Annotated in this window: 51 protein-coding genes (1 of these 51 running past the window's edge); 22 read left to right on the plus strand and 29 right to left on the minus strand. The window is 73.0% G+C overall.

The annotated features are described in order from the left end of the window. Both AB0K37_RS04240 and AB0K37_RS04245 read right to left on the minus strand, forming a co-directional pair. The coding region (locus AB0K37_RS04240) for a BTAD domain-containing putative transcriptional regulator (protein WP_363974549.1) at positions 1 to 2,087 on the minus strand (2,087 nt) is incomplete at its 3' end. A 51-nt stretch (positions 2,088 to 2,138) separates the two neighbouring features. Continuing rightward, on the minus strand, positions 2,139 to 4,271 hold the full coding sequence (locus AB0K37_RS04245; RefSeq protein WP_363974552.1) for an MMPL family transporter: 2,133 nt from the start codon (positions 4,269 to 4,271) through the stop codon (positions 2,139 to 2,141). Between the two features lie 154 nt (positions 4,272 to 4,425). Between AB0K37_RS04245 and AB0K37_RS04250 the strand changes: the two genes are divergently transcribed. Continuing rightward, positions 4,426 to 4,764: a cytidine deaminase gene (locus tag AB0K37_RS04250; RefSeq protein WP_345174421.1), complete on the plus strand. Its 339-nt coding sequence runs from the start codon at positions 4,426 to 4,428 to the stop codon at positions 4,762 to 4,764. Positions 4,765 to 4,785: 21 nt separating this feature from the next. Here AB0K37_RS04250 and AB0K37_RS04255 read toward each other — a convergent pair whose 3' ends face one another. From AB0K37_RS04255 to AB0K37_RS04270, 4 genes are all read right to left on the minus strand, one after another. Then, positions 4,786 to 6,132, minus strand: a complete 1,347-nt coding sequence (locus tag AB0K37_RS04255; RefSeq protein WP_363974555.1) for a hemolysin family protein — start codon at positions 6,130 to 6,132, stop codon at positions 4,786 to 4,788. Further along, positions 6,132 to 6,608 (minus strand): rRNA maturation RNase YbeY, encoded by a 477-nt coding sequence (gene ybeY, locus AB0K37_RS04260; protein WP_363974558.1) that lies wholly within the window; start codon positions 6,606 to 6,608, stop codon positions 6,132 to 6,134. The genes AB0K37_RS04255 and ybeY overlap by 1 nt, the downstream gene beginning before the upstream one ends. After that, entirely contained in the window at positions 6,605 to 7,582 is a 978-nt protein-coding gene (locus AB0K37_RS04265) for a PhoH family protein (protein ID WP_363974715.1), read from the minus strand. The genes ybeY and AB0K37_RS04265 overlap by 4 nt, the downstream gene beginning before the upstream one ends. 223 nt (positions 7,583 to 7,805) lie before the next feature. After that, positions 7,806 to 8,150, minus strand: coding sequence for a histidine triad nucleotide-binding protein (locus AB0K37_RS04270; protein WP_363974560.1), 345 nt, complete (start codon positions 8,148 to 8,150; stop codon positions 7,806 to 7,808). Positions 8,151 to 8,496: 346 nt separating this feature from the next. Between AB0K37_RS04270 and AB0K37_RS04275 the strand changes: the two genes are divergently transcribed. Both AB0K37_RS04275 and AB0K37_RS04280 read left to right on the plus strand, forming a co-directional pair. Beyond that, complete coding sequence (locus tag AB0K37_RS04275) at positions 8,497 to 9,039, plus strand: SigE family RNA polymerase sigma factor (RefSeq protein ID WP_021597207.1); 543 nt, start codon at positions 8,497 to 8,499, stop codon at positions 9,037 to 9,039. Continuing rightward, positions 9,036 to 9,716 carry a hypothetical protein gene (locus tag AB0K37_RS04280; protein ID WP_363974563.1) on the plus strand — a complete coding sequence of 227 codons (681 nt, stop codon included), beginning with the start codon at positions 9,036 to 9,038 and terminating at the stop codon, positions 9,714 to 9,716. The genes AB0K37_RS04275 and AB0K37_RS04280 overlap by 4 nt, the downstream gene beginning before the upstream one ends. 15 nt (positions 9,717 to 9,731) lie before the next feature. Here the strand turns inward: AB0K37_RS04280 and AB0K37_RS04285 are convergent, their stop codons facing one another. The 3 genes from AB0K37_RS04285 to hrcA all read right to left on the minus strand — a co-directional run bounded on the left by AB0K37_RS04285 (position 9,732) and on the right by hrcA (position 12,714). Then, positions 9,732 to 10,463, minus strand: a complete 732-nt coding sequence (locus AB0K37_RS04285) for a 16S rRNA (uracil(1498)-N(3))-methyltransferase (protein WP_363974566.1) — start codon at positions 10,461 to 10,463, stop codon at positions 9,732 to 9,734. A gap of 106 nt (positions 10,464 to 10,569) precedes the next feature. Beyond that, positions 10,570 to 11,703: a molecular chaperone DnaJ gene (gene dnaJ / locus AB0K37_RS04290; RefSeq protein WP_363974569.1), complete on the minus strand. Its 1,134-nt coding sequence runs from the start codon at positions 11,701 to 11,703 to the stop codon at positions 10,570 to 10,572. Further along, complete coding sequence (gene hrcA, locus AB0K37_RS04295) at positions 11,704 to 12,714, minus strand: heat-inducible transcriptional repressor HrcA (protein ID WP_363974572.1); 1,011 nt, start codon at positions 12,712 to 12,714, stop codon at positions 11,704 to 11,706. Between the two features lie 204 nt (positions 12,715 to 12,918). Between hrcA and AB0K37_RS04300 the strand changes: the two genes are divergently transcribed. Beyond that, entirely contained in the window at positions 12,919 to 13,731 is an 813-nt protein-coding gene (locus AB0K37_RS04300; protein WP_363974575.1) for a DUF3097 domain-containing protein, read from the plus strand. Positions 13,732 to 13,951: 220 nt separating this feature from the next. On the opposite strand, the gene hemW is transcribed toward AB0K37_RS04300, so the two are convergent. Together hemW and AB0K37_RS04310 are read right to left on the minus strand one after the other, a co-directional pair. Further along, positions 13,952 to 15,160, minus strand: a complete 1,209-nt coding sequence (gene hemW / locus AB0K37_RS04305) for a radical SAM family heme chaperone HemW (protein WP_363974578.1) — start codon at positions 15,158 to 15,160, stop codon at positions 13,952 to 13,954. Between the two features lie 43 nt (positions 15,161 to 15,203). Continuing rightward, positions 15,204 to 15,644, minus strand: a complete 441-nt coding sequence (locus AB0K37_RS04310; protein ID WP_360350038.1) for a hypothetical protein — start codon at positions 15,642 to 15,644, stop codon at positions 15,204 to 15,206. A 170-nt stretch (positions 15,645 to 15,814) separates the two neighbouring features. On the opposite strand from AB0K37_RS04310, the gene AB0K37_RS04315 reads away from it, so the two are divergent. The 3 genes from AB0K37_RS04315 (at position 15,815) to AB0K37_RS04325 (ending at position 18,888) form a co-directional block, all read left to right on the plus strand. Then, the gene (locus AB0K37_RS04315) at positions 15,815 to 16,699 is read left to right on the plus strand and encodes a hypothetical protein (protein WP_363974581.1); all 885 of its coding nucleotides are present in this window, start codon (positions 15,815 to 15,817) and stop codon (positions 16,697 to 16,699) included. Between the two features lie 125 nt (positions 16,700 to 16,824). Then, positions 16,825 to 18,198 (plus strand): hypothetical protein, encoded by a 1,374-nt coding sequence (locus AB0K37_RS04320; RefSeq protein ID WP_363974584.1) that lies wholly within the window; start codon positions 16,825 to 16,827, stop codon positions 18,196 to 18,198. A 156-nt stretch (positions 18,199 to 18,354) separates the two neighbouring features. After that, complete coding sequence (locus tag AB0K37_RS04325) at positions 18,355 to 18,888, plus strand: DUF4870 domain-containing protein (RefSeq protein WP_363974586.1); 534 nt, start codon at positions 18,355 to 18,357, stop codon at positions 18,886 to 18,888. Between the two features lie 3 nt (positions 18,889 to 18,891). Here AB0K37_RS04325 and lepA read toward each other — a convergent pair whose 3' ends face one another. Further along, positions 18,892 to 20,733, minus strand: a complete 1,842-nt coding sequence (lepA, locus tag AB0K37_RS04330) for a translation elongation factor 4 (protein ID WP_363974589.1) — start codon at positions 20,731 to 20,733, stop codon at positions 18,892 to 18,894. A gap of 241 nt (positions 20,734 to 20,974) precedes the next feature. Between lepA and rpsT the strand changes: the two genes are divergently transcribed. Both rpsT and AB0K37_RS04340 read left to right on the plus strand, forming a co-directional pair. Further along, positions 20,975 to 21,244: a 30S ribosomal protein S20 gene (gene rpsT, locus AB0K37_RS04335; RefSeq protein ID WP_141577350.1), complete on the plus strand. Its 270-nt coding sequence runs from the start codon at positions 20,975 to 20,977 to the stop codon at positions 21,242 to 21,244. A gap of 47 nt (positions 21,245 to 21,291) precedes the next feature. Then, on the plus strand, positions 21,292 to 21,828 hold the full coding sequence (locus tag AB0K37_RS04340; protein WP_363974718.1) for an RNA 2'-phosphotransferase: 537 nt from the start codon (positions 21,292 to 21,294) through the stop codon (positions 21,826 to 21,828). Here AB0K37_RS04340 and AB0K37_RS04345 read toward each other — a convergent pair. Continuing rightward, positions 21,770 to 22,297: a hypothetical protein gene (locus tag AB0K37_RS04345; RefSeq protein WP_363974593.1), complete on the minus strand. Its 528-nt coding sequence runs from the start codon at positions 22,295 to 22,297 to the stop codon at positions 21,770 to 21,772. The two genes, AB0K37_RS04340 and AB0K37_RS04345, sit on opposite strands and share 59 nt — an antisense overlap. Before the next feature lie 69 nt (positions 22,298 to 22,366). Here AB0K37_RS04345 and AB0K37_RS04350 point away from each other — a divergent pair, with 69 nt between their 5' ends. Together AB0K37_RS04350 and AB0K37_RS04355 are read left to right on the plus strand one after the other, a co-directional pair. Next, positions 22,367 to 23,287 (plus strand): LysR family transcriptional regulator, encoded by a 921-nt coding sequence (locus AB0K37_RS04350; protein WP_363974596.1) that lies wholly within the window; start codon positions 22,367 to 22,369, stop codon positions 23,285 to 23,287. After that, complete coding sequence (locus AB0K37_RS04355; RefSeq protein WP_363974599.1) at positions 23,227 to 23,655, plus strand: SRPBCC family protein; 429 nt, start codon at positions 23,227 to 23,229, stop codon at positions 23,653 to 23,655. Before AB0K37_RS04350 ends, AB0K37_RS04355 begins: the two co-directional genes overlap by 61 nt. A gap of 396 nt (positions 23,656 to 24,051) precedes the next feature. On the opposite strand, the gene AB0K37_RS04360 is transcribed toward AB0K37_RS04355, so the two are convergent. Further along, a complete protein-coding gene (locus AB0K37_RS04360; protein WP_363974602.1) occupies positions 24,052 to 24,597 on the minus strand; it encodes a TetR/AcrR family transcriptional regulator in 546 nt (181 codons plus the stop codon). Positions 24,598 to 24,676: 79 nt separating this feature from the next. Between AB0K37_RS04360 and AB0K37_RS04365 the strand changes: the two genes are divergently transcribed. Next, positions 24,677 to 25,081, plus strand: coding sequence for a nuclear transport factor 2 family protein (locus tag AB0K37_RS04365; RefSeq protein ID WP_363974605.1), 405 nt, complete (start codon positions 24,677 to 24,679; stop codon positions 25,079 to 25,081). Positions 25,082 to 25,539: 458 nt separating this feature from the next. Here AB0K37_RS04365 and holA read toward each other — a convergent pair whose 3' ends face one another. From holA to AB0K37_RS04385, 4 genes are all read right to left on the minus strand, one after another. Then, the gene (gene holA, locus AB0K37_RS04370) at positions 25,540 to 26,493 is read right to left on the minus strand and encodes a DNA polymerase III subunit delta (protein ID WP_363974608.1); all 954 of its coding nucleotides are present in this window, start codon (positions 26,491 to 26,493) and stop codon (positions 25,540 to 25,542) included. A gap of 76 nt (positions 26,494 to 26,569) precedes the next feature. After that, on the minus strand, positions 26,570 to 28,627 hold the full coding sequence (locus AB0K37_RS04375; RefSeq protein WP_363974611.1) for a ComEC/Rec2 family competence protein: 2,058 nt from the start codon (positions 28,625 to 28,627) through the stop codon (positions 26,570 to 26,572). A 536-nt stretch (positions 28,628 to 29,163) separates the two neighbouring features. Further along, positions 29,164 to 29,886 (minus strand): ComEA family DNA-binding protein, encoded by a 723-nt coding sequence (locus tag AB0K37_RS04380; RefSeq protein WP_363974614.1) that lies wholly within the window; start codon positions 29,884 to 29,886, stop codon positions 29,164 to 29,166. 67 nt (positions 29,887 to 29,953) lie between these two features. Continuing rightward, entirely contained in the window at positions 29,954 to 31,264 is a 1,311-nt protein-coding gene (locus AB0K37_RS04385; protein WP_363974617.1) for an MFS transporter, read from the minus strand. Between the two features lie 68 nt (positions 31,265 to 31,332). Between AB0K37_RS04385 and AB0K37_RS04390 the strand changes: the two genes are divergently transcribed. Beyond that, a complete protein-coding gene (locus AB0K37_RS04390; RefSeq protein WP_363974620.1) occupies positions 31,333 to 32,082 on the plus strand; it encodes an AraC family transcriptional regulator in 750 nt (249 codons plus the stop codon). 18 nt (positions 32,083 to 32,100) lie between these two features. Here the strand turns inward: AB0K37_RS04390 and AB0K37_RS04395 are convergent, their stop codons facing one another. From AB0K37_RS04395 to hflX, 3 genes are all read right to left on the minus strand, one after another. Further along, positions 32,101 to 32,946, minus strand: a complete 846-nt coding sequence (locus tag AB0K37_RS04395; protein ID WP_363974623.1) for a DegV family protein — start codon at positions 32,944 to 32,946, stop codon at positions 32,101 to 32,103. Between the two features lie 35 nt (positions 32,947 to 32,981). Beyond that, entirely contained in the window at positions 32,982 to 34,196 is a 1,215-nt protein-coding gene (gene hutI / locus AB0K37_RS04400) for an imidazolonepropionase (RefSeq protein ID WP_067631854.1), read from the minus strand. 456 nt (positions 34,197 to 34,652) lie between these two features. Continuing rightward, on the minus strand, positions 34,653 to 36,089 hold the full coding sequence (gene hflX, locus AB0K37_RS04405; RefSeq protein ID WP_363974627.1) for a GTPase HflX: 1,437 nt from the start codon (positions 36,087 to 36,089) through the stop codon (positions 34,653 to 34,655). Between the two features lie 219 nt (positions 36,090 to 36,308). On the opposite strand from hflX, the gene aceB reads away from it, so the two are divergent. The 5 genes from aceB to AB0K37_RS04430 all read left to right on the plus strand — a co-directional run bounded on the left by aceB (position 36,309) and on the right by AB0K37_RS04430 (position 42,773). Continuing rightward, positions 36,309 to 37,916 carry a malate synthase A gene (gene aceB, locus AB0K37_RS04410; RefSeq protein ID WP_363974630.1) on the plus strand — a complete coding sequence of 536 codons (1,608 nt, stop codon included), beginning with the start codon at positions 36,309 to 36,311 and terminating at the stop codon, positions 37,914 to 37,916. Between the two features lie 109 nt (positions 37,917 to 38,025). Then, positions 38,026 to 39,465 (plus strand): FAD-linked oxidase C-terminal domain-containing protein, encoded by a 1,440-nt coding sequence (locus AB0K37_RS04415; protein ID WP_363974721.1) that lies wholly within the window; start codon positions 38,026 to 38,028, stop codon positions 39,463 to 39,465. Further along, positions 39,465 to 40,661, plus strand: a complete 1,197-nt coding sequence (locus AB0K37_RS04420) for an FAD-binding oxidoreductase (RefSeq protein WP_363974632.1) — start codon at positions 39,465 to 39,467, stop codon at positions 40,659 to 40,661. The genes AB0K37_RS04415 and AB0K37_RS04420 overlap by 1 nt, the downstream gene beginning before the upstream one ends. Continuing rightward, positions 40,661 to 41,947, plus strand: a complete 1,287-nt coding sequence (locus AB0K37_RS04425) for a heterodisulfide reductase-related iron-sulfur binding cluster (RefSeq protein ID WP_363974635.1) — start codon at positions 40,661 to 40,663, stop codon at positions 41,945 to 41,947. The genes AB0K37_RS04420 and AB0K37_RS04425 overlap by 1 nt, the downstream gene beginning before the upstream one ends. A gap of 109 nt (positions 41,948 to 42,056) precedes the next feature. Continuing rightward, positions 42,057 to 42,773, plus strand: coding sequence for a hypothetical protein (locus AB0K37_RS04430; protein WP_363974638.1), 717 nt, complete (start codon positions 42,057 to 42,059; stop codon positions 42,771 to 42,773). 3 nt (positions 42,774 to 42,776) lie between these two features. Here the strand turns inward: AB0K37_RS04430 and AB0K37_RS04435 are convergent, their stop codons facing one another. The 5 genes from AB0K37_RS04435 to AB0K37_RS04455 all read right to left on the minus strand — a co-directional run bounded on the left by AB0K37_RS04435 (position 42,777) and on the right by AB0K37_RS04455 (position 49,122). Beyond that, a complete protein-coding gene (locus tag AB0K37_RS04435) occupies positions 42,777 to 44,450 on the minus strand; it encodes an ABC transporter family substrate-binding protein (protein ID WP_363974641.1) in 1,674 nt (557 codons plus the stop codon). Next, positions 44,447 to 46,249, minus strand: coding sequence for an ABC transporter ATP-binding protein (locus AB0K37_RS04440; protein WP_363974644.1), 1,803 nt, complete (start codon positions 46,247 to 46,249; stop codon positions 44,447 to 44,449). Before AB0K37_RS04440 ends, AB0K37_RS04435 begins: the two co-directional genes overlap by 4 nt. Next, entirely contained in the window at positions 46,246 to 47,055 is an 810-nt protein-coding gene (locus AB0K37_RS04445) for an ABC transporter permease (RefSeq protein WP_363974647.1), read from the minus strand. Before AB0K37_RS04445 ends, AB0K37_RS04440 begins: the two co-directional genes overlap by 4 nt. Then, entirely contained in the window at positions 47,052 to 48,044 is a 993-nt protein-coding gene (locus AB0K37_RS04450) for an ABC transporter permease (protein ID WP_363974650.1), read from the minus strand. The genes AB0K37_RS04445 and AB0K37_RS04450 overlap by 4 nt, the downstream gene beginning before the upstream one ends. A 94-nt stretch (positions 48,045 to 48,138) precedes the next feature. After that, positions 48,139 to 49,122, minus strand: a complete 984-nt coding sequence (locus AB0K37_RS04455; protein ID WP_363974653.1) for a hypothetical protein — start codon at positions 49,120 to 49,122, stop codon at positions 48,139 to 48,141. Between the two features lie 98 nt (positions 49,123 to 49,220). Here AB0K37_RS04455 and AB0K37_RS04460 point away from each other — a divergent pair, with 98 nt between their 5' ends. After that, positions 49,221 to 49,832, plus strand: coding sequence for a TetR/AcrR family transcriptional regulator (locus AB0K37_RS04460; protein WP_363974656.1), 612 nt, complete (start codon positions 49,221 to 49,223; stop codon positions 49,830 to 49,832). Positions 49,833 to 50,100: 268 nt separating this feature from the next. After that, complete coding sequence (locus AB0K37_RS04465) at positions 50,101 to 52,062, plus strand: histidine kinase (protein WP_363974659.1); 1,962 nt, start codon at positions 50,101 to 50,103, stop codon at positions 52,060 to 52,062. A 233-nt stretch (positions 52,063 to 52,295) separates the two neighbouring features. On the opposite strand, the gene dapF is transcribed toward AB0K37_RS04465, so the two are convergent. Together dapF and miaA are read right to left on the minus strand one after the other, a co-directional pair. Beyond that, entirely contained in the window at positions 52,296 to 53,108 is an 813-nt protein-coding gene (dapF, locus tag AB0K37_RS04470; RefSeq protein ID WP_363974662.1) for a diaminopimelate epimerase, read from the minus strand. An 8-nt stretch (positions 53,109 to 53,116) separates the two neighbouring features. Next, positions 53,117 to 54,028 (minus strand): tRNA (adenosine(37)-N6)-dimethylallyltransferase MiaA, encoded by a 912-nt coding sequence (miaA, locus tag AB0K37_RS04475; protein ID WP_363974724.1) that lies wholly within the window; start codon positions 54,026 to 54,028, stop codon positions 53,117 to 53,119. Between the two features lie 121 nt (positions 54,029 to 54,149). On the opposite strand from miaA, the gene AB0K37_RS04480 reads away from it, so the two are divergent. Further along, the gene (locus AB0K37_RS04480) at positions 54,150 to 54,479 is read left to right on the plus strand and encodes an antitoxin (protein ID WP_363974664.1); all 330 of its coding nucleotides are present in this window, start codon (positions 54,150 to 54,152) and stop codon (positions 54,477 to 54,479) included. 22 nt (positions 54,480 to 54,501) lie between these two features. On the opposite strand, the gene miaB is transcribed toward AB0K37_RS04480, so the two are convergent. Continuing rightward, on the minus strand, positions 54,502 to 56,043 hold the full coding sequence (gene miaB, locus AB0K37_RS04485; RefSeq protein WP_363974667.1) for a tRNA (N6-isopentenyl adenosine(37)-C2)-methylthiotransferase MiaB: 1,542 nt from the start codon (positions 56,041 to 56,043) through the stop codon (positions 54,502 to 54,504). A gap of 271 nt (positions 56,044 to 56,314) precedes the next feature. Between miaB and AB0K37_RS04490 the strand changes: the two genes are divergently transcribed. Next, a protein-coding gene (locus AB0K37_RS04490; RefSeq protein WP_363974727.1) for an amino acid ABC transporter ATP-binding protein crosses the window boundary here: on the plus strand, positions 56,315 to 56,465 show its beginning. 572 nt of this gene lie beyond the right edge of the window; the window shows 151 of its 723 coding nt (coding positions 1-151); its start codon is at positions 56,315 to 56,317; the stop codon falls past the right edge of the window.

Genomic DNA, 56,465 nt, shown 5'->3' on the forward strand with positions numbered 1-56,465 from the left:
GTCGCCTCCGGGCCCCGCGCGCGGAGCGTCTCGACGGCGCGCCCCCACAGGTCGGCCGCGGCGCCGTGCGCGAACCGCGCCTCGGCGGCCTCGGCGGCGCGCCGCGCGTACCGGACGGCCTTGTCCGGGTCGGTGCCGGATTCGAGGTAATGGTGCGCGAGCGCGGCGGCCTCGCCCGGGAGGTGGCGTTCCAGCGCGGCGGCGACGCGGCCGTGCACGCGGGTGAGGCGGGCCCTGGACACGCCGGCGTAGAGAGTGTCGCGGACGAGGGCGTGCGCGAACCGGATCCGGCCGGGCGCGGGCTCGGTGACGAGACCCGCGGCCAGGCCGGCCTCCACGGCCTCGATCACCGTCTCCTCGTCCCCCGCCAGGTCGGTCAGGACGCGCAGGTCGGCGTCCCGGCCGATGACGGCGGCGTCGCGCAGCACCGTCTGGACCGGTCCCGGCAGCCGCGCGACACGGCGGCGCAGCACGTCGCCGACGCCGGCGGGGACCCGGCGGGTGGCGGCGGGCAGCCCCTCGGCGTCCAGGAGCCGGGCCGTCTCCCGGGTGAAGAACGGGTTGCCGCCCGTGCGCTCGGCGATCGCGGACAGCTCCGCGTCGTCCAGGCCGGTGGCGCAGGTGTCGCGGACGAGGGCCGCGACCTCCGCCGGCGACAGCCCGGCCAGCTCGATCCGCGCGGGCTCGTGCCGGGCGAGCGCGGCCAGCGCGGCGGCGAGGCCGTCCGGCACCTCAGTCTGGCGGAACGTGGCCAGCAGCAGGACGCGGCGGTCCCGCAGCCGCCCGGCGAGCCGGATCAGCAGGGCGAGGGTCTCCTCGTCGGCCCAGTGCAGGTCGTCCAGGACGAGCAGGAGCGGCGCCGTGTCCGCGAGCTCGGCGAGGTAGTCGCCGACGGCCAGGTGGAGCCGGAACCGCCCCGTGACGACGTCGGCGTCGCCGCGCCCGATGGCGGAGTCGTCCAGGAGGGCCCCGAGCCGTCCGGCGAGGCCCTCGGCGGGCGGGGCGGCGGCCGACAGGTCGCGCAGCAGTTCGGCCCAGGGCCAGGCGGCGGGCGCTCCGGCGGTCTCCGGCGCCGTCCCCCACGCGCACGTCCAGCCCCGGCCGGCCAGGTCGCGCGCGAGCCTCTCGGCGAGCGCTGTCTTGCCCATCCCGGCGTCCCCGCAGACGATGACGACGCCGCCGCGGCCCGCCGCGGCGTTCCCGGCGGCCTCCTCCAGCCGCGCCAGTTCCTGGACGCGGCCGACGAAGGCCGGGCCCTCGCCGGGACGGGGCGCGGACGCGAGCCGCAGGGCGGGACGCGGCGGCGCCGGCCGTTCCGGCTCCCCCAGCGCGGGCTCCTGCGCCAGGATGTCGCTCTCCAGGCGGCGCAGCGCCGGACCGGGATCGACGCCGAGCTGCTCGGTCAGGGCCGCGCGGGCGCGCCGCAGCGCGGCGAGGGCGTCGCCCTGGCGCCCGGCGCGGTAGAGGGCGAGGGACAGCAGCCGCCACGCCTCCTCGCGCAGCGGGTTGGCGGCGGCGTGGGTCTCCAGGTCGGGGACGGCCTCGGCGGCCGATCCGAGCCTCAGCATGGCCCCCGCGCGGTGCTCGACCGCCAGCCGGCGCCGCTCGTCCAGGCGGGCGGCCTCGGCCGCGGCCCACGGCAGGTCGCCGAACTCGGCGTAGGCGGGCCCGCGCCACTCGGCGAGCGCCGCCTCCGCGCGGCGGCGCGCCTCCCGCGGGTCGGCCGCGGCCAGCTCGGCGGCCTCGTCGATCAGCGCGTCGAACCGCCACGCGTCGACGGAGCCGTCCGGCAGCCGGAGCGCGTACCCCGGCGGCTCGGTGACCAGGATCCGCGCGGGCGTGCGGGGCGGGCGGTCCGGTTCGAGCGCGCGGCGCAGGTGGGACACGAAGGACTGGAGGCCGGCGGCGGCGCGCGGTGGGGGCGTGCCCGCCCACAGCTCGTCGACGAGCCTGTCGGCGGGCACCATGCGGCCCCGCGCGGCGACGAGGCGGGCGAGCACGGAGCGCTGCCGGTGACCGCCGAGGTCGGCGGCGGTTCCGGCCACCTCGGCCCCGAAGGCCCCGAGAACGCGTACGACTGGCGACATGTCCCGATCAGCCTAACCGGGACATGCCGCCCTTCTTGGATCGCTCCCCGGCTACGCGCGGCTGGGCTCGGGGCGCCGCTCGGTCGGCCGCGCGGGCGCCGCGCCGCCGTGCAGGTCGATCGCCGGCAGCACCCGGGCGAGCGGCCCCGGCAGCCACCAGTTCGCCCGTCCGAGCAGCGACATCGTGGCCGGCACCAGCACCAGGCGCACGACCGTCGCGTCCAGCGCCACCGCGACCGCCAGCCCGACCCCCATCTGCTTGATCACCAGGCCGGGGTCGGCGGCGAAACCGAGGAACACCGCCACCATGATCAGTGCCGCGCTGCTGATGACCCGGCCGGTCGCGGCGAGCCCGGTGGACACCGAGCCGCGCGCGTCGCCGTGCAGCAGCCATTCCTCCCGGACCCGCGAGAGCAGGAAGACCTCGTAGTCCATGGAGACGCCGAACAGGACGGCGAACATCAGCAGCAGGATGAACGACGACACCGGGACGCTGTGCGGGAGCCCGAGGAGTTCCGCGCCCCATCCCCACTGGAACACGGCCGTGAGCACCCCGTACGCGGCGCCGATCGACAGCAGGTTCATCACCGCGGCCTTCAGCGGCGCCAGCAGCGACCGGAACACGATCATCAGCATGACGAACGACGTCGCCACCACCACGCCGATCACCGGCCACAACCGGTCCGACAGCACCCGGGACAGGTCCACGTAGATGGCGGTCAGCCCGGTGACCTCGGTGTCCGGCGGCAGCACGTCGGCCCGGATCCGGTCGACGAGGCCGGTCACCCGCGCGTCCTGCGGCCCGTAGTCCGGCGTCACCATGATCACCGCGGCGTCGCCGCGCGGGGAGGTCTGCGGCGGCGCCACGGACGCGACGCCCTCGGTGGCCTCCAGCCGGTCCCGCAGCCCCGGCAGGGACGCCTCGTCGGTCCGGGTGAGGTCGACGGCGACGACGAGCGGCCCGTTCGCGCCCGCGCCGAAGCCCTCGGCGACCAGGTCGTAGGCCTGGCGGACGGTGTTGGACGTGGGCTCGCTGCTGGCGTCGCTCGGCCACGTCCGCATGCCGAGCGCGGGGGCGGCGAGGGTGAGCATCAGCACCCCGGCGGCGAGCAGCCACGGCCAGGGGTGCCGCCCGACGTGCACGGCCCAACGCCGCACCCGCGGCGACTGCACGGCGATCGCCGCGCCGGCCGCGCGGTCGCGGCGGCGCAGCACCCTGCGGCCGGCGAGGCCCAGCACGGCCGGCAGCAGCGTGACCGCGCTCAGCACGGTCGCCGCGACGACGATCCCGGTGGTGAACCCCATCGTCATGAACACCGGGATCCGCGACAGCACCAGCCCGCACAGCGCCAGCAGCACCGTGAACCCCGCGAAGATCACCGACAGGCCCGCGGTCGCGATGGCGCGTCCCACCGCCTCCGGGACGTCGAGGCCCTCCGCGAGCCCCTCCCGGTGGCGGGTCAGGACGAACAGCGCGTAGTCGATGCCGACCCCGAGCCCGACCATGGTGGCGAGCGTGGGAGCGGTGGTCGCGACGTCGGTGAACGCGGCGACCAGCGTGATCCCGGACACGCCGACGCCGAGCCCGGCCAGCGCGACGGCGAGCGGCAGCCCGGCCGCCACCACGGACCCGAACGCCAGCAGCAGGATGACCAGGGCCGCCACGATCCCGATCGCCTCGGCGACGCCGCCGGGCGCGGTCACGTTCTCGGGGACCTGGCCGCCGAACTCCACCTGGTAGCCGGCGGCGTCGAGGTTCCGCGTCGCCGACCGCAGCAGGTCGAGGGTCTCCTTGGGCCCGAGGTCGGTGACCGGCACCGAGTACCGGACGGTCACCATCGCGGTCGCGCCGCCCTTGCCGAGCTGCGCCGGGTCGACGCCGCTGACGTGCGGCAGCCTCCGCAGCTCTGCCGCCGCCGCTGCCAGCTCCGCCTGGTCGACCCTGCCCGACTCCGCGTGCACCACGACCCGCGCGTCGGCCCCCGCCAGCGCGGGGAGCCGCTCCTTCAGCAGGTCGGTGGCCTGCTGCGAGCCCGTCCCGGCGAGCGTGTAGTTGTCGTGCAGGGCGCCCCCGGCGACGCCGGACAGTCCGGCCATCGCGGCGACGAGCACCAGCCAGACGACGATGAACCGCCAGGGCCGCAGAGCGGCGGCCCTTCCCAGGCGGTAGAGCAGACGGGACATCACTTCTCCCCCAGAACGGCGCTGTTCGACGCTCCACAGGTTCGCGCGCCGCCCTTGCCGTCCACTTGGCGCCGACTTGCGGACCGCCGACCCGGCCCGGCGGACCGCCGAGCCGCCCGCCCCGCCCGCCCGCGATGCCCGTACGCTGGGGGGCGTGAGCGAGCTGAACGCCGAGGACGCGAAGATCATCACCCTGGCCAGGTCGGCGCGGGCCCGCACGGGCGCCGCCGAGGGCGCCGCCGTGCGCGACGAGACGGGCCGCACCTACTCCGCCACGAGCGTGGACCTGCCGTCCCTGAAGCTCTCGGCGCTCAAGGTCGCCGTCGCGATGGCCGTCTCCAGCGGTGCCGAGGACCTGGAGGCCGCCGCCGTCGTCACCGCCGCCGAGGCCGCCGACCCCGCCGACGTCGCCGCCGTCAGGGACCTCGGCCCCAAGGCCCCGGTCCTGCTCGCCGCCCCCGACGGCAGCGTCCGCGACATCGTCCGCGGCTAGGCCGGCCGGCGGCCGGGGCCGTCAGCGGGAGTGGTCCGAGGCCGCGCGGCTCCCGGCGTCAGCCGGCGGGGCGCCGAGCCTCCGCACCAGGACGGTCCCGACCCGGTTGCGGCGCCCGGCGATCGTCTCGGCCTTGAGGGACAGCACGGGGCCGGTCTCGCCGGTGGAGGCCTCGTTCGTGGCGACCTCGGCGGTGGACCCCTCGATCGGGACGCGGCCGAGCGCGTGCGCGAGCAGGCCGCCGACCGTCTCGACCTCCTCGGCGTCGATCTCCACGTCGAACAGCTCGGCGAGGTCCTCCACGGGCAGGCGGGCCGTGACGCGGGCCGCGTCGCCGGAGAGCCAGGTCACCGGCGGGTTCTCCACGTCGTACTCGTCGGTGATCTCACCGACGATCTCCTCCAGGATGTCCTCGATGGTGACCAGGCCCGCGGTGCCGCCGTACTCGTCGATGACGATCGCCACGTGGATCTGCCGGGCCTGCATCTCGCGCAGCAGCTCGTCGATCGGCTTGCTGTCGGGGACGTAGGTGGCGGGCCGCATGACCGAGTCGACCGTCTCGACCGACTCGCCCTCGCGGTGCTCCTGGCTGCGCCGGACGACGTCCTTGAGGTAGGCGATGCCGACGACGTCGTCCTCGTTCTCGCCGACGACGGGGATGCGGGAGAAGCCGCTCCGCAGCGCCAGCGACATCGCCTGCCGCAGGGTCTTCGTGCGCTCCACGAACACGATGTCGGTGCGCGGCACCATCACCTCGCGGACGAGGGTGTCGCCCAGCTCGAACACCGAGTGGATCATCTCCCGCTCGACCGGCTCGATCAGGCTGCGCTGCTCGGCGAGGTCGACCAGGTCGCGCAGCTCCGCCTCGGAGGCGAACGGGCCCTCCCGGAACCCCTTGCCCGGTGTGAGGGCGTTGCCGAGCAGGATCAGCAACCGCGGCAGGGGCCCGAACACCCGGGTCACCGGGTGGATCACGGCGGCGCCCGCCAGCGCGATCCGGTCGGCGTGCTGGATGCCGAGGGTGCGCGGCCCCACCCCGATCACCACGTAGCTGACGACGATCATCACGGCGGCGGCGGTGACGTAGGCGCGCCACGTCTCGTCCAGCCAGGAGATGCACAGGTTCGCGACGATCACGGTGGCGACCAGCTCGCAGCCGATCCGCAGCAGCAGGACCATGTTGACGTAGCGGGCCGGGTCGGCGACGACCTCCGCCAGCCGCCTGGCGCCGCGCCGCCCCTCCCGGAGCGCCTCCTCGACCGTGACGCGCGAGACCCGGGCGAGCGCCGTCTCGGTGCCGGCCAGCAGGCCCGCCAAGAAGACCAGGGCCACCGCCAGGGCGGACAGCCACGCCTGCGCCGTGCTCATCAACCGCCGCGTTTCTCCCGCCAGGAGGTGAGGAGCTCGGCCTGCAGGCCGAACATCTCCCGGTGCTCCTCCGGCTCGGCGTGGTCGTAGCCCAGGAGGTGCAGGATGCCGTGCGCGCACAGCAGCTCCAGCTCCTCCGCGGTGCTGTGCCCGGCCTCCCGCGCCTGCTTCTCGGCGACGGCGGGGCACAGCACGACGTCGCCGAGCAGCCCCGGGTCGGCCTCGCCGTCCTCGTCCGCGCCGCCGGACATGTGCCCGGGTCGCAGCTCGTCCATGGGGAACGACAGGACGTCGGTCGGGCCCGGCTCGTCCATCCACTTCTCGTGCAGCTCGGTCATCGCGTCCTCGTCGACCAGCAGCACCGACAGCTCCGCCAGCGGATGGACGCGCATCCCGTCCAGGACGTGCCGGGACAGGTCGGCGATGGCCTTCTCGTCGACCTCGGCGCCCGACTCGTTCAGCACCTCGATGCTCACTGCCGCCCCCGCTTGCGGGGGCCGCCGCGCGCCGCGCCCTGCTTGATCTGCGGGACCTGCTTCTCGTCGAACCGGTTGTAGGCGTCGACGATCTCGGTGACGAGCTTGTGGCGCACCACGTCGCGGCTGTCCAGCCGGGAGAAGTGGATGTCCTGGACGCCGTCCAGGATCTCCTGGACGACGCGCAGCCCGCTCAGCTGCCCGTTCGGCAGGTCGACCTGGGTGACGTCGCCGGTCACCACGACCTTCGACCCGAACCCGAGCCGGGTGAGGAACATCTTCATCTGCTCGGGCGAGGTGTTCTGCGCCTCGTCCAGGATGATGAACGAGTCGTTGAGGGTGCGGCCGCGCATGTACGCCAGGGGGGCGACCTCGATGGTGCCGGCGGCCATCAGGCGCGGGATCGAGTCGGGGTCGACCATGTCGTGGAGCGCGTCGTACAGGGGGCGCAGGTACGGGTCGATCTTCTCGTAGAGCGTTCCCGGCAGGAAGCCGAGCCGCTCGCCCGCCTCGACGGCGGGCCGCGTGAGGATGATCCGGTTGACCTGCTTGTCCTGCAGGGCGCGGACGGCCTTGGCCATGGCGAGGTACGTCTTGCCGGTGCCGGCCGGGCCGATGCCGAACACGATCGTGTGCTTGTCGATCGCGTCGACGTACCGCCGCTGGTTCAGCGTCTTCGGGCGGATGGTCCGGCCCCGGCTGGACAGCACGTCCAGGGTGAGGACCTCCGCGGGACGCGCGCCGCTCTCGCCGCGCAGCATCGCCAGGCTGCGCTCGACGGCGTCCGGGGTGAGCTGGGTGCCGCCCTTCAGCAGTTCGAGCATCTCGGTGAACAGCCGCGAGACGAGGTCGGTCTCGCCCTCGGGACCGGTCACGGTGATCTCGTTGCCGCGGACGTGGATGTCGATGCCGGCGCCGAAAGCGTGCTCGATCGCGTGGAGCAACTCATCCCGGGAGCCGAGCAGGCTCACCATCGAATGGTCGTCCGGCACCACGATCTTGATCTGCGAGCGCGAGCCTGTCCGGTCGTCGCGCCCCGTGCGGGTTGCCCTCGCGTGAGTTGATTCGACCATCAGCCGGGCCTTGCGGCCTATCGGACCTGCCTTCTGTCTGCTCCGGGTGTCCTGGTGTACCGGTTCCATCGTACTGGCGACCCCCGACACACCGCCGCAGCATTTTCCGCGCGCGGCGGGCGGCTCAGCCGGGCGGCCAGTTCAGGCCACGTCCGCCCAGCACGTGGGCGTGCACGTGGAACACCGTCTGGCCCGCCTGGGAGCCGGTGTTGAACACGATCCGGTAGCCGGTCTCGGCGACGCCCTCGTCGGCGGCGACCGCGTGGGCCTCGCGCACCATCTCGGCGAGCAGTTCGGCGTCCGAGGCGGCCAGCTCACCGACCGTCGGGTGGTGGTCACGCGGGATGACCAGCACGTGCGTCGGCGCCTGGGGGTTGATGTCGCGGAACGCCACCGTCCCCGCCGACTCGCGGACGATCGTGGCGGGCACGTCCCCAGAAACGATCTTGCAGAACAGGCAGTCGGTCATCTGTCTCCCCTCGCGGCGGTCCGCGACCGCCCGGAAATCCTATCGGGACCGGCGCGGGCACGGATCGCGGCCGTTCGGCCGGACGGGGTTCCCGTCGATCGAATCCCCCGTAGCGGTCGGCATTTCGACCTGCCACTGGCTAAGGTTGTCAGCTCAGGCGTAACCCCCCGGTTCGCAAGGCGTTGCGGCACATCTCGCCCCCGGCGGGAACGCCCGGATCACGTCGGTCCGACGCGACCGTCCGAATGGACGGCGGGGGGCCGGCAAAGGCGGCGGATAGGTGACCGAGGCAAACCAGGACATGCCCTTTCGTAAACCGAACGACGAGGGTGCGCGTCCCACTGACGTGACCGAGACCCTCGTGGCCAGGGGCACGGCGGGCGCGGTGGCCGTCGCCTGGGACGCCGATCAGGCGGTGACCGCCCTCTACAGCGCCAACTACCGTTCGCTGGTGCGCCTGGCGGCCATGCTCGTCCGGGACGCGGGGACGGCCGAGGAGGTCGTGCAGGACGCGTTCGTCGCGATGCACGGCGGCTGGCGCCGGCTGCGCGACCCGGACAAGGCCCTGTCGTACCTGCGCCAGTCGGTGGTCAACCGGTCGCGATCGGTGCTCCGGCACCGCGCCGTCGTCGAGAAGTACGCCCCCAAGGGCCTGCCCGACGCGCCGAGCGCGGAAGCCGGCGCCATCGGAGAGCTGGAGCGCTCGGCGGTGATCGACGCGCTCTCCCGGCTCCCCGCACGCCAGCGGGAGGCGCTCGTCCTTCGCTACTACGCCGATCTGTCCGAAGCGGAGATCGCCAACGCGATGGGCATCTCCCGCGGCGCCGTGAAGAGTCATACGGCGCGCGGCATGACCGCGCTACGCAACGTCCTGGAGCAGTTCTCATGACCACCGACCCCCACGACGAGCACGGCGAGATCCTCCGCCGCGCCCTGCACGCGGAGGCGGACTCGGTCAACCCCGCGGGCGACGGCCTGGAGCGCATCCAGGCCCGTATCGCCGACGGCCGGCGCCGCCGGACCGGCCTCGGACGGTTCGGCCCGGCGCGCTTCGGGTTCGACCGGTTCACCGTGAACTGGGCGCGCCCCCTCCTCGCCGTGGCCGCGGCCGTGCTGATCGCCGGGCTGGGCGTGACGGCGCCGCAGACGATCGACATGATCCAGCAGTCGGTCGGCAGCAACAGCCCGTCCGGCGACGGGGGCGACGACAGCACCGGAGACCGCACCGGCCCGGGGGTCGACCCCGAGTTCCCGGTCCCGTCCTCGCCGGGCGCCAGCACGTCGGGCGAGCCGAGCACCCCGCAGACGCCGAGCACCAGTTCCTCGCCGGGGCTGTCGTCGTGCCGCATCCCCTCGCCGGGCGCCTCGGCCGGAACGACCGCCACGCCGACGCCGGCGACCACGCCGTGCCCGAGCGAGACCCCGACGCAGGCGCCGCCCACGACGCCGGCCCCGCCCACCTCCACGACGCCCGAGGCGCCGAGCAAGCCCACCGAGCAGCCGACGCAGTCCGCGACGAGCGAGCCCGCGGTGACGACCGAGCAGAACCCCGCCACCACCCCGTGACGGCGCCCGCCGGCGCTACCAGCGGCCGGTGGCGGCCAGCAGCACGCTGGCCGCCGCGACTCCCGCGGTCGAGGTGCGCAGGACGGTCGGGCCGAGCCGCGCGGGACGCCCGCCCGCGGCGGCGAAGCGTTCCAGCTCGTCCTCGCTGATCCCGCCCTCGGGGCCGACCACGAGGACGATGTCGCCCCGCGCGGGCGGCTCCACGGCGCTCAGCGGCGCCTCGGCCCCCTCGTGCAGGACCAGGGCCAGGGACGCGCCGGCGATCCGCTCGGCGACGTCCTCGGTGGACTCCAGCTCCGCCACCTCGGGCAGGCGACCGCGCCGCGCCTGCTTGCCGGCCTCGCGGGCGGTCGCGCGCCAGCGCCCGAGGGCCTTGTCGCGCCGCTCCGGGCGCCAGCGGGTGACGCACCGGGACGCCGACCACGGGACGATCTCGTCCACGCCGACCTCGGTCATGGTCTCGACCGCGAGCTCGCCCCTGTCGCCCTTCGGGAGGGCCTGGACGACCACGAGGCGGGGCGCGGGCGGGGGCTCCCGGTGCCGGGCCAGCACGTCCAGCGTGAGGGACGCCCGGTCGGCCGCGGTGACGACGCATTCGGCCAGCAGGCCCTCGCCGTCGGTCAGGTCGACCCGCTCCCCCGGCCGCAGCCGCCGCACGGCCGCCGCGTGCCGGCCCTCGGGCCCGTCCAACAGGACGCGGTCGCGTTCCAGCTCGGCCGTCCCGGCGAGGAAGACCGGCGGGCTCATCCGAGCCGTCCGGGGGAACCGGGGCTCCGGCGGACGTCGCTCATCGCTGCCACCCTGCTCCTCAATCGCCGCGGCGGCCTTCCTCGTAGGCCGCCGCCACCGCGCTTCAGTGCTGGTTGAAGACGTCCTTGAGACGCGAGAACACGCCGCGCTGCCCGGGGGCGAACCTGCCGGGCGGGCGCTCCTCGCCGCGCAGCACCGCGAGCCGCCGCAGCAGCTCCTCCTGCTCCTCGTCGAGCTTGTTCGGCGTCTCCACGTTGACGTGGATCATCAGATCGCCGCGGCCGCTCTCGTTGAGGTGCCGGACGCCCCGGTTGTAGAGCGTGATGACCTGCCCCGACTGCGTGCCGGGCTTGATGTCGACGCTCTCGGCGGCGTCCAGCGTCTCGATCGTGACGCTGGTCCCGAGCGCCGCCGCCGTCATCGGGATCTCGACCGTGCAGTGCAGGTCGTCGCCCTCCCGCTCGAAGATCGGGTGCGGCTTCTCCACGATCTCCAGGAACAGGTCTCCGGGCGGGCCGCCGCCCGGGCCGATCTCGCCCTCGCCGGCGAGCTGGATGTGGATGCCGTTCTCCACGCCGGCCGGGATCTTGACCTTGACGGTGCGCCGCGTGCGGACCCGGCCGTCGCCGGAGCACTCGGTGCACGGGTTGCGGATCACCGAGCCGAAGCCGCCGCACGCCGGGCACGGCCGGGCCGTCATGACCTGGCCGAGGAACGAGCGCTGGACCTGCTGCACCTCTCCACGGCCGTGGCACGTCTCACACGTCTCCGGGTGGGTGCCGGGCGCGCAGCCCGACCCCTCGCAGGTCGTGCAGGCGACCGCCGTGTCGATGGACAGCTCGCGGGTGGTGCCGAACGCGGTCTCGGCGAGGTCGAGCTCGACCCGCAGCGTCGCGTTGCGGCCGCGCCGGGCGCGCGACCGCGGACCCCGCGAGGTCGCGGTGCCGAAGAAGGCGTCCATGATGTCGCTGAACGGGAACCCGGCGCCGCCGAACCCGCCGGCCCCGGCCCCGCCCGCGGACGCGAACGGGTCCGCGCCGAGGTCGTACATCTCGCGCTTCTTGGGGTCGGAGAGCACCTCGTAGGCCTGGGTGATCTCCTTGAACCGCTCCTGGGTCTCCGGATCCGGGTTGACGTCCGGGTGGAGTTCCCGCGCGAGCCGGCGGTAGGCCTTCTTGACCTCGTCGGCGCTGGCGTCCCGCCGGACGCCCAGGGTCGCGTAGTAGTCGTTCGCCACTTACGACCCCGCCAGGATCTGTCCCACGTAGCGTGCCACTGCCCGTACCGCTCCCATCGTGCTGGGGTAATCCATGCGTGTCGGCCCGAGCACTCCCAGCCGGGCCAGAGTGAGGTCGCCCACCCCGTAGTCGGCGGCGACGACCGAGGTCGACTTGAGCCCCAGGTCGGGGTTCTCGGTGCCGATCCGCACCGTAACTGTAGAGGAGTCGCCGGTCTCGCCGAGCAGCCGCATGAGGACCACCTGCTCCTCCAGCGCCACCAGCACCTCCCGCAGGCTCTGCGAGAAGTCCACGGCGGCGAGGTTGGCCGCCCCGGCGAAAACGATCTTCTCCTCGTGCTTCTCGACGAGCGTCTCCAGCAGGACCGACAGGACCGCCGCCGCCACCGGCCGCTCCTCCGGGCCCACCTTGTCGGGCAGGTCCGCCACGGCCGCAGGGACCTCGCCGAAGCCGAGCCCGTCCAGGCACGTGTTGAGCAACGCCCGCAGGTGGCCGATCGATTCCTCGGAGATCTGCCCGGTCTCGATGACGCGCTGCTCGACCCGGCCGGTGTTGGTGATCAGGACGAGCAGCAGCCGCCCCTCCGCCACCGGGACCAGCTCCACGTGCCGGACCGCCGAGCGGGTCAGCGACGGGTACTGCACCACCGCGACCTGCCGGGTCAGCTGCGCGAGCAGCCGCACCGTCCGGCCGACGACGTCGTCGAGGTCGTAGGCCCCCGACAGGAACGTCTCGATCGCGCGGCGCTCGGCGACCGACAGCGGCTTGATCGTGGACAGCCGGTCGACGAACAGCCGGTAGCCCTTGTCGGTGGGGACGCGCCCGGCGCTGGTGTGGGGCTGGGCGATGTAGCCCTGCTCCTCCAGCACCGCCATGTCGTTGCGGATGGTCGCGGGCGACACCCCGAGGTTGTGCCGGTCGGCCAGCGCCTTGGATCCCACCGGCTCGTTGGTGGAGACGTAGTCCTCGACGATGGCGCGCAGGACCGCTAGTTTCCGGTCGTCCAGCACGATGTCACCTCCTTCGTCCGGCCGGTCCGTGCCACTGGCACTCCTTGCTTTCGAGTGCCAAGTCTACGGCCCGGACGGCTCGACTGGAGCGCCCCCGCACTCTCCGCATGGCTGCGTGATCCTATCCGGCCGGGAAACCGGCGCCACGCCGAAGAACGCGGGGCGGCGCCGCGGGAGCGTCCCGCCCGGTTAATGTGCGGATCTGTGCGGAGTAAGAACTACGGAAACGACGTGCTGGGCGGCGACTGGCGCAGGCCCCGCAAGGGCCAGATCCCGGAGGTGCCCGCCGAGCCCGGCCTGGTCGCCGAGGATCCCGACAGCGGTTTCTGCGGCGCCGTGGTCGGCTGCGACAAGTTCGGCGTCACCCTGGAGGACCGGTTCGGCAAGCGCCGGGTGTTCCCGCTGACCAGGTCCGGGTTCCTCATCGACGGGAAACCGGTCACCCTCGTGCGGCCGGCCGCCGCGCCCGCGGGCCCGGCCCGGTCGGCCTCGGGGTCGATCGCCGTCCGGGGCCTGCGGGCGCAGGTCGCCAAGGAGAGCCGCATCTACGTGGAGGGCCTCCACGACGCCGAGCTGGTCGAGAAGATCTGGGGCCACGACCTGCGCGTCGAGGGCGTCGTCGTCGAGTACCTCGAAGGCGTCGACGACCTGCCCGCCATCGTCGAGGAGTTCGCCCCCGAGGAGGGACGGCGCCTCGGCGTCCTGGTCGACCACCTCGTGGAGGGGTCCAAGGAGTCGCGGATCGCCGCCCGGGTCACCTCGCCGCACGTCCTCGTCACCGGCCACCCGTTCATCGACATCTGGGAGGCCGTCAAGCCCGCGGCCGTCGGCATCCGCGCCTGGCCCCGCATCCCCCGCGGCGTCCCCTGGAAGGAAGGCGTGATCGCCGAACTCGGCTGGGGCGACGACACGGGCGCCGCCTGGAAACGCATCCTCGGCTCGGTGAACGCCTACACCGACCTGGAGCCCGCCCTCCTCGGCCGCGTGGAGGAACTCATCGACTTCGTGACTGGCTAGCCCAGGGGGGCGACCCCCTGGAACCCCCGTTGCGAGCCGGGCGATCCTCCCGCCACGGTGCTTGGTTTCCGTGCCCGTGCGGGTTCGTGACGTGTCGCTCCGGCCGCCCGACCCGTGCCCCGGCTCAGCTCAACTCCGAGAGCGTCATGATGTGGCACATCCAAGAGGGATGGAGCGCCTTTCACCCCTCGGCGCGTGGCGTGGTTCCGGTCGGCGCTGGTCAGGTGAGGGCTCGGACTACCGCGTCGGCCAGGAGGCGGCCCTTGAGGGTGAGGACTGCTCGGCCCTGCTCGTAGGGGGCGGGTTCGACCAGGCCGTCGGCTATCGCTCTGCGGGCGGCGCCGTCGTCCAGGAGATGGGCGGGGCAGCCCTGGGCGAGGCGCAGTTCGAGCATGACGCGTTCGATGTGCCGGTCGTCGTCGGTGAGGATCTCTCTGGCGTGGGCGGGGGTGGTGCCCTCGGCGAGGCGGGCGGCGTAGGCGGCGGGGTGCTTGACGTTCCACCAGCGGGTGCCGCCCACGTGGCTGTGGGCTCCTGGGCCGACGCCCCACCAGTCGGCGCCCGTCCAGTAGAGCATGTTGTGCCGGCACGCGGCGCGGGGGTCGGCGGCCCAGTTGGAGATCTCGTACCAGTGCAGGCCGTGGCCGCTGAGCAGCTCGTCGGCGATCAGGTAGCGGTCGGCCATGGCGTCGTCGTCGGGGGCGGTCAGCTCGCCGCGCCTCACCTGCGCCGCCAGCCGGGTGCCCTCCTCGACGATGAGGGCGTAGGCGGACACATGGTCGGGCTCGGCCGCCAGGGCCGCCTCCAGGGAGCCCCTCCAGTCGTCGTCGGTCTCCCCTGGCGTTCCGTAGATGAGGTCGAGGTTGATGTGCTCGAACCCCGCCTTGCGCGTCCACTCGACGACCTGCGGGACGCGTCCGGGCGTGTGCGCGCGTTCCAGGACGGCCAGGACGTGCTCGCGCGCGCTCTGCATGCCGTAGGAGACGCGCGTGAAGCCGGCTTCGCGGAGTCCGGCGATGTACGCCTCGTCCACCGACTCCGGATTGGCCTCGGTGGTGACCTCCGCGCCCGGGGCGAGCCCGAACTCGGCGTCGATGGCGGAAAGGACGCGGCCCAGGTCGTCCGGCGGGAGAAGGGTCGGTGTGCCGCCGCCCACGAAGACGGTCTCCACGGGCAGGTCCACGTCCCCCAGCACTCGCCGGGCCATGCGGACCTCGCGGATCGCGGTGTCGGCGTAGGAGTCGCGGCTCGCCCCTGGGCCCAGCTCCGTCGCCGTGTAGGTGTTGAAGTCGCAGTACCCGCACCGGGTCACGCAGAAGGGCACATGCACGTAGAACGCGAACGGGCGCTTTCCGAGGCCGTCCAGGGCATTGCCGGGCAGCGCACCGTCGGCCGGTACGGGATCGCCATCAGGAAGCGTCGAGGGCACCTTCCAAGTCTGCCCCGCTCCGCGGCCTGCTTCGACCGGGCGGTCAGGCGTCCCCGAGCTTGTCGCGGAGCCAGTCGGGGATGTGCTCGGCCGCGCGGGGGAAGCGGTCGAGGTCCTGGACGTACGCGGACGGGGCCAGCGGCGGGGTGAAGTCGGGCTCGCCGTCGTAGTCGAACTCGGCGCTGAAGTGGCCGGAGCGCTCGACCTGGAGGCGCGCGGTGAACCAGGCGCCCTTGTCGGCCCGGTACATGACGCGGCGCAGTTCGTCCATCTTCCCGACGGCCTGGCCCGGGGGCAGGGCCGTGCGGCGCCCGCCGCCCGGACCTTCGACCTCGAAGGAGGCGCTGTCGATGCCGACCGTCGCGCGGAACTCGAAGTCGAGCCGCTGCCAGCCCGCGGGGGCGGCCGAACGCAGCGCGCGCACGGCGCCGTTCACCGTCTCCCGCTCCTTCTCGGAACGCAGAACCTGGTCGGGGTGGGTCACGCTGCCTCCGCGAGGTCGGCCGGGTTCGGTTGATCAAGGCGCCGTACCCGTCCGACCGTACCGCCATCGGCGCCCATGCCAAGCAGCCGCCGCCGTGTCGCGGCCGACCGGCGCGACTTGCGCCGCCGACCGCCTGAGGAGCCGCAACGAATACGGATAAGGTCGTCGGGATGCGAAATGAGGGTGCGACCGGCCGGGGACGCGTTCCCGCCCGGGTGCTGCTGCGCGGCGAGCCGGACGGCTGGCACTGGGTGCTGGTGGACGACGCGGGCGCCGAGCGGCGCTCGGACTTCGCCGGCGCGGGGACGCGCTGGTCCCCGCGCGGCCGCTCCGACCCGGAACCGGCGTGGTGGCGCCGCAGGCTCGCCGAGACGGCCGACGGCCTGCGGGAGGCGGTCGCCGAGCGGCTGACCGACGCGACGTTCCGCGAGTTCGGCACCGAGGCCGCGGTCACCTGGTTCGCCGTGGCCGAGCCCGTCGAGTGGGAGGGCATCGTCACCCTCCGGGAGGCCGATCCGGCGCGGTTCCCCGGCCGCGTGCCGCCGTTCGTGGTCACGCTGGAGCCGGGGCGCGGGGCGCTGCTGCCGGACGCGAGCCTGCTGTTCTCCACCCGCGCCGCGGACGCCTGGACGACCCTCGCCGCGATCGCCGAGCGCTGCGGCACCCTCCCGCCGAAGTCGTCGTTCCTGTGCGGGTGGGCCGGGCACCGCAGCGTCCGGGTGGGCCGCGGGACGCTGGCGCTGTCCACCGGACGGGGCGAGGACGGCGTCGAGCGGCTCGCGCAGATCTGCGGGACGCGGGCGCCCGGCTGGAGCGGCAACCCCGAGATGCGGTTCCGGCTCGACGGCGTCGACCTGCTCGACGAGCCCGCCGGCGACGTCGTCGCGCTGCTGCGGGAGCTCGGCCACGAGATCGTCCGGCGCGGCCGCTCCGTCCGGCTGGCGGCCTGCGGGCTCACCCTCCACGCGCCCGACGGGGCGGACGAGGCGGAGCGGTTCACCGGCGTGTCCCTGGGAGTGCCCGCGGGGCTGTCGCCGCTGTGGGCCGGTTCCTGACGCGCGCGACTCCCCGGCGCACACGGAGCCGTCACCCACGGGGGACCTCGCCGTCACCGGAACGCAACCGCGGCCGCCTAGGTTCCCCGATCATGAGAAGCCGCGCGCGCCATGCAGTGCTCGCCGTGACCGGCGCAGCCCTCGCCGGCGCTCCCCTCGCCCTCACCGCCGCCCCCGCCCACGCCGCCGGGCCGCCCGGCACGATCAACGTCCACCGCGGCGGCCCCGCCCGGTCGCTGCCGTTCACCGCCCGCCGGGACGGGGAGGCGGTGATCTCCTTCACCGCGTCCGCCCCGGGCGTCTCCTGGGTCCGCGAGGGCGCCGAGTCGGCCGTCGTGTCGATCGCCGTCGACGGGCGCCATGTGACCGACCTCGTCGTCCCCTCGTCCGACACGGTCCCCCGCAGCCTCGGGCTCGGGCACGTCGGGAAGGGGCGCCACAAGGTGACGCTGCGGTTCGCCAAGGGCAGCGCGCCCGCCGCACGGCGCGTCACGCTCCGGCGGCCCGCGGTCGGCATGCCGGAGGCGGAGGCCCTCGCCCTGCGCCACGCGCCCATCGTCGTCGGGCGGACCGGCTGGCCGTTCGGCGACCCCTACCAGAACGCGACCACCGACACCCCCCTTCTCGCGTGGCACGAGACCCGTCCCGCCGCCGTCCCCGGCCACAAGATCATCGAGTACTCGGTGGTGTGGAGCAACGAGGACGGCGGCACCGACACGCCCGCGCTGATGGCCCGCTGGGGCCGGACGACCGACATCGAGTGGGTCTACCGGGTCGAGGTCGACGCGTCCGGCCGGCGCGTGGACGGCACCGCCGTCTACCAGGCACCGATGCACCTGACCCTGAAGTTCACGGGCCGCTACGAAGGCGACCACCCCGTCCTTCAGACCTGCACCCAGAACAACAACATGTGCGACGTGATCTCGCCGGACCCGCCGCTGCGCTTCCTGCCGGACGCCACCGGCACGCGCCCGGACGGCCGGGCCCGCGAGGCCGTCATGGACCGCGAGCCGTGGACCTACCGGATCGCCGCGCAGGAGATGGTCCGCGAGAAGAAGATCGAGAACCCGTCCGATCCGGCCACGCGCGAGGTCGGCGACCAGCGGACGTACCTGTTCGTGGAGTTCGCCAAGACGACGGGCGCCGCGACCGGGTCGGGGTCGGTCCCGGGCGTCGCGCTCGGGGTGCGCCTGAAGTCCGATCCGTCCCGGCTCTACCGCTCCGACCACGACGAGCCCACCTGGTCGATCGACCGTGACGGCGCCGTCGCCACCACCGTCGAGCTGCCGGAGGGGACCGGGGTCTCCGACATCGCGAGCATCGAGGCCCTCCGCCGTCCCACCGGGACCGGGGACAACGGCGCGCCGGCCACCGTGACGTCCATCAACCGCGGGTTCTTCCTGGACGACTCGTTCCTGCCGCGGCCCTCGGCGGTCGAGTGGAAGGGCTCGGTCACCCTCACGCAGGCGGCCCCGTCAGCCGTCCTCTGGCGTCCCTGAACCGCACCAGGCGTCCCGGACATCGCCCGGCGGGCCCGTGGCACGAATCGGCCACGGGCCCGCTCGTCCGAGGGAACCCGGGCGAACTTCACGCGCGTCCAAGGAGTCATACACTTCGCCAATAGCTCTCATAGCGAACCGGAGAGGACGTCCGCCATGGCCTACGGGCACCCCCCGTCGCCCGGCCAGGGACAGCAGCCCCAGTGGCAGCAGCAGCAGGCCCCCTGGCAGCAGCCCGGAAACGCCTGGCAGCAGCCGCAGCAGCCCCAGGGCGGCATGGGCTGGCAGCAGCAGCCGCCTCAGGGCGGCAACGATTTCCAGGGCGGGAACAACACCGCCCAGATGCCCGGCCACTTCGGGCCCGTCACCGACGACGAGAAGACGTGGTCGCTGATGGCGTACGTGGGGCAGTTCCTCGTCGGCGCGATCGCCCCCGCCGTCGTCTACCTCGGCAAGGCCCGCTCGCCGTTCGTGCGCAGGCACGCCGCGCAGGGCCTCAACATGGGCATCGCGGCCATCGCCGTGTGGTTCGTCTTCGGCCTGCTGTCGCTGGTCGCCGACTTCCTCATCTGGGTGCCGCTGCTCTTCACGGCCGTGGAGATGTTCTTCCTGGTGTACGCGGGCAGGGCCGCCAACCGCGGCGAGTTCCGGCGCGTCCCGTCCGCGGTGGCCTGGCCCCTGCTGAAGTAGCGGCTACTTCTTGCCCTTGTCGGCGTCGCCGCCCCCGGTCGAGAGGGCGGCGACGAAGGCCTCCTGCGGGACGTCCACCCGCCCGATGGTCTTCATCCGCTTCTTGCCCTCCTTCTGCTTCTCCAGCAGCTTGCGCTTGCGGGAGATGTCGCCGCCGTAGCACTTGGCGAGGACGTCCTTGCGGATGGCGCGGATGTTCTCGCGGGCGATGATGCGCGCCCCGACCGCGGCCTGGATCGGCACCTCGTACTGCTGCCGCGGGATCAGCTCCTTGAGCTTGGCCGTCATCATCAGGCCGTACTCGCGGGACTTGTCCTTGTGCACGATCTGGCTGAAGGCGTCCACTGACTCGCCCTGCAGCAGGATGTCGACCTTCACCAGGTCGGACTCCTGCTCGCCGCTGGGCTCGTAGTCGAGCGAGGCGTACCCGCGCGTCTTCGACTTCAGCTGGTCGAAGAAGTCGAAGATGATCTCGGCGAGCGGGAGCGTGTAGCGGATCTCGACGCGGTCCTCCGACAGGTAGTCCATGCCGAGCAGCACGCCGCGGCGGCCCTGGCACAGCTCCATGATCGCGCCGATGTGGTCGGACGGGGACAGCAGCGTCGCCTTCACCACCGGCTCGTACACCGTGCCGATCTTGCCCTCGGGGAACTCGCTGGGGTTGGTGACGACGTGCTCCGTCCCGTCCTCCATCACGACCCGGTACACCACGTTCGGCGCGGTCGAGATCAGCGACAGGTCGAACTCGCGCTCCAGCCGCTCCCGGACGATCTCCATGTGCAGCAGCCCGAGGAAGCCGCAGCGGAAACCGAACCCGAGGGCCGCGGACGTCTCGGGCTCGTAGACCAGCGCGGCGTCGTTCAGCCGCAGCTTGTCGAGCGCGTCGCGCAGCTCCGGGTACTGGTCGCCGTCCACCGGGTACAGGCCGGAGAACACCATCGGCTTCGGGTCGCGGTAGCCGCCGAGCGCCTGGGCGGCCTGCCGGGACGCGCCGGTCACGGTGTCGCCGACGCGCGCCTGCCGGACGTCCTTCACCCCGGTGATCAGGTAGCCGACCTCGCCGACGCCGAGGCCCTGCACGGGCTTGGGCTCCGGGGAGATCACGCCGACCTCCAGGGTCTCGTGCGCGGCCCCGGTCGACATCATCAGGCTCTTCTCGCGCCGCGACAGGTGCCCGTCCATGATCCGGACATAGGTGACGACGCCCCGGTAGGTGTCGTACACCGAGTCGAAGATCAGCGCCCGGGCGGGCCCGTCGGGGTCCCCGACCGGCGCCGGCACCTCCTCGACGATCTTGTCGAGCAGCTCGCGGACGCCCTCGCCCGTCTTGCCGGACACGCGCAGCACGTCCGCGGGGTCGCAGCCGATGATCCCGGCCAGCTCCTCGGCGTACTTCTCCGGCTGCGCCGCCGGGAGGTCGATCTTGTTGAGGACGGGGATCAGGTGCAGGTCGGCCTCGAGCGCCAGGTAGAGGTTGGCGAGCGTCTGCGCCTCGATGCCCTGCGCCGCGTCCACCAGCAGGACCGCGCCCTCGCACGCCGCGAGCGACCGCGACACCTCGTAGGAGAAGTCGACGTGGCCCGGGGTGTCGATCAGGTTGAGCACGTGGTCGACGCCGCCGGACGTCCAGGGCAGCCGGACCGCCTGGCTCTTGATCGTGATGCCGCGCTCGCGCTCGATGTCCATGCGGTCGAGGTACTGGGCGCGCATCTGGCGCTCCTCGACCACTCCGGTCAGCTGCAGCATCCGGTCCGCGAGGGTCGACTTGCCATGGTCGATGTGCGCGATGATGCAGAAGTTGCGGATGATCGCGGGATCGGTCTTGTCAGGCTGGGGCGCTGGCACCGGGGTCCGTTCGCAATGCTCACAGGTGGACAGGGATCTGTGCCTCCCATAGTCCCATGTCCCGTCCGATGCTCCGTGCACGGTCCGGTTTGGGACCGGCCCCGGTGATTGGTAAGCTGTGCGACTGCGTGTGGCGTAGCGTCGTGCCCCGGGGGCACCGTCCCGCCCCCGTTCAGACATTTCGTCAGCGCCTGCCGATACGCGCAGGCCCAGGATCGCGACCAAGCTGAGGCTCTACGACGTGGCTAACATCAAGTCCCAGATCAAGCGCAACAAGCAGAACGAGAAGGCCCGCCTGCGCAACAAGGCCGTCAAGTCCGAGCTGAAGACGGCGATCCGCAAGTTCCGCGAGGCCGCCGAGGCCGGCAACGTGGACGACGCCGTCGCCGCGCAGCGGTTCGCCGCGCGCAAGCTGGACAAGGCCGTCAGCAAGGGCGTCATCCACAAGAACCAGGCCGCCAACCGCAAGTCGGCGATCGCCAGGCAGGCCGCCGCCCTGCAGGCCAAGTAAGAGCCGCACGCCCGGGGCCGGCCATGCGCCGGCCCCGACGCATGTCCATGGACGAGCGCCGCGCGGTCAAGATCTCCAAGTATCTCGCCAAGCACCTGCGGCACCGCCCCGAGCGGATCGGCCTCACGCTCGATCCCGAGGGATGGGCGGACGTCGCCGACCTGCTCTCGGCCACCGCCGCCCACGGGTTCGCGCTCACCCGCGCCGAACTCGAACACGTGGTGGCGGTCAACGACAAGCAGCGCTACGAGCTCGCCGGCGACCGGATCCGGGCCGTCCAGGGCCACTCGGTCCCCGTCTCGCTGAACCTGCCGGTGACGCCCCCTCCGGAACTGCTGTACCACGGCACCGTGCGCCGTTCCGTCGGCTCCATCCTGCGAGAGGGCCTGCTGCCCATGGGGCGGCACGCCGTCCACCTGTCGCCCGACCCCGAGACGGCCCGGCGCGTCGGCGCCCGGCGCGGCGCCCCCGTCGTGCTGACCGTCCAGGCCGGCCGGATGGCGGCCGGCGGTCACGAGTTCCGCGTCAGCGCGAACGGGGTGTGGCTGGTCGACGCGGTCCCGCCGGAATATCTGAGCGAATGACCTCCGCGGCGGCCCAGTCGGGGACGTGCCGCACCCAGTCGGGCCCTTCCTTCGGCCCGAACAGGTACCGGTACGGGACGATCTCGCGAATGGCGCGGTGCACGTCCAGCCGGTCGTCGATCATGTGGGTGATCCCGAGTTCCGCGCAGTGCCGCGCCTTGTCCTGCCGCTTCCGGCAGAACCGCACGTTGCTCCGCGGCAGCCCCGTCCGCCCGTAGAAGTCGTGGTGGTCGAGCCAGGCCAGCGTCCTCTCCCGGATCCGGTCGCCGCATTTGGAGATGATCCACGCCCGTCCCCCGAACGCCTCGACCAGGCCGGGCAGCACCTCGTAGACGCCGTCGGTCGCGGGGGACGCGAGGGCCTCCTCGAAACTCCCGTCGAGAAAGACGGTGTCGCCCTCGCCGGGAGCCCGGAGCCCGCCATGAATGACCCGGCCGAAATCGACGCCGAGTCGCGGTTCGCTGTTCATGCCCCCACCCTCGGCCCGCGCACCCTAAAGCAGAACTATCGATTACCTCCATCGCTATAGTCCCTGCCTATGGACCTGAGCCGCCTTTCCACGGACGCGCTCGCCTCGTTCGCGGTCTTCGCCGACCATCTCAACTTCACCCGCGCCGCCGAAGAGCTCCACATCTCCCAGCCCGCCCTGCACGTCAAGGTGCGAAGACTCGGCGACACGCTGGGCCGTCCCCTCTACACGAGGCACGGGCGCCGCCTGGCCCTCACCCCCACCGGCGAGCAGGTCGCCCGCTTCGCCCGCGACCTCGACGCCCGCATGACGGCGTTCCTCGCGGACGTCCACGGCACGTCCCCCTCCCGCGTCCCGGCCCTGGCCGCCGGGGAGGGCGCTTACCTCTACCTCCTCGGCGGCGTCGTCCGCCCCGGCATCCGCCTGATCAACGGCGACCGCGCCCGCACCCTCGCCGCCGTCCGCACCGGCCGCGCCGACCTCGGCGTCGCCGTGCTCGACGTGCTGCCCCCCGACGTCGCCGCCGTCCCGCTGGCGTCCTACCCCCAGACCCTCGTCATGCCGGACGGCCACCCCCTCGCCGCGAGGCCCCACCTCACCCTCGCCGACCTCGCCGGCGCCTCCCTCGTCGTCCCGCCTCCCGAGGGCCCGCACCGCATCACCCTCGAACGCGCCCTGCGCGCCGCCGAGGTGCCCTGGTCCCTGGCCGTCGAGGCCGCGGGCTGGCCCCTGATGCTGCACTTCGCGTCCCTCGGCGTCGGGCTCGCCGTCGTCAACGGCTGCGTCCCCCCTCCCCCGGGCCTGACGGCGCGCGAGATCATCGACCTGCCCGCCGTCCCCTACTACGCTCTCCACCTGCCGGGCAGGGCCGACGACCCCCTCGTCACCGGGCTCCTGACCGCCGTCCGCACATCACTGAGGAGCGCCCCGTGCACTTCGAGATCTCCGTCGACGTCGACGCCCCGCCCGAGACCGTCTGGAACCTCCTGAAGGACGTCGAACGCTGGCCCGACATGACCGCCTCGATGGACCGCGTGGAACTCCTGGACGATCCCTTCACCCTCGGCAGCCGCGCCCGCGTCCACCAGCCGAGACTCCCCGCGACCGTCTGGACCGTCACCGCTTTCGAGGAGAACAGGACCTTCACCTGGGAGTCCCGCTCCACGGGCATCACCACGACCGGCGGCCACGAGGTCGCCCCCGCCCCCGACGGCAGGTCGACCGTCCGCCTCACCCTCGACCAGAAGGGCCCCCTGGCCCCCCTCTTCGCCCTCCTGGCAGGCCGCCTCATCCGCCGCTACGTGGCGATGGAAGCCGAGGGCCTGAAGACCAAGGCCGAACAACACCCCACCCCCTAGAAGGACGGCCTGAAAGCGCACGAAGACCTGCCGTAGCGCCGCATTGCCCGATGCCGGTTGAGACACCCGATGCCGCACTTCGCCGACGGCCCAGCCCTGATCGCCGCGACGTCGGCGTCCACACTGGTGACTCCGGCAGCCCCGGCAGCCCCCCTGCCGCAACCAACACGAGGCTGCTCAGCCACTACCCGATGCTGGTTGAGACGCTCGATGCCGCCCCTCGCCGACGGCCCGGCCCTGATCGCCGCGACGGCGCGCGACGTCAGCGTCCACGTCGGTGGCCGACCGGACGGTCCCGGAGTCCCCTTGCCGCAACCAATGCGAGGCTGCTCAGCCACTACCCGGTGATCCCTTCGGCGCAGATGGAGAACGCCCGCCTCCGGCGATACCGAATCGTCAAGGGGACGGGCGGAGGCCGGCGAACATGATGCCCAGCGTCCGCCGGCGCAGATCGGCGTCCCAGCCGCCGTGCAGCGTGCCCTGACAGGCGCTGACCAGCAGCGCCATCACCTCGTCGAGACGGATTCCCGCGGCGATCGCGCCCGACTCCTGCCCGCGCGCCAGCAGTTCTCCCACCGCGTCACTCAGCGATCCGAGCGGCCCGGTGATCGGCACTTCCGTCCCCTCGGCCGCAACCAGGCTCACGACCGCCCGGTTCGCAGCGGTCCGTTCCACGAGCCGCGCGAAGAACTCGAACAGCGCGCCTGCGGGGTCTCCGTCGACGACGAGCTCCGCCGCGTCGTCCGTGACCTGCTGCAACAGCCGTTTCATCAGGGCCCGCAGCAGATCGCCCTTCGTCGGGAAGTGCCGGAAGACGGTACCGATCGCCACGCCCGCCCGCCGCGCCACCTCCTCCGTCGACGCGTCCGGGCCGGCGGCGGCGAAGACCTCCTCCGCCGCCTCCAGGATCCGCTCCCGGTTGCGCCGCGCGTCCGCGCGCATCAGCCGCCCCTCCCTGGACAAGATGAGTCCCGACTCATTATCTTCATCATGAGTCATCACTCATCTTAGGAGGGGCTCCATGCCGACCGCACCACGCGAACTGTTCCGGCAGATGCAGCAGCGTTGGCTCGACCACCCGGCCTCCCTCATCGGGGACCTCCTCACCGACGACGCCGTCATCGAGACGCCCTTCGCACCGCCCGGCCACCCGACCAGATTCGAGGGCAGGCAGCGGTTCCTGGACTTCGCCGAGCCGCAGCGGGCCGCGTTCCCCGTCCGGTTAGACGCCTGCCGCACCATCGCCGTCCACGACACCCACGACCCGAACACGATCGTGGTGGAGTACGAGCTGACCGGCACGAACACCAGGACGGCCAAGCAGTCCACGGCCGCTTTCATCGCCGTCCTCACAGCCCGCGACGGCAAAGTGGCCCGCTGGCGCGAGTACCAGAACACCCTCGCCCTCATGCACGCCCTCACATAAGCACCCGCAGCATGCGCACACGCGCCCCGCACGAGCACCCCGCAGCACCCCTCACACGAGCACCCGGCAGCACGCCCCGCACGAGCACCCCGCAGCACCTCTCACACGAGCGCCCCGCTCCGCAACACGCCCCGCACGAACGCCCCGCGGCACGCCTCGCATAAGCGCCCGGCAGCACGCCCCGCACGAGCACCCCGCAGCACGCCCCGCACGAGCCTCTGGCAGCACGCGTCCGGCCGCCGAGCGGCCCTGTGACGGCGGTCAGGCTTCACCAGGCCCAGGAGGCGGCGTTGCCGCCGTCCTACGAGTCGCCGATCCTTATCTCGGTGACTACCTCGGACGCCGCAGGCGCGTGGACGAGCGGTGCCTGCTTACCCTCGACCGTTCCTTCGACCTCGCGGGCGTCCGGTCCGCACCGCTGGCGCGGTGGGCTCCTCGGTGTTGGCGGGGGCGGCGGGTCAGCCTCGGGCGGCGACTATTCGGGCGACGGTCTTCTCCAGGGCGTACGCCGGGTCGGCGGCGCCGCCCTTGACCTCCGCGTCGGCCTCGGCGACGGCGGTCAGCGCCCGTGCGACCCCGTCTCCCGACCAGCCGCGCAGCTGCTTCTGCACGCGATCGATCTTCCACGGCGGCATGCCCAGATCCTTGGCCAGGGCCACTCCCCGCGCGCCTCGGGGAGCGCCGCCGACCTTCGCCAGGCCGCGCACGCCCTGGGCGAGCGCGCTGACGATCAGGACGGGCGCCACACCCGTCGCCAGCGCCCAGCGGAGCTGCTCGAGGGCCTCGGCGAGCTGTCCCTCGATCGCCTTGTCCGCCACGGTGAAGCCGCTGACCTCGGCGCGCCCGCGGTAGTAGCGGGCGATGGCCGCATCGTCGATCTTTCCGCCGGTGTCGGCGACGAGCTGGCTGCACGCCGCGGCCAGCTCGCGCAGGTCGTTGCCGACGGCCTCGATCAGCCCTCGCGCGCCGTCCGCCGAGATCTTCCCGCCCGCCTTGCGGATCTCGCCCCGGACGAAGTCGACCCGCTCCCCGGCCTTGGTGACCTTCGGGCACGCGATCTTGCGCGCCTTGAGCTTGGTCAGCCCGTCCACCAGGGCCTTGCCCTTGGCGCCGCCGGGGTGGACGGCGACGAGCACGACGTCCTCCGCCGGAGCCTTGGCGTACTTCAGCACCTCGGCCGTCAGGTCCTTGCCCAGGTCCTGCGCCGACCGCAGCACGAGCACCTTCCCGCCGCCGAACAGCGACGGCGACGTCAGCTCCGAGATGCGCCCGGGCTCCAGCCCTCCCGGAGCCAGGTCGATGACCTCGATGTCCGGATCCCCCGCCCGCACCGACGCGACGACGTCCCCGACCGCCCGCTCCACGAGCAGCTCTTCATCACCGACGACCAGAATGATGGACTCAACCGACACCCTTGCAGCATGCCACGCCCCGCCCACCCCCGCGGCCGACCACGAGGATCCCTCCCCCAGCGCCCGGGGGGACAGGTCAGTGGCGAGGGACGGTTGCGAGGCCGGAGCGGGTGCGGGCTATGGCTATGTCTCCTTCCTGGTCGGTGCGGTGGATCTGGGTGCGGAGGCGGCGCAGGAGGGCGAGGGTGGCGCCGGACGGGTGGCCGTAGTCGTTGTGGGCTCCGACCGAGATCAGGGCGATGGAGGCTTGGGCGGCGGCCAGGAAGGCGGGGTCCTGGCTGCGTGAGCCGTGGTGCGGGACCTTCAGCACCTGGACGTGGGGGACGCTTGTTTGCAGGGCGCGCTGGGCTTCCAGTTCCACGTCGCCGGCCAGGAGAGCGCTGAAGCCCGGTTTTCGGGCGACGAGGACCACGCTCGCGTTGTTGATCGTGGTGCCGTCGTCCCCGGGTGCCAGGGCGGGCCCGGTGGTCAGCGGGGCGAGGACGGAGAGGGTGAGGTCACCGACGCGCCACTGCCGACCGGCCTCGGCGGGGTCGACGCGGAGGCCGGACGTGCGGCGCGCCTCGCGGCCCGAGGTGCGGGGCGTGATCAGCACCTCGCGGACGGTGCGGCCGTGGCGGACGCCGGAGACCCCGTCGATGTGGTCGGCGTGCGGGTGGGTCAGGACCATGAGCGGGACGTCGGTCACGCCGAGTCGGCGAAGGCAGCGGTCCACCGGGGCGGGGTCGGGGCCCGTGTCCACGACGACGGCCTGGCCTGGCCCGGCCGACAGCGCCAGGGCATCGCCCTGGCCGACGTCGCAGGCGACCATCTGCCAGCCGGGCGGCGGCCATGAAGGGGCGATGACGCGCAGGGCAACGACCCCGACGAGGACGCCGGTCATGGCCGCGGCCGCGAGGAGGCGGAGACGGTGGCTGCGCAGGGCCAGGGCCGCCGCACCCACGCCCAGGAGGAGCGTGGTGGCGCCCAGGGCGCCGCTCGTCCACGGAATGGTCGCGTAGGGCAGCGACGCGGCCGTTCGCGCGACCCAGATGATCCAGCCCACGGCCAGGCCGGCGGGCCACACGATCACGCGGGCGAGCGGCAGGGAGAAGGGGGCGGCGACCGCGGCGAGGGCGCCCAGGAGGGTGGCGGGGGCGACGGCCGGGGCCGCGAGCAGGTTGGCGAAGACGGAGACGACGCCGATCTCCCCGGACAGCATCACCAGGACGGGCGCGACGGCCGCCTGGGCGGCGGCCGCGACGGCGAGGGCGGCCGCGAGGGGGCCCGGCATCCGGCGGGCGAGCCGCTCGTGCCAGGGCGGGGCCAGGACGAGCAGGCCGCCCGTCGCGAGGGCCGACAGCGCGAACCCGTAGGAGCGCGCCAGTTCCGGGTCGACGAGCACGAGGAGCAGGACCGCCGCCGCCAGGGCGGGCAGGCCTTGGCGCTGCCGTCCGGTGAGCAGCGCCAGAAGGCTGATCAGGCCCATGACGGTCGCCCGGAGGACGCTCGGCTCCGGGCGGGCGACGACCACGAACGCGCACACCGCGAGGACGGCGACGGGTGGGGCCCGGCGCCGGCCGAGCCCGGCGAGACGGCACAGCCCGAGGACCGCCCCGATGACGATCGCCAGGTTCGCGCCCGAGACCACGAGGAGGTGGGTGAGCCCGGCGATCCGGAACTCCTCCGCGAGTTCCGGGTCGAGGCGCGAGGTGTCACCGACGACCATCGCCGGAACGACCGCGCGCCTGTCGGGCGGAAGACGGGCCACGGCCGCTCGCAGCTTCGCCCGCACGTGCTCCGCGGCGCGCTGGATCGCGGACGGCGGCCCGAGGACGGTCGGCGGCCCGCGCACGATCACGACCGCGGCGAGCAGGCCGGGGCCCCTCGGCGGCACGAACCGGCCGCGGAGCCCCACGCGCTGGCTGGGGATCAGGCGGAGCCAGCGCGGATCCGAGGCGATCAGCAGCACCGGGACGCGGACCCCGGTTCGCTCCACGGCCTCCGCCCGCGCGCGGATGATGATCATCGGTCGCCCGTTCCCGGGCTTGGCCCGCGGGTCCCCGGTCACCACGGCCTCGGCCGTCGCGAACCGTCCCGCACGGGCCAGTTCTCGCGCGGGCCCCGTCCCGACGGCCGTGGTCCGCAGCGCCACCCCGCAGGCCGACGCCGCAGCGCAAGCCAGGGCCGCCCCGGCGAGCAGCCGCCACGCGTTCCCCGGCCGCCCCGCACCGCCGCCTTCCGCCCGCCGCGCGATCGGAACGAGTCGTCTGAGGGAGCGCTCGGGCCGGCTGCCGCCCACGCCCCGCGCGACATCGCCGCCAAGGCGGGACGCAGTGAAGTAGCGGTCGCGCTGGTTGCCGTTCTTGGGTCGGGCAGGGCTCTGCTGCGGGTGGCGGGTGTTGTCGACACTCGTCTGCCATGTGGGGTCGCCGTTCGGGGGATGTGTGGGCGCGGGGGTGGGTTCTTGGGGGTTGACTTGGTGCCGTGGGGTGACTGCGTTTCGGTGAAGAGGTGGCTGCCGCTCGGAGGGTGAGGTGCTTGCGGGTGGGCGGTGGGTGGTCAGGAGGTAGAGGGACGCGGCGGCAGCGGTCGCCGCCAGGCCGTAGATGAGGGGCTCGGGCAGCCCGATGGTCGCGGCGGCGGCGAGCCATGTGGCGAGGGCCGGGGCCAGGAGGCGGAGGTCGTGGGTCAAACCCGGACCATCGCCTTCAGGTCGGCGAACCGGTGGGCGCCGATGCCGCTGACGTCCTGGAGCTGCTCGACGGAGCGGAAGCCGCCGTGCTGGGTCCGGTAGGCGACGATGCGCTGGGCGAGGACGGGCCCGACGCCGGGAAGGTCGTCCAGTTGGTCGGGGGTGGCCGCGTTGAGGTCGAGAGGGGTGCCGGGCGCGCCCGGGGCGGGCGGGGCCGCGCCGCCGGGCGGCGGTGGGGCCGGTGGGGGCGGTGACGGCGCGCGGACGCCGACGGGGATCTGTTCGCCGTCCACCAGGGGGCGGGCCAGGTTGAGGGCTCCCGTCTTCGCGCCCGGACGGACCCCGCCCGCGGCCTTGATGGCTTCGGCGACCCGGGAACCGGACGGCAGGGTGATCACCCCCGGGTGCTCGACCTTGCCGAGGACGTGGACGACCACCGGGGAGGACGCCGACGCCGCCGGGCTGGCCGACAGGGTGGGACGCGGTTCGACGAGCGAGGCGGTCGCCGCGGGGGCCGCCGGCTGGGGGCGCGGACGGGCGAGCCAGAGATATCCGACGGCCACCAGAGCGGCGAGCACGCCGACGAGGACGAGCGTGCGGACGTGGGAGCGGTCGGGCGTCGCGCGCAACCGGGCGGCGGGCGGCGCGTCGGCCGACGCGGCGGGCGGCTTCCACCGGCCCGTGAGGGCGTGCAGGCGGTCTTCGATGTCAGGTCTCATGGAGCCCGACGTTAAGGAGGCCGGTGGGCCGGGTTCGCGGAGTTCGGAAAGTGTGGATAACCCTGGGTCAGCGGCGCCGGGACGCCGCGGCCGCGAGGACGAGCAGCGCCGCCAGGAGGGCCGCGACGCGGGTCAACGTGCCGGGCGTCGAGAGGTAGACGCCGCCGAACACCGCGATCGCGAGGACGTTCGACAGCAGCGCGCCGGTGTTCGTCAGGGCGGAGACGGACGAGGCCTGCGCCGGTCCCGCGGCCCCGGTGATCCGGTCGACGAGAGGGCTGAAGGCGGCGGCGTGACCGGCCCCGGCGGCGTACAGGAGGGGCGCCGCCAGGAGCACCGGCCAGCCGTCCCGGGTCAGGAAGGCCAGTGCCGAAGCGGCGGCGGCGAACGTGAGCAGCCCCCATGTCGGCAGGTTCGTTCTCGCGGAAAGGGGCAGGCGTGTCCATCCCAGGCCCGCCGTCGCGAATCCCGCGGTGTACGGGAGGAAGGTGAGCCCGGCGTGGAGCGGCGAGAAGCCGAGCACGTTCTGCAGGTAGAGCGCGAGTGTGAAGAGGAAGCCGGTGTAGGCGCCCATCACCGCGCAGGAGGCGAACAGGCCGGGCTTGATGAACGGTCTGCGCAGCACCGAGAGGTCCAGAAGCGGCGACGCCGTTCTCAGCTCATGGACGCAGAAGATGGTGAGCACAACGCATCCCGTCGCCATGGACGGCCACGTCCACAGCGGCCAGTGCTGTTCCCTGCCGAGGACCAGGGGTATGACGAGCGCGCCCATGCCGAAGGAGAGGAGAACCACGCCGGACAGGTCCAGGCGGACGGCCTTCCTGTGTTCCGGCGGCATCAGACGTGGTCCGATGGCGAGGAGCACGGCTCCCACAGGGACATTGACCAGGAAGATGGGCCGCCAACTGCCGCCGAGGGTCACGATGACGCCTCCTGCCACCTGCCCCAAGGCGACCCCCAACGCCAGGACCATCGAGTACAGGCCGAGTGCACGCGCCCTGGCCGCCCCCTCGAAGGACAGCTGGATCAAAGACAGCACCTGCGGAAGCAGGAGTGCGGCCGCTGCACCCTGGCAGATCCTCGCGGCGACAAGGACGGCACCGGTCGGTGCCAGCCCGCACGCCAACGATGCGACCGTGAAGCCGAGCAGCCCCAGGAAGAACATCGTGCGGTGGCCGTAGCTGTCGCCCAGTCGCGCGCCCGTGACCACGAGGACGGCCAAGGCGAAGATGTAGCCGCCCGTGACGAGTTGCAGCAGCGAGCCGGACGCGTGCAGACCTTCCGCGATGTCCGGCATCGCCACCGCCACGATGGAGCCGTCCATCGAAACCATCGCCTGCCCTGTGAGCAGCACTGCTAGAAGCCACCGTCCGACCATCCCGCGAGTGTGCTGGGCGGCCGTCCGGCGGTGCTTGAAGATGTTTGCGCCTGCGTACGATGGCGGGCATGCGCGAATCGACCACCGTGGCGGAGACGGACGACTTCGCCGTCCACACGGTGCGCTGCACGGGGCACCAGCCCGGATGGTCGGAGCCCGAGCCGTTCACCGGCGATCAGATCGTCCTGGTGCGGTCGGGGCGGTTCCGCATGCGGTCGCGCCACGGACGCGCCGTCGTCGACCGCACCATGGGCTATGCCCAGACCGTCGGTGAGGAGGGCCAGTTCGCGCACCCCGCGGGCGGTGACGTGTGCACGTCGATCATGCTCTCCGCCGGCCTGTGGCGGCGCCCGTCCGGGACGGTCAGGGTCAGCGCGCGCGCAGACGTCGCCCATCGCCTCCTCCTGCGCTCCGGCCCGGACGTGGCCTTCGAGACGGCCGAGCGGCTGATGGACCTTCTCGCCCACCTCGCCGTGGACGAGCAGGGCGGGAAGCGCCGCGCCCTGGTCGACGAAGCGCGCGAGGCCATGGCGAGCGGTCATCAGGAGGCGGCCGGGCTCGTCTCCCTGGCGCGCCTCCTGGAGGTCTCCCCCTCCCACCTGAGCCGGACGTTCCGCCGCGAGACCGGCATGTCCGTCACCCGGTACCGGAACAGGATCCGGGTCGGGCTCGCCCTGGACCGCCTGGAGCAGGGCGAACGGGACCTGTCCGGCCTCGCCGCCGATCTCGGCTTCGCCGACCACGCGCATCTCACACGGACGGTCAGGGCGGAGACCGGTCACCCGCCGACCGTCCTGCGCCGCCTCCTGCGCCCCTGAGCTCCCGCGCCCGCGGGGTCAGAGCTGGGGGGCGATGACGACGCCCAGCATGCCGGGGCCGACGTGGGCGCCGATGACGGGGCCGACCTCGCCGACGTAGACGTCCTGGACGTGCGGGACGCGTTCGCGCAGCCGGGCGGCGAGGGTCTCGGCGCGGGCGGCGGCGGCGAGGTGCTGGACGCCGAGGTCGACGCGCCGGGCTCCGGCCTCGGCCACGGCCAGCTCCTCCAGCCGGGCCAGCGCCCGCGAGGACGTGCGGACCTTCTCCAGCGGCGCGATGCGCCCGCCGGTGATCTCCAGGAGCGGCTTGACCATCAGCGCGGAGCCCCACAGGGAGGCGGCGGCGCCGATCCGGCCGCCCCGCCGCAGGTGCTCCAGGGTGTCGACGTAGATGAGGGACCGGGTGAACCCGGCCCGCCGGACGGCGGCGGACACGGCGTCGTCGGCGGACCCGCCCGCCATCGCGGCGGCCGCCGCGGAGAGCGCGGCGAATCCGAGGCCCATGCCGATGGTCCCGCTGTCGACGACCCGCACGGGCACGGGGGCGTCCTCGGCGGCGAGCCGCGCCGCTTCGACCGTCCCCGACATGGCGGAGGCCAGGTGCACGGAGACCACCTCGCGCGCGCCCGAGGCGGCGGCGGCCTCGTAGGCGTCGGCGAACCGCCGGGGCGCGGGACGGGACGTGGTGACGGGGTGCCATTCCTTCAGCGCCAGGGCGGCTTCGGCGGTGCTGATGTCGCCTTCGTCCCGGGTGGCGCCGCCGACGGCGATCTGGAGGGGGACGACGGTCAGCCCGTGCCGTTCGGCGAGCCCGGGGGGAAGGTAGGCGGTGGAATCGGTGACGACCGCGACCGCATTGCCCATGGCGGCGACGCTACCCGCCGCCCCCGCGTCGCCCGTCAGGGCTGGACGGGGACGCCGCCGCGCCAGATGCGCAGGGCGCGGAGCCCGAACGCCCAGGCGAAGGCGCCCTCGTGGTCGGCGTCCCACAGGACGATGTCGGCGAGCATGCCCGGGGCGAGGGAGCCGCGGTCGCCGACGCGCAGCGCGGCGGCACCGCCGAGGGTGGCCGCGCGCAGCGCCTCGGTCACGCTGAGCCCGAACATCGCGACCGACAGCCCGATGACGAGGGGCATGGAGGTGATGCCGCACTGGCCGGGGTTGTGGTCGGTGCCGAGGGCGACGGTGACGCCGCGGTCGAGCATCTGCCGGACGGGCGCCGGGGCGCGGCTGCTGTTGAGGGAGCTGCCGGGGCAGACGGTGGCGGTGACGCCGGCGTGGGCGAGGGCCTTGATGTCGTCGTCGTTGGCCTGGGTGAGCAGGTCGGCGGACGCGCAGCCGACCTCGGCGGCGACCTGCGCGGCGCCGATGCGCTCGTTGGCGCAGGCGTGCATGCGGGCCTTGAGGCCGGCGCGCTTGCCGGTGAGCAGGAGGGCGCGGGCCTCCTCGGCGGTGAAGTGGCCCTCGTCGCAGTAGACGTCGATCGAGTCGGCGCCGGCGACGGCGGCGTCGCCGGCCCACAGGCGGACGGCCTCGATGTAGTCGCGGCGGCGTCCGAAGAACTCGGGCGGCAGGATGTGCGCGGCGAGGAACGTGGCGTGGATGCGGGGCATGGAGGGCTCGCCCTCCAGCGACCGCAGCATCCGGATGTCGGCGAGCTCGCCGTCGCGGGTGAGGTGGTAGCCGGTCTTCGCCTCGACGGTGGTGGTGCCGGCGAGGATCCACTGGCGGAGCCGTTCGCGGACGCCGTTGCAGAGCGTCCAGGGGTCGGTTCCGCGGGTGACGGTCACGGTGGAGTTGACGCCGCCGCCCGCCGCGGTGATGGCCGAGTGGGACGAGCCGCTGGTGCGCATGGCGAGCTCGGCCCACCGGTTGCCCGCGTAGACGGGGTGGGAGTGGGCGTCGATGAGGCCGGGGGTGACGAGGCCGCCGCCGAGGTTCTCGACGTGGTCGACGTCGACGATGTCGTCGATGATGCCGGGGACGCTCTGCGGGAGGTCGGAGGCGGGCCCGGCCCAGACGATGCGGTCGTCGTGGATGAGCACCGCGGCGTTGCTGCAGACGTCGGTGCCCGTCCAGAGCCTGCCGATGTTCGTCAACAGCCGTACCGTCATAGGGTCACCGACCTGGATGGGGCCATGCGCACGTGAGCGCGGTGCAGGATGCCGTGGGGCGACGGTGCGGGCCGCGGTCCCTCGTTCGAGCGTTCGGACCTGCCATGGTTGGGCCACCTGCTCTCGATCCGAAACGCCGACTGGGTGCCGGCGGCTCCACCTGTGGAGGGTCGGGTGGCCGGAAGGCCACCGCTGGCAACGAGACCGGAGGTATCGGTTTCGTCACGGTAGTGCACGGAACGTCCGTCCGACAACCTCTGATCGCAGCACATCGACACCCATCACCCCGCCCCTTAGCTCTACGACGGTACGGATTTCAACCGCACCGTCAAGCGGATTGGACAAGCTGTCACCGTTCGGCGACCAAGGGGAGCCTTCGGACGTTCTCGAATCGGTCACTGGGCCCGTCCCAAACCCACCGGGGCTCCTGCGGAGGCACCCGGTGGGTGAGGGTGGTCACGCAGTCGGGGAGACGGTCTCGTACTGGGCCAGTTCGCCCGCGAGGTCGACCGGAAGGCGGGCGTGCAGAACGGTGCCCTCGGCGACGTGCTCCTGCTTGAGGACCTCGCCGCGCTCGTGCACGCGCGCGACGAGGTCGCCGCGCTCGTAGGGCACCAGGACGTGCAGTTCGCTCTCCAGGCCCGGCAGGTCGGCCTCGATCGCGGCGCGCAGCTCCTCGATGCCGAACCCGGTGCGGGCGGACACGACGACGCTGTGCGGCTCACGGCGCTGCAGGCGCGCGATCGCGAGCTCGTCGGCGGCGTCCGCCTTGTTGATCACGATGATCTCCGGGATGCGGTCCGCGCCGATCTCGCGCAGCACCTCGCGGACGGCGTCGATCTGCGCCTCGGGGTCGGCGTCGGAGCCGTCGACGACGTGCAGGACCAGCCCGGCGTCGGTGACCTCCTCCAGCGTCGAGCGGAACGCCTCGACGAGCTGGTGCGGCAGGTGCCGGACGAACCCGACGGTGTCGGCCAGGGTGTAGGCGCGGCCGCCCGGCGTCTCGGCGCGCCGGACGGTGGGGTCGAGGGTGGCGAACAGCGCGTCCTCCACCAGGACCCCGGCGCCCGTGAGCCGGTTGAGCAGGGACGACTTGCCCGCGTTGGTGTAGCCGGCGATGGCCACGGCGGGCACCTGGTGGCGGCGCCGCTCGCCGCGCTTGGTGTCGCGCGACTTGGACATCTCGGCGATCTGGCGGCGCAGCTTGGCCATCCGGGTGCGGATCCGCCGCCGGTCCAGCTCGATCTTGGTCTCGCCGGGGCCGCGGCCGCCGATGCCGACGCCGCCCGCGGCGCGCCCGCCGACCTGCCGGGACAGGTTGCCGCCCCAGCCGCGCAGCCGCGGCATCAGGTAGTCGAGCTGCGCGAGCTCCACCTGCGCCTTGCCCTCGCGGCTCTTGGCGTGCTGGGCGAAGATGTCCAGGATCAGCGCCGTCCGGTCGATCACCTTGACCTGGACGGTCTCCTCCAGGTGGCGCAGCTGGCTCGGCGCCAGCTCGCCGTCGCAGATGACGGTGTCCGCGCCGGTGGAGATCACGATGTCGCGCAGCTCCGCCGCCTTGCCGGAGCCGATGTAGGTCGCCGAGTCGGGGCGGGTCCGGCGCTGGACGAGGCCCTCGAGCACCTGCGAGCCCGCGGTCTCGGCGAGCAGCGCCAGCTCGCGCAGGGAGTTCTCGGCCTCCGCGGCCGTCCCCTCCGTCCACACGCCGACGAGCACGACCCGCTCAAGCCGGAGGGCGCGGTACTCGACCTCGGTGACGTCGGTCAGTTCGGTGGACAGGCCCGCCACGCGGCGCAGTGCCCGCCGGTCCTCCAGGTCGAGCTCGCCCGTCAGGGGCTCGTACTCGAACTCGTCAGGGGCCTGGATCTCGTCTGCAGAGAAAGGTTCAGTCATATGTCCTCGTAGAACGCCGCTTCGCGGCCGTATCTTCCCCGGGATCGTCTCACGCACCATCCCCAGCGGTCACCTGGTTATCACCCTGTTTCCCCTTGGGTTGACGCAAGCGCGCGCGGGGAGGTCTGCAGGGAACCCCGCTTTGACCGGTCTCCCTACCGGCGAGTACCGTTCTCCACATAACAGAAGTCGAATTTCGCTATACGAAAGGGCAGGCAGATGGCTGGACTGGAAGGCATCGAGGTCACCGGACCCCTCGGCGAGCGGTACGAGGAGATCCTGACCCCCGAGGCGCTCGGCCTGCTCGCCGCCCTGCAGCGCGAGCTGGGCGCCCGCCGCAAGGAGCTGCTGGAGGCGCGCGCGGAGCGCCAGCGCAAGCTGTCCGCGGGCGGGACCCTCGACTTCCTGCCCGAGACCGCCGGCGTCCGCGGCGACGACTCCTGGCGCGTCGCCGCGCCCGCGCCCGGCCTGGAGGACCGCCGCGTCGAGATCACCGGCCCGACCGACCGGAAGATGACGATCAACGCGCTGAACTCGGGCGCCAAGGTGTGGCTGGCCGACTTCGAGGACGCCAACACCCCGCTGTGGAACAACATGGTCGAGGGGCAGCTCAACCTTCGGGACGCCCTCGACCGCACCATCGACTTCACCGACGCCAAGAGCGGCAAGTCCTACGCGCTGAAGGACGACGGGGAGCTCGCGACGATCGTCGTCCGGCCGCGCGGCTGGCACATGGAGGAGAAGCACGTGCTCGTCGACGGCGAGCCCATGTCCGGGTCGCTGTTCGACTTCGGCCTCTACTTCTTCCACTGCGGCCGCAGGCAGCTCGACAAGGGCAAGGGCCCCTACTTCTACCTGCCGAAGATGGAGAGCCACCTCGAGGCGCGGCTCTGGAACGACGCGTTCAACCTCGCCCAGGACGCCCTGGAGATCCCGCGCGGCACCATCCGCGCGACCGTGCTGATCGAGACGATCCCGGCCGCGTTCGAGATGGAGGAGATCCTCTACGAGCTGCGCGACCACTCCGCCGGCCTGAACGCGGGCCGCTGGGACTACCTCTTCTCGGTGATCAAGAAGTTCCGGGACCGGGGCACGGACTACGTGCTGCCCGAGCGCAACGCGATCACGATGACCGCGCCGTTCATGCGGGCCTACACCGAGCTGCTCGTGCGGACGTGCCACAAGCGGGGCGCGCACGCGATCGGCGGCATGGCGGCGTTCATCCCGTCCCGCCGCGACGAGGAGGTCAACCGGGTCGCGCTGGAGAAGGTCCGCGCCGACAAGACCCGCGAGTCCGGCGACGGCTTCGACGGCTCCTGGGTCGCCCACCCCGACCTCGTCCCGGTCTGCCGCGAGGTGTTCGACGGCGTCCTCGGGGACAGGCCGAACCAGCGCGACCGGCTCCGCGAGGACGTGCACGTCTCCGCCGCCGACCTGCTCAACGTCAAGGCCACCCCCGGTGAGATCACCGAGGCGGGCCTGCGCAACAACATCGACGTGGCGCTGCGCTACCTGGCCACCTGGCTGGACGGCGCCGGCGCGGTAGCGATCCACAACCTGATGGAGGACGCGGCCACCGCGGAGATCTCCCGCTCCCAGGTATGGCAGTGGATCTACAACGGCGTCTCCACCGCGGAGGGCCAGAAGATCACCAAGGAGTGGGTGGAGCAGCTCTTGGACGAGGAGCTGGGCAAGATCCGCGAGGAGCTGGGGCAGGCGTACAACGAGCCCCGCTACAACCAGGCCGTGGAGCTCTTCAAGGAGGTCACGCTGGCCGACGAGTACTCCGAGTTCCTCACCACGCCGGCCTACCAGCAGTTCCCGTAGGGGCCCGGCTCCGGCGGCGTTCGCGGGCCGTCCGGGAGAGGTGTTCCGGACGGCCCGCAGGGCCTTGCGACCGCCCGGCGGGCGAGGGATCGTGGAAAGAGTGGAGACCATGCTCACGGCGCTCGGACCCAGGCTGGAGGCGCTGCTCGGGCCCGGCCGGGTGATCAGCGATCCGGTGCGGCTGCGCACCTACGAGTGCGACGGCCTCACCAACCACCGGTGCACGCCCGGCGTCGTCGTGCTGCCCGACACGGCCGAGCAGATCGCCGCGATCGTGCGGGAGTGCGCGGCGGCCGGGGTCCCCTACGTCGCGCGCGGGTCGGGCACGGGCCTGTCGGGCGGAGCGCTCCCCCGCGCGGACGGCGTGCTGATCGTCACGTCCCGGATGAACCGGATCCTGGAGATCGACATCCCCGGGCAGCGGGCCGTGGTGGAGCCCGGCGTGATCAACCTGGACGTGACGCGGGCCGTCCGCCCGCACGGGTACTACTTCGCGCCCGACCCGTCCAGCCAGCAGATCTGCTCGGTGGGCGGGAACGTCGCGGAGAACTCCGGCGGCGCGCACTGCCTGAAGTACGGGTTCACCGCCCACCACGTGCTGGCGTGCGAGGTCGTCACGCCCGACGGCGAGCTGGTCGAGCTGACGGCGGACGGGCCCGGCTACGACCTGCTCGGCGTGTTCGTCGGGGCGGAGGGCACGCTCGGCATCACCACCAAGATCACGGTCCGGCTGACGCGGGTCCCCGAGACCGTGCAGACGCTGCTGGCCGCGTTCGGCTCGATCGAGGCGGGCGGCGCCGCGGTGTCGGCGATCATCGGCGCGGGCGTCGTCCCGGCGGCGATCGAGATGATGGACGCCCTGGCGATCGAGGCGGCCGAGGCGGCGGTGCGCTGCGAGTACCCGCCGGGCGCCGGCGCGGTGCTGATCGTGGAGCTGGACGGCCCGGAGGCCGAGGTCGCCGCCCAGTTCACCGAGGTGGAGCGGATGTGCCGGGACGCGGGCGCCTTCGAGATCCGCATCGCCGCCGACGACGCGGAGCGGGCGCTGATCTGGAAGGGGCGCAAGTCGGCGTTCGCGGCCGTGGGCCGGATCAGCCCGGCCTACCTCGTCCAGGACGGCGTCATCCCCCGGACGGTGCTTCCGGACGTCCTGGCCAGGATCGACGCTTTGTCCGCCAAGTCGGGCGTGCGGGTCGCGAACGTGTTCCACGCGGGGGACGGCAACCTGCATCCGCTGGTGCTGTTCGACGACGCCGAGCCGGGCGCCGAGGAGCGTGCCGAGCAGGTCTCGGGCGCGATCCTCGACCTGTGCATCGAGCACGGCGGCTCCATCACGGGCGAGCACGGGGTCGGCGTGGACAAGGCCCGCTACATGCCGCGCATGTTCACCGACGCCGACCTGGACACGATGCAGATGGTCCGCTGCGGCTTCGATCCGGCCGGGCTGTGCAATCCGGGCAAGGTCTTCCCCACGCCCCGGCTGTGCGGGGAGGTGCCCGGCAAGCGCAAGGGCCCGCACCCGTTCGAGGGAAAGGCGGACATCTTCTGATGCGGCCCCTGGACGCCCTGGCGAAGGTCTGCGGCGACGTACGGCCCGGTGAGGCCGCGGAAGGCGTGCTCGGCGTGGAGCCCGCGCTCGTCGCGGCGCCGAAGAACCTGGCCGAGGCCTCCGACGTCATGCGCGTGGCCGCCGAGAAGGGGCTGGCCGTCGTCCCGCGCGGGGCCGAGACCCGGTTGGACTGGGGCGAGCCGCCGGAACGCTGCGATCTGCTCGTCGACACCCATCGGCTCAACAGGCTCGTCGAGCACACGGCGGGCGACCTCGTCGCCAAAGCGGAGGCCGGGCTCGCGATGGAGGACTTCGCCGGGAAACTGGCCGAACGGGGGCAGCGGCTCGCGCTCGACGTCCCGCTGCCGGGTTCGACGGTCGGCGGGACGATCGCCACGAGCGCCGCCGGTCCCCTGCGCACGCTCTACGGGACGCCCAGGAACCTGGTCATCGGGCTCACTGTCGTCCGGGCGGACGGCCAGGTCGCGCGCTCGGGGGGCAAGGTCGTCAAGAACGTCGCCGGGTACGACCTGGGGCGGCTCTTCTGCGGCTCCTACGGAACGCTCGGCCTGATCGTGGACGCCACGTTCCGCCTGCATCCGATCCCCGAGGCGACCGCGTACGTGACGTGCGCCGTCGACGGGCCGGAGGACGCGCACGACGCGGTCCAGACCGTCCTGCACTCCCCCGTCGCCCCGAGCGCGGTCGAATACATCAGCCCGGGAACGGTCGCGGTCTTCCTGGAGGGCGTTCCCGACGGCGTCGCCGCGCGCGCTCGGCAGACTGCGGAGCTCCTCGGTGAGAAGGCCGAGATCTCCGACGCCGCACCGGACGGCTGGGGCCTCTACCCGGAGGGCACCACCCTCATCGACATCGGCGCCCCGCCACCCTCGCTCCGCGACGTCATCGGCACGCTCGGCCCGGATGCCGCCGCCACCTGGAGCGCCGGCGGGCATGGTCACGTCGGGCTTCCCGCCGGCCTCGGCCCGAACGAGGTGGCCGATGTCCTCGGCCGTCTGAGGGACGTGCTGAGGAAGCACCGCGGTCACGCCGTCGTCCGCTACGCGCCGCAGGAGGTGCGCGGCGAGATCGACCTGTGGGGGCCGGTTCCGGCGCTGACGCTGATGCGGCGGGTGAAGGACCAGTTCGACCCGGATCACCGGCTGTCCCCGGGCCGTTTCGTAGGAGGGATGTGATGAGCGCTCAGGACGACCTCCCGAACCTGCTCAACGACTGCGTGCACTGCGGTTTCTGCCTTCCGACATGCCCCACCTACGTGCTGTGGGGCGAGGAGATGGACTCTCCCCGGGGCCGCATCCATCTGATGCAGCAGCACGCCGACGGCGAACCGCTCAGCGGGCCGATGGTCGAGCACTTCGACCGCTGCCTGGGATGCATGGCGTGCGTGACGTCCTGCCCGTCCGGTGTGCAGTACGACCGGCTCATCGAGATGACCCGCGCCGACGTCGAACGCGAACACCCCCGTTCGCTGAAGGAACGCGCCCTACGGGAGATGGTCTTCCATCTGTTCCCGTACAGGCGGAGGCTCCGCGCCCTGCGCGGCCCCCTGCGCGCCTACCAGAAATCGGGGCTGGAACGACTCGTGCGGCGCAGCGGTCTCCTGGAACGCGTTTCACCGTCCCTGGCGGCGATGGAACGGCTCGCGCCGCCCCTCGGTAAGGCGCCGAGGCTCCCCGAGCGGGTCGCCGCGCGCGGAGAGCGCCGCGCCACGGTCGGGATGCTGACCGGGTGCGTCCAGGGCGACTTCTTCCCGGGCGTCAACGCCGCCACGGCACGCGTGCTGGCGATGGAGGGCTGCGACGTCGTCATCCCGAGGCACCAGGGGTGCTGCGGCGCGCTGTCCCTGCACTCGGGACGGGAGGAGGAGGCCCGCGCCTTCGCCCGCCGGACGGTCGAGACCTTCGAGGCCGTCGACGTGATCGTGGTGAACTCCGCGGGCTGCGGGTCCGCGATGAAGGAGTACCGGGCGCTGCTGGCCGACGACCCGGAATGGTCCGGGCGGGCGGAGGCCCTCTCCGCCAGGACGCGGGACCTGGCCGAGTACCTGGTGGAACTCGGACCGCGGGCCGAGCGGCGGCCGCTTCCGGTCACGGTCGCCTACCACGACGCCTGCCACCTCGCCCACGCGCAGGGCGTCCGGAGCCAGCCCCGCGAGCTGCTCTCCGCCATCCCCCGGCTGACCGTCCGAGAGATCGCCGAACCGGACGTCTGCTGCGGTTCGGCCGGTACCTATAACCTGTTCCAGCCGGAGGCCGCCGGAGAGCTCGGCGACCGCAAGGCGGTGAACGTGGACGCCACCGGAGCCGAACTACTGGTCGCCGCCAACCCCGGCTGCTCGATGCAGATCGCCACGGCGCTGCGCCGGCGCGGGGCCGACATCGCGGTCGCGCACACCGCGCAGGTGCTGGACGCCTCCCTGCGGGGACTCGGCCGCGACGCCCTCATCGCGCGCGGTTCGTAGCCCGCAGATCAGGACCGCCGCCGATCCGGCCGTCAGGTAGGGTGGCCTGCCCGCCGTGGGCAGGACACGCCGACCGAGCCGGAGAGGGCCCGAGGGAGCAGCGACGACCATGTCCGACAGCCGCCAGCCGTACCGCTCGCACCGCCGCAGGAAGAAGAGCCACGCGGGAAGGCTCGGACTCGCCGGCGCCCTGACCGGCGCCGTCGGGATCGCCGCGGTGGCCGGAGCGATCGTGGTCCTGCGGCCCGGCACGGGCGACGGCGCGGGGTCCCCGCCGCCGAGCCTCGCCGGCCAGGGCGGCGACGCGGCGGTCACGTCCGCGCCCGCTCCGAAGGCCGGCCCGCCGGTCGGCTTCACGACCCCGGAGGGTTACGGCTACACCCTCGCCGCCGTCATGGCGGGGACGTCCCGGCAGCCGCTCGGCGCCACGCAGGCCCCGCCGTCCGGCACGACCTACGCCTACGCCGACTACGTCCTCACCAACAGCGGGCGGCGGCCCGTCCTGCTGGACTTCCCCGCCGACCTGTTCATGCCGAAGTCGCAGGTCCCGTCGTCGGCGCAGGAGCGGTGCATGCCGCAGGCGGGCATCCCGGACGACATGTGCACCCTTCCCAACCACAGCACGGTCACCGCGCGGATCGGCGGATCGAAGGCGCCGGTCGAGGACGGCGGCGACACGATGATCCCGGCGGGCGCCTCCTACGTGGTCCGCATCGCCTCCGACCTTCCGGTCAAGGAGGACCTCTCCGCCGACGACCTGCGCCTGTACGTGTGGAACGCCCGCTTCACCAGCGACCGCAAGGGTGTCCGGCTCGCCTTCCCGTGAGCCTCACCGGCCGGTGAAACCGATGTCCTGATAGGCGGGCCTCCGGAAGCCGCCGGCCCCGACGTTGGCGAGGTCCGCGCGCACCGCGACGAGCTGGGGGCGCTGGTACAGCGGCAACACCGACGCCTGGCGCCAGATGAGCCGGTCGGTCCTGTTCACCAGGGCGCGGGCCCTCTCCGGGGCGAGCTCCGCGACGGCCCGGTCCATCGCCGCGTCGATGGCGGCGCTGCCGATCCGCGAGTAGTTCTGCTGGACGTTCCGTCCGCGCGGTCGTGCGAACACGGCTTTCATCTGCGAGACGGGGAACGAGGTGCCGAGCCACGAGAACGGGACGATGTCCATGTTCCCGGGCGTGACGTAGTGCTCGAAGAGGTCGTCTGCGGGGACGACCTGGATGTCCACTCGGACGCCTATGCGTTCGAGCAGCGCACGCGTCAGTTCTCCTTCCCGCCTGCTGATGGGGACCCCAGACGGAACCACGAACCGCAGCGCGAGGGTGCGTCCCGCCTTGGCGCGGTACTTGCCCCGCGGTTTCCAGCCCGCCTCGTCCAGGAGCCGTCTGGCCCGAGCGGGGTCGTAGACGCCCAGCCCGCTGGAGTTGTCCTGGTAGCCGGCCTGAGTGTTGACGTAGAAGTGGTTCCCGAGCGTCTGGACCGGTACGCCGAGGCCTGAAAGGTCGGATCGTGCGATGACGTGCCGGTCGATGCCGAGCATGACCGCCCGGCGCACCCTGGCATCGGACAGGATGGGGCCGGCCGCGTTGAACGTGAAGTTCCGCCAGTCCGGCCCGCCCGCCCTGCGGACGGCGACGCCGGGGACGCCCTGGACGCGCTGCAACGCGTCCGCGTCGAGCCCGATGTCCATCAGGTCGATCTCACCGTTGGCGAACGCGCCGGGCATCGCGCTGGTGTCCATGGCGCGGAAGACGATCCGGTCGAGCTTCGCCGGCGCACCCCACCATGCCGGGTTTCGCACCAGGGTCAGCGTCTTGGCCGTCCGGTCGATCCGCTGGAGTCTGAACGGTCCGGCCGTGACAGGTAAGCGGCCCGTCCACCCTGTGTTGAACGCCCGTGGGCTGGCGTAGGCGGTGGCCGGGTAGAGGGGGCTGAACAGGCTGCGCCAGTCGGCGTACGTGTGGGCGAACGTCACCTCGACCACATGCTCGTCGGCACCGCGTGCGACTCGCTCGATCTGCCGGTAACCGGTGACGGTCGAGACCTCATAGCGCGGGTCACGACCAGATAGCGCATAGGTCTGCGCCAGAAAATCGGCGTAACCGACGGGCCGTCCGTCCGACCACTTGGCACGCGGGTTGAGCCTGTAGGTCACGGTCTGGCCGTGCCGGGTCCTCTTCAACGTGGCCGACTCCAGGTACTCCGGAACGGGGTGCGGGACGGCTTTCTCGTCCGCACGCATCAGATATGGCAGGACGCCCTGGACGACGTGCTCCACCGCGCCCTTGGCACCGTTGATGTGGTTGGTGTTCCACTGGGACGGGAACTCGGGGAGCGGCCAGTTGAGCGTTCCGCCGTTCGCGACGCGGTCGCGCGGAGTCGGGTTCACATCAGCAGCAGGCAGCGCCCCGGACGCGTTGGACGTCGTTGTCTCCGGAGCACGGCACCCGGTGCCGGTGATGAGCGTGACCCCAAGAAGGGTGGCGGCGACGACCTGTCTCATCGTTCGGACTCCGCCGGGACGAGCGGGTGGTGGCAGGCGACGGAGCGGTCCGCCGCCATGGCGAGCTGCATCGGATCGTGGTGTTCGCATAGGCGTCTGTCGTCGAGGGTGAGCGTGGCGTAGTGCGGGCAGCGAGCACGGAACCGGCACCCTGCGGGCCCGACCACAGGGTCGGGCGGGTCACCGGGTAGAAGGAAGCGGCGAGGTCGATCCCGATCCGGGCGGGAAGAAGGCATCGCGTCCAGCAGCGCCTGCGTATAGGGCTGGGCGGGAGCCCCGTACACACCGGCGACCGGCCCGATCTCAACAACGCGCCCCATGTGCATCACGGCGACCCGGTCGGCGAAGCCCCTCACCAGGGGGAGGTCGTGGGTGACGAACAGGCACGCCATTCCGAGCCGCACCCGAAGCCCTTCCAGCAAATCCATGACGCTCGCCTGCACGACGGTGTCCAGTGCGGACACAGGCTCGTCCAGAAGCAGAAGACGGGGTTCTAAGGCGAGAGCTCTGGCCAGAGCCACACGCTGCCTTTGCCCGCCCGAGAGCGCATGCGGGAAGCGCCGCGCATGGCCGGGCTCCAAGCCCACCAGCGCGAGAAGTTCCTCTACGCGACCACCGATCGGCATGCGATGCGCGGTGAGCGGCTCGGCGATGATGTCGGCCACCCGCATACGTGGATTCAGCGAGGCGTACGGGTCCTGGAACACGACCTGGACGTCTTTGCGCAAGGCCTTGCGGTGGGTGGCGCGCAAGGCGGCCGTGTCCTGGCCCAAGACGCTGACGCGCCCACCCTCAGGACGGGACAGCCGCAGAATTTCCATCAGCGTCGTGGTCTTGCCGGACCCCGACTCCCCCACCAGCGCGAGCGTCTCGCCCTCACGGACGTCGAAGCTGACGCCGTCCACGGCCCGTACCTCTCCGGCCCGCCGCCGCACCAGCGCGCCTTTGAAGAAGGGATAGCGACGGACCAGCCCGTCCACCTGAAGAACCACCGGACGCTCAGGCCGAGCACGCGGAACCGGCGGACCTCCCGCACGCGTCCATGAGCGCACCAGGCGGCTCGTATAGGGCATCTGAGGCCTACAGAGGACTTGCTCCGCCGTGCCCGTCTCCACCACCCGGCCCTCGTGCAGCACCATCACGCGGTCCGCGAAGCCGGCGACGGCGCCCAGATCGTGGCTGATCAGCACGATCGCGGCCCCGCTCGCCTCCCGGGCGACCCGCAGGACGTCCAGCACCTGCGCCCGGACGGTCGCGTCGAGGGCCGAGGCGGGCTCGTCGGCCACGATCGCGACCGGGTCGTTCGCGACGGCCATGGCGATCATCACGCGCTGCCGCATCCCCCCGGACAGCTCATGCGGGTAGCAGCGCACCCGTCGCGCCGCCTCCGGCATGCCGACCAGTTCGAGCAGGTCCAGAGCACGAGCACGCGCCGCCGAACGGCTCACGGCCGAGTGGATCCGGACGGCCTCGACGATCTGGTCTCCCACCCTGCGGACGGGCGACAGCGCCGCCGACGGATCCTGGAAGACCATCGCCAGGTCCTTGCCGCGCACCCGCGAGAGTTCCGCGTCGGACCGTCCCAGCAGTTCCTGACCGCGCAGCCGCACAGAGCCCGTCACGCGCGCTCCCTCCGGAAGCAGCCCCATCAGAGCGAGCGCGAGCGCGGTCTTGCCGGCCCCCGACTCGCCGACGATCCCGAGCGCCTCCCCGGCCTCGACCGAGAAGCTCACACCGCGCAGGGCGCGCGCGCCCGTCGCGTGACCGACCGCCAGGCCGGCGACCCGCAGGACCGTCAACGCCCGGCCTCCGGGTCGAGAGCGTCCCGCAGCCCGTCGCCGATCAGGTTCACCGCGACGACGATCGAGACGAGCAGCGCAGCGGCGAACCCGAACGCCCACGCATGCGCGGTCGCCCCGCCCCGGCCGTCGGCGATGACCGTGCCGAGCGAGACGTCCGGCGGCCGCGTCCCGAAACCGAGGTAGGACAACCCGCTCTCGGCGACGATCGCGACGCTCACGTTCAGGCTCGCGTCCACGGCCAGCAGCGACGCCAGCCCGGGCGCCACATGCCGCGCGACCAGCCGCGGCGTGCCGACGCCGAGGTACCGCGCGGCGAGCACGTGGTCGCGGTCCCGCAGGGAGAGCGTCGCGGCACGCACCGCGCGGGCGGTGACCATCCACATGAACGCGGCCAGCAGCGCCGCGAGCACCGGGCGCCCTCCGGCGGTCCGGGACGCCAGGACGGTCACGACCAGGAAGGACGGGAGCACCAGCAGAAGATCGACGCCCCACATCAGCACCCGGTCGGCCTTGCCGCCGAGGAACCCGGCCGCGGTCCCGACGACGGCGGCGAGCCCCGTCGACAGCAGGGCGGCGCTCAGACCGACCAAGAGCGAGTTCTGCGCGCCGCGCAGGGTGAAGGCGAAGACGTCGCGTCCGCTCTGGGTCGTGCCGAGCCAGTGGCCGCCGGACGGCCCCTGCCGGAACGCGGTGAAGTCCGTCTCGTCCCATCCCCACGGCGAGGCGAGCGGCCCGGCGAAGGCCAGGAGGAACAACAGCACGAGCAGGACCGCCCCGGCCACCATCCGCCGCCCGCAGGTCATGGCGTACCCCCGGTGCGGACGCGGGGGTCCAGCGCGGCGGCCAGCACGTCGGACCCGAGCGCGGCCAGGAGGACGGCGCAGGCGGCGAGGCATTCGATGCCGGCGACGGCGTTGACGTCGCCCCGTGAGATGGAGGCGACGAGCCACTCCCCCAGCCCGTGCCGCCCGAAGGCCGTCTCGGTGAACACGCCGCCGAGGAGCACCACCCCGGAGGTGTAGGCGAGATAGGCGGTCATCGGGACGATCGCGGTCCGGAGCCCGTGGCGCAGCAGCGCGCAGCGCCGCCGGAGCCCCCTGGCCCTCGCGGCGCGCACATGGTCGGCGTGCAGCACGTCCAGCATCAGGCCGCGCTGGTAGCGGGCGTAGAGAGCGATCTGGCAGAGCGCGATCGTGACCGTCGGCAGCAGCAGCCGGCGTCCCCGATCCGCGAGATCCCAGAGCCGACCCCCGGACGCCCCAGGCGCGGACTCCCCCACCCAGACGAACAGCCGCATCCCCAGGGCGTCGTTGGCCTCGCCGGCCACGATCTGTAAGAGCACCGCGAGGACGAACACGGGGACGGCCAGCAGCAGGTAGGAGCCGCCGGAGATCAGCCTGTCGGCCGCCCGACCGTGCCGGGCGGCGGCGTAGGCGCCGAGAGCGACGCCGAAGGCGCCCCCCAGGACGGCACCCGGAGCGACCAGGCGAAAGCTCACTCCGAGCCGGCGCCACAACTCGCCTTCGACAGGATCACCGTCCCACGTCCGGCCGAAGTCGCCCTGCGCCACGCCCCCGGCCCAGGTGAGGTACCGCTCCGCCAATGGCTTCCGGTCATCGAGGTTGAGCGCACCGAGCCGCGCGTCGATGACGGCCTGCGGCGGACGGGGCGCGCGGTCCTCGAAACCTGCCCGGGGATCGAGCGCCGCGGCGGCGAGCAGGTAGCCGAGGCTGGCGGCGAGCACGGCCAGCGCCGCGTGGTTCGCCAACCGCCGCACCATGAACGTCGCCACCGTCCGCCCTCCGAACACCACCCTGAAGTCACCGAATGCTATTGACTGGCCACGGAAAGCGTACGGATTTCGTCAAGAGTCACGGCTTTGAAGGTCACGCGAGCGCCGGTTCGCGGCCGTGCTCGGCCTCGCCTGCCGAACGCCTCCGCAGGCCGCCGAAGACCACGAGCCCGAGACCGGCGGTGGCCCAGGCGGTCAGGACGGCGATGGGGCCGGCGCCTCCGGCGCCGTCGAAGAACGCCGCCGACCGGAGGAGGGTGGCCGACGCACCCGGCGGCAGGTACTGGCCGATCGTGCCCCACGGCTGCGGCAGCAGCTCGGGTGCCGAGGTCGCCGCCGACAGAGGATTGCCGAGCAGCAGCAGCGTGAGCGCGCCGAGTCCGAATCCGGCGCGGCCGACGGCGGCGGCCAAGCCGACCACGGTTCCGGTCACGGCGAGGACGGTCAGCGCCATGACTCCGGCGAGCGTGACGTAGGAGCCGGGAAGCAGCGACAGCCAGCCTTGCGCGATCCACGCGACGTCCAGCCCGCCCAGCGCGGCGAAGATCGCCGTGCCGGCGGTGCGCCAGGCGAGGGACGGGATGGCGAACGTCATCAGTACCGCGGCCGCGAGCCCGGACATGACCAGCGGTAGCGCGAGAGCGCCGAAACCGGCCCCGCGGGGGTCGTCGGAGTCCGCGGCGACCACGTCCTGGACGGGCGGGGCCACCGGGGCGCCCCCGGGACGGAGCCGCGTCGCGATCGCGCCGAGCTGCTGGGCGACCAGCGGCGAGGCGGCGGAGGCGGTGAGCACCTTCGGGCCGGACGGCGCCGTGACGACGGCGCCGTAGGCCTCGCGATCCGCGATCGCCGCACGCGCGGCGGCCTCGTCCGGAGCGGTCCGGACGTCGAAGGCGCCCGGCCGCGCGCGGTCGAGCATGTCGGCGACCTCGGCGGCCCGCGGACCGGTCACGACGACCGGGACGTCACGCGGCGCCGTCCGCGCGGCGGGCCACGAGAAGGCGACGACCATGACGAGCTGCAGCAGCGCCGCGCCGACGGCCACGCCGACGGCGCGCGCGGCGGGGGAAGTCCGCACGATCTCCTCCAAAAACGAATGTTCGTTCTCTTTAGCGCGGAGCCTGGCACCCCCTCCGGGGCTTGTCAAGAAACGAACGTTCGTTTTAGATTGGCTCCATGCCGAGAGTCAGCGAGGAGCACCTGGAGCGCCGCCGCCTCCAGATCCTGGAAGCGGCGCGGACGTGCTTCATCCGCAAGGGCATCCACGCGACGTCCATGCAGGACGTCTTCGCCGAGGCCGGGCTCTCCGCCGGCGCCGTCTACCGGTACTTCAAGAGCAAGAACGAGATCATCGAGGCGAACATCGCCACCGTGATCGGCGACCTGCGCACGTTCTTCACCGCGCTCGCCGACAGCGACCCGCTGCTCCCGCTCGACGAGATGGCCGAGCGGTTCGCCTCCCGGGTCGTCGCCATGTCCGACGAGAACGGCCCGCTCCGGCTCGCGCCCCAGGGCTGGGCGCTCGCCACGCACGATCCGGAGATCGCCGCGTACGTCGCCGACAACGTGGCCGGGCTGCGCGACACCTGGACCCGCTACATCCGCCGGCTGGTCGACGCCGGCCTGCTCCCCGCCGACACCGACGCCGTGGCCGCCGGGAAGACGCTGTTCGCGCTCTTCCCCGGCTTCCTGATCCAGCGCCTGCTCCTCGATGACTTCACCGCCGAGGACCTGAGGCGCGGCGTGAAGGCCCTGACGCGCGAGAGCATGCTGACTCCGGCGTCCTGACCCGCCCCTCCCCGCACGCGCGCCCCGCCCCTCCCCGCACCCCGACACGCCCGGGAGCCCGGCACGCGGCCACGACTGGCCGCTGACCTGCGCCTTCCGTTCATCTCGGGCGTTTCCCCGGCTACCATCACGGCACGCCCGCACGCACCGCGACCGGAAAGCCCTCCGCCCGACCGGTCCGGCGGTGTCCTGAGGCGGACGCGCTGAGCACTGCAGTACAGGGAGCTGCGCGTTTTAACATTCCATTACTTTCGGGCGGGGAGTGTGCATGGAGACGGAAGAGCACGACCGCGCGGCGGGGCGCGTGGGCGCCCTCCTCGCGCTGACCGCGGTCGCGTCCGTCGCCGCGTCGTTGATCATCGGCGCCCGCGTGCCGTCCGAACTGCGGATGGTGTGGTGGCATCCCGAGATCCTGGTCGCCCTGGCCTGGACGCCCGTGGGCGCCGTCCTGCTGCGGCACAGGCCCGGGCTGACGGTCGCCTGGCTCATGGTCGGCGCGGGTTTCAGCGCCTCGCTGTACGTGCTCTCCCTCAACCTCGGCCCCTGGCTCGAGCTCCACCGGTGGCCCGGGGCCGGGTTCGTCCAGTGGCTCGCCGTCTGGCTGTGGGCCGTTGACACCTACGCCCTGACCCTCGTGCTGCCGCTGATCTTCCCGGACGGCCGGCTGGTGTCGCGGTGGTTCCGGCCCGCCCTCGCCCTCGCCTGCCTCGTCCCGGTCGTCGTCTGCGCGCACCTGACGGTCGACCCGGGCGTGCGCCGCTGGCACAACGGCGTCTCGGTGTACCCGTTCGAGGAGATCCCGCTCCCGATCAGCGCGGTCATCGTCACCGCCCTGGCGGCGGGCCTGTTCTCGGTGGCCGTGCGGTTCGTGCAGGCGCCCCCGGACGTGCGGCGGCAGATCGCCTGGGTGGTCTATCCCGGCATCCTCGCCGAGGCGATCATCTTCGTCGGCGAGAACGACCCGATCGGCGACCCGCTGCGCGACCTCACCATCGTCGCCGTCCCCATCTGCATCGCGATCGCGATCACCCGCTACCGGCTGTACGACATCGACCTCGTGATCAGCCGGACGCTGGTGTACGCGGGCCTCGTCGTCGTCATCACCGGCGTGTACTTCGCGCTCGTCGGCACCGCGAGCCTGCTCGCCCACGGCCGCGGCACCCTCGCCGGGCTCGCCGGGGCGATCGTCGCCGGCGCGGTCTTCGAACCCGTCCGGCGGCGCCTGCAGCGCATGGTGGACGCGTTCATCCACGGCGAGCGCGATCCGTACCGGCTCGCCGACCGGCTGAACCGGCGGCTGCAGACCGCCGCGAACCCGGGCGCCGCACTGGCCGTCGCCGCCGAGGTGGCGCGTTCGGCCCTGCACGCGACCGGCGTCACGATCGAGGTGCTGGACCGCGACGGCCGGACGGTCTCGGCGGAGGACGGCGTGCTCGGCGACCGCCCGCAGCTCATCCCGCTGGTGTGGCACGGCGAGCCGGTGGGGCGCCTGCTGTTCGGCGTCACCCGCACCCCGGACGCGCGCCTGTCGAACGTCCTCGCCCGCAACCTCGCCGAGCTGGCGAACGCGGCGCGCCTGTCCGCGGACGTCCAGCGCTCCCGTGAGCACATCCTGCGCACGCGGGAGGAGGAGCGGCGGCGGCTGCGCCGCGACCTGCACGACGGGCTCGGGCCGACGCTGGCCAGCCTCGCCATGACGGTGGACGCCGCGCGCATCACGCTCAAGACCGACCCGGAGGCGGTCGACGGCCTGCTGGAGGAGCTGCGCGCCACCATGGGGCGCACGATCGGCGACATCAGGGAGCTCGTGTACGGCCTGCGGCCACCCGCCCTGGACGATCTCGGGCTGGAGGGCGCGATCCAGGCGCTCGGCGGGGTCGTCGCCGCGGGGGACGGCCCGCGGGTGGACGTGCGCGTCGAGGGCGACCTGAAGGGCCTGCCGGCCGCCGCCGAGGTCGCCGCGTACCGGATCGTCCAGGAGGCGCTGACGAACGTCCACCGGCACGCCGGCGCGGGCTGCGCCGAGGTGCGGCTGCATCTGAACGGTGATCTGCACGTCACCGTCGACGACGACGGTGTGGGGCTGCCCGACCAGGTGCGTTCCGGCATCGGCATGTCCTCCATGCGCGAGCGCGCGGCCGAGCTGGGAGGATCCTGCACGGTGGGGCCCGGCCCCAAGGGCGGGACCCTGGTCCGCGCCAGACTGCCGGTCAACGGCGTCTCCCCCTGAGGCGCCCTCTCCGGGTGGGAGGGCCGGTGACCGCCCCCCGCCAAGAAGGTCGCCACCGGCCCTCAGGCTCCGTACGGGCCCGGGGCTCCCATCCCGGTCCATACGGGCCATTCACCAGAGGGTGTGCAAGAGAGAAGTTATGCGGCGGAAGGTCCCGCCGGAGAGGGACAGTTGTCCCGTCTGTGCCGGGACCGCTCCGGGACCGGCACAAGCCCAGGTGAGACAGTCGCCCGCTAGATCCAGCCGGGCCGTGTCTCGCCCTCGGCGACCAGGACGGCCGGGCCCCTCAGGTAGCTGGTCTCGCCGTCCAGGACGACGGTCACCCGCCCGCCGGGGACGTCCACGGTCCATTCGGCGCCGTCGGCCGCGCCGCCGGCCGCCGCCGCGGCCACCGCGACGGTCCCGGTGCCGCACGAGCGGGTCTCGCCCGAGCCGCGCTCGTACACCCGCATCTCGACGTGCCGCTCCCCCACGCCGCGGAAGAACTCGACGTTCACCCCCGCGGGGAAGACCGCCGGGTCGAAGCCGGGGGCGCGCGACAGGTCGAGGGCGGCGACGGGCTCGGCGACGCGGCACGCCAGATGGGGGTTGCCGACGCTGACCCGCTCGCCCGCGAAGCTCGCGCCCGCCAGGCTCGCCTCCCCCGGGCCGAGGAGCTCCGGCCGGCCCATCTCCACGGTGACGTCCCCGGACGGGCCGAGCGTCACGCGGCGCAGGCCCGCGCGGGTGGCCAGGTCCCACTCCCCGGGCGGGGCGAGGCCCGCGTCGACCAGGTAGCGGGCGAACACGCGCACCCCGTTGCCGCACATCTCGGCGATGCTGCCGTCGGCGTTGCGGTAGTCCATGAACCACTCGGCGTCGGCGTCGAGGTCGCCGTCGACGTCGGCGGCCTTCGTCCGGACCACGCGCAGGACGCCGTCGGCGCCGATCCCCGCCCGCCGGTCGCACAGCCGCACGACGGCCTCCGGGGTGAGGTCCAGGACGCCGTCCGGATCCGGGAGGATCACGAAGTCGTTCTCGGTGCCATGCCCCTTGACGAACCGCATGCCCCCGATCATATGGGCTCCGACCGGCCCCGCCTCACCAGGGCCTCGGCGCGATCGACCAGGTGGGGGGCGTCGTAGGCCAGCCACCGCACGCGCGGGTCGCGGCGGAACCACGACTCCTGGCGGCGGGCGAAACGCCGCGTCGTCCGGACCGTTTCCTCCTTGGCCTGCTCCTCCGTCCACTTCCCCGCCAGGAACCGCAGCACCTGCGCGTAACCGAGGGCGCGCCCGGCGGTCAGACCGTCCCGTAGCCCCCGCTTCTCCAGCTCCCGGACCTCGTCGACCAGGCCCGCCTCCCACATCCGCTCCACCCGCACGGCGATGCGCTCGTCCAACTCGTCGCGGGGCACGCTCAGCCCGATCTGCACGACGTCGTCGTAGCGGTACCGGTGCTCGGGCAGGGTCGCGGTGAACGGGCGGCCGGTGATCTCGATGACCTCCAGCGCCCGCACGATCCGGCGGCCGTTGCTCGGCAGGATCGCCTCCGCGGCCGCGGGGTCCAGGCCGCGCAGCCGCTCGTGCAGCGGGCCGGGCCCGACCCGCGCCAGCTCCTCCTCCAGGCGTCCCCGCACGGCCGGATCCGTCCCCGGGAACTCCATCTGGTCGAGGGCGGCGCGCACGTACAGCCCGGAACCGCCGACCAGCACGGGCAGCCGTCCCCGGCCCCGGATCCGCGCGATGGCGTCGGCGCTGAGCCGCTGGTACTCGGCGACGCTCGCGGTGGCCGTGACGTCCCAGACGTCCAGCAGGTGGTGCGGGACCCCGCGCATCTCGGCCGCGGACAGCTTCGCGGTGCCGATGTCCATGCCGCGGTACAGCTGCATCGAGTCGGCGTTGACCGCCTCCCCGTCCAGCCGGAGGGCCAGCTCGACGGCCAGGTCGGACTTGCCGGCCGCCGTGGCGCCGACGACCGCGATCACTTGCGGGGCATTGGGTGAGGTCACGGGATTGATTGTGGCAACAGAACGGGTATGGCCGGAATGAACGGGTGCCGCGCCGCGCCCGCGGCGCCGAACGAGCCGAGGGATCCGGGGGGATTCGATGTCGATCGTCGACAAGGTCAAGCAGATGCTCGGGCAGCACTCCGACAAGGCCAAGCACGGCGTCGAGAAGGCCGGGGACGCGTTCGACCAGCGGACGGGCGGCAAGTACGCCGACAAGGTCGACCGGGTCCAGGACCAGGCCGGCCGGTACATCGACCGCGAGAGCGGCCAGGCCGGCGGCACGGGCGCGCAGCCCGGCGAGACCGGCGGCCAGCCCGGCGCAGCGGGTGAGCACCCCGGCGCCGCGGGCGAGCACCCCGGCGGGACGGGCGGACAGCCCGGCGGCGCCGGCGACCAGCCCGGCGGAACGGGCGGGCCGCCGTCCTAGACCGGCCCGATCACGCCGTGGTTCAGGGGCGGGTCGAGCAGCCCGGCGCGGACGCGGCGGGCTGGGCCGGGCGCCCGATCGACGGCATGCCCAGCGACACGCCGCCGGCGCCTCCGCCCCCGCCCTGCCGCGCCTCCCAAGCGTCGCCCGCGCGCGTCCGGCGGACGCCCAGCGCGGGCTTGTCGGCGACCAGGTGGTGCGGCGCGGCGTAGGTGATCTCGACGGTGACCATGTCGCCGGGGCGGACCGGCTCCTCCGGCACGCCGAAGTGGACGAGGCGGTTGTCGGGCGCCCGCCCGGAGAGCCGGCGCGTCGCCTCGTCCTTGCGGCCCTCGCCCTCGGCGACCAGGACCTCCAGGGTCCGGCCGAGCTGCCTGCGGTTCTCCGCCCAGGAGATCTCCTCCTGCAGCGCGACGAGCCGCTCGTAGCGCTCCTGGACGACCTCCTTCGGCAGCTGGCCGTCCATGGTCGCCGCCGGGGTGCCGGGGCGCTTGGAGTACTGGAACGTGAACGCCGACGAGAACCGGGCCTCCCGCACCACGTGCAGGGTCTCCTCGAAGTCGGCCTCGGTCTCGCCGGGGAAGCCGACGATGATGTCGGTGGTGATCGCCGCGTCCGGGATCGCGGCCCGGACCTTCTCGATGATGCCGAGGTAGCGCGCCTGCCGGTACGACCGGCGCATCGCGCGCAGCACCGCGTCCGAGCCGGACTGCAGCGGCATGTGCAGGGACGGCATCACGTTCGGCGTCTCCGCCATCGCGGCGATCACGTCGTCGGTGAAGTCCTTGGGGTGCGGGGAGGTGAACCGGACCCGCTCCAGGCCCTCGACGCCGCCGCAGGCCCGCAGCAGCCCCGCGAACGCCGACTGCCCGCCCCCCGTCATCGCGCGGACCTCGTCGGGCGCGCCGGACAGGGCGCCGAAGCCCGAGCCGTAGGCGTTGACGTTCTGCCCCAGCAGCGTGATCTCCAGGGCGCCCTCGGCGACCAGCGCCTCGACCTCGGCGAGGATCTCCCCCGGCCGGCGGTCGCGCTCCTTGCCGCGCAGGGACGGGACGATGCAGAACGTGCAGGTGTTGTTGCACCCCACGGAGATCGACACCCAGGCGGCGTAGGGGGACTCGCGGCGCGTCGGCAGCGTCGAGGGGAAGGTCACCAGCGACTCTTCGATCTCGACCTGCGCCTCGTCCCGCACCCGCGCGCGTTCGAGCAGCGCGGGCAGCGACCCGATGTTGTGCGTGCCGAACACCACGTCCACCCACGGGGCGCGCTTGACGATGGTGTCGCGGTCCTTCTGCGCCAGGCAGCCGCCGACGGCGATCTGCATGCCGGGATGGCCGTCCTTCACGGGCCGCAGGTGGCCGAGGTTGCCGTAAAGGCGGTTGTCGGCGTTCTCCCGCACCGCGCATGTGTTGAACACCACGACGTCGGGCTCGGCCTCCCCCGCGCGGACGTACCCGGCCGACTCCAGCAGCCCCGACAGCCGCTCGGAGTCGTGGACGTTCATCTGGCACCCGTAGGTACGGATCTCGTACGTACGGGGAGCCGTCTCCATTGGCGCACTCATGACAGTCATCCAGGTTACGGGCCCGGCACGACATGGCGGAACGGGCGGGGCACCCCGCCGCCGCCTTTTATGATCACTCTCCGCCACGACCGAACCCCGTCCGACGTGGGTATTCGTGATCGTATCGGTACCGCGCGGCAACTCGGGCACTACCGGCGATGACATAAAGTCCGTGCCCATGACGGACAGCGAAAGCGGGCCCGAGCTCACCAAGACCGGGTCGGAGGACTCCATCCCGGAGCCGGCCGCCGCAGGTGACCGGCCGCTCGTCGTGGTCGAGCACGTCAACAAGCACTTCGGCGAGCTGCACGTCCTCAAGGACATCAACCTCACCGTGAACTCCGGTGAGGTCGTCGTCGTCATCGGACCCTCCGGCGGCGGTAAGTCGACCCTGTGCCGGTCGATCAACCGGCTGGAGCCGA

Origin of the sequence: Actinomadura sp. NPDC049753, assembly GCF_040674655.1 — a bacterium.
Classification (GTDB): Bacteria; Actinomycetota; Actinomycetes; order Streptosporangiales; family Streptosporangiaceae; genus Spirillospora; species Spirillospora verrucosospora.

Coding starts and splice junctions, on each gene's coding strand:
- AB0K37_RS04270 (WP_363974560.1), bottom strand. CDS start 8,150: ATGACCGACTGCCTGTTCTGCAAGATCGTTTCTGGGGACGTGCCCGCC.
- AB0K37_RS04360 (WP_363974602.1), bottom strand. CDS start 24,597: ATGCGCGCGGACGCGCGGCGCAACCGGGAGCGGATCCTGGAGGCGGCG.
- AB0K37_RS04315 (WP_363974581.1), top strand. CDS start 15,815: ATGCGAAATGAGGGTGCGACCGGCCGGGGACGCGTTCCCGCCCGGGTG.
- hflX (WP_363974627.1), bottom strand. CDS start 36,089: ATGACTGAACCTTTCTCTGCAGACGAGATCCAGGCCCCTGACGAGTTC.
- hutI (WP_067631854.1), bottom strand. CDS start 34,196: ATGACGGTACGGCTGTTGACGAACATCGGCAGGCTCTGGACGGGCACC.
- AB0K37_RS04480 (WP_363974664.1), top strand. CDS start 54,150: ATGTCGATCGTCGACAAGGTCAAGCAGATGCTCGGGCAGCACTCCGAC.
- AB0K37_RS04395 (WP_363974623.1), bottom strand. CDS start 32,946: ATGGGCAATGCGGTCGCGGTCGTCACCGATTCCACCGCCTACCTTCCC.
- AB0K37_RS04340 (WP_363974718.1), top strand. CDS start 21,292: ATGGACGAGCGCCGCGCGGTCAAGATCTCCAAGTATCTCGCCAAGCAC.
- AB0K37_RS04420 (WP_363974632.1), top strand. CDS start 39,465: ATGCGGCCCCTGGACGCCCTGGCGAAGGTCTGCGGCGACGTACGGCCC.
- AB0K37_RS04425 (WP_363974635.1), top strand. CDS start 40,661: ATGAGCGCTCAGGACGACCTCCCGAACCTGCTCAACGACTGCGTGCAC.
- dapF (WP_363974662.1), bottom strand. CDS start 53,108: ATGCGGTTCGTCAAGGGGCATGGCACCGAGAACGACTTCGTGATCCTC.
- AB0K37_RS04325 (WP_363974586.1), top strand. CDS start 18,355: ATGGCCTACGGGCACCCCCCGTCGCCCGGCCAGGGACAGCAGCCCCAG.
- AB0K37_RS04380 (WP_363974614.1), bottom strand. CDS start 29,886: ATGAGACCTGACATCGAAGACCGCCTGCACGCCCTCACGGGCCGGTGG.
- AB0K37_RS04280 (WP_363974563.1), top strand. CDS start 9,036: ATGACCACCGACCCCCACGACGAGCACGGCGAGATCCTCCGCCGCGCC.
- AB0K37_RS04385 (WP_363974617.1), bottom strand. CDS start 31,264: ATGGTCGGACGGTGGCTTCTAGCAGTGCTGCTCACAGGGCAGGCGATG.
- AB0K37_RS04430 (WP_363974638.1), top strand. CDS start 42,057: ATGTCCGACAGCCGCCAGCCGTACCGCTCGCACCGCCGCAGGAAGAAG.
- aceB (WP_363974630.1), top strand. CDS start 36,309: ATGGCTGGACTGGAAGGCATCGAGGTCACCGGACCCCTCGGCGAGCGG.
- AB0K37_RS04255 (WP_363974555.1), bottom strand. CDS start 6,132: ATGAGCACGGCGCAGGCGTGGCTGTCCGCCCTGGCGGTGGCCCTGGTC.
- AB0K37_RS04265 (WP_363974715.1), bottom strand. CDS start 7,582: ATGGTGAGCCTGCTCGGCTCCCGGGATGAGTTGCTCCACGCGATCGAG.
- AB0K37_RS04245 (WP_363974552.1), bottom strand. CDS start 4,271: ATGTCCCGTCTGCTCTACCGCCTGGGAAGGGCCGCCGCTCTGCGGCCC.
- AB0K37_RS04390 (WP_363974620.1), top strand. CDS start 31,333: ATGCGCGAATCGACCACCGTGGCGGAGACGGACGACTTCGCCGTCCAC.
- AB0K37_RS04460 (WP_363974656.1), top strand. CDS start 49,221: ATGCCGAGAGTCAGCGAGGAGCACCTGGAGCGCCGCCGCCTCCAGATC.
- miaB (WP_363974667.1), bottom strand. CDS start 56,043: ATGAGTGCGCCAATGGAGACGGCTCCCCGTACGTACGAGATCCGTACC.
- AB0K37_RS04365 (WP_363974605.1), top strand. CDS start 24,677: ATGCCGACCGCACCACGCGAACTGTTCCGGCAGATGCAGCAGCGTTGG.
- AB0K37_RS04285 (WP_363974566.1), bottom strand. CDS start 10,463: ATGAGCCCGCCGGTCTTCCTCGCCGGGACGGCCGAGCTGGAACGCGAC.
- AB0K37_RS04445 (WP_363974647.1), bottom strand. CDS start 47,055: ATGACCTGCGGGCGGCGGATGGTGGCCGGGGCGGTCCTGCTCGTGCTG.
- AB0K37_RS04415 (WP_363974721.1), top strand. CDS start 38,026: ATGCTCACGGCGCTCGGACCCAGGCTGGAGGCGCTGCTCGGGCCCGGC.
- AB0K37_RS04350 (WP_363974596.1), top strand. CDS start 22,367: ATGGACCTGAGCCGCCTTTCCACGGACGCGCTCGCCTCGTTCGCGGTC.
- AB0K37_RS04465 (WP_363974659.1), top strand. CDS start 50,101: ATGGAGACGGAAGAGCACGACCGCGCGGCGGGGCGCGTGGGCGCCCTC.
- AB0K37_RS04435 (WP_363974641.1), bottom strand. CDS start 44,450: ATGAGACAGGTCGTCGCCGCCACCCTTCTTGGGGTCACGCTCATCACC.
- AB0K37_RS04345 (WP_363974593.1), bottom strand. CDS start 22,297: ATGAACAGCGAACCGCGACTCGGCGTCGATTTCGGCCGGGTCATTCAT.